The following is a 48,133-nucleotide window of genomic DNA, read 5'->3' on the forward strand; positions in this document are numbered from 1 at the left end:
CGCGGCGGGTGCTGCCGGAGCCGACGGGTTGACCGTGGGCGTGGTGGCGCCGGGAGGCGCGACCTGCGCCGCGTTCGGTGCCGTGGGAACGGGGTTGAACGGGTCGACGGGGGCCGCGACGATCTGGCGGTCCACGACCCGGCCGGCGACCGGCGCCGGGGTCTGCGCCGGGGCACCCGCTGCGCCCGGGGCGCCCGGGGCGCCCGACGTGGGTGCCGCGCCCGCGACGGGGCCCTGGCCGTCGATGACGAACCAGTCCGAACGCAGGCCGAGCTTCTTGCGCACGTCGGCGCCCGTGGCGGTGACGGTGCGGTTGCTGCCCACGATCTCGACCTTCGCCACGCGCGGGGCGGCGGCCGACTGCACCTGGGTCACGCGGATCGACTTGAACTCGCCGACGCCGAACTCCGAGGCGATCTTCGAGGCCGGGACCGACTGATTCCAGTTCCGGAACGGGGAGACGACATCGCCGTCGTCCTTGACCGCGGTGAAATCACCGCCGGCGGTGTACCCGCCGGTGGAGCTGGAGAACTCGGTGGGCACGGCGAAGCCGTCCTTGGACATCACCAGGCCGGCGGTGGAGCTGACGGCCGCGTCGGTGCGCTTGTCCTCCTTGGCGAAACCGCCGTAGACCTGCGAGTCCTGGGTGTCGTTGTAGCGGTCGCCGCGCTTGGCGCTCTCGGCGAGCGCGTACGAGCGGGCGGCGATGGCCTGGGCGCGCAGTGCTTCGGCGCCGCCCTGGTCGGCCCATTCGGCCTTGCTCTCGACCGGGACCACGCTGCGGAGGTAGTCCTCGATGTTGACGGTGTTGAAGACCTTGCCGTCCTTCGCGACGAGCGCGCCGCGGTAGGTGGCGTTGCTCCCGCAGAAGCGGAGGATCTCGTTCTCCGGGCGGCCCGCGGCGTCGTTGACGGGGCTGACGGTGCCGTCCGAGGGGACGGTCTTGACCACGGAGCCGCCGCAGCCCTGCGTGATCACGGCGTTGCCGCCCTCGATGCGCACGGCCTGGCCGGGGGCCACCTGCTGATCGCCGACCTTCGCGCCGGCGGGGGCGTACACGTTCACGTTCTTCTGCTGCGTGAGCTGCACCTTGACGGGGAGGTTCACGTCGGCGCGGGAGAGCACGCTGCCGCCGTAGTAGTGCGCCACGATCTGCTCGGCCTTCCAGCCGCCCTTGGCGTAGCCGAAGGCACCCCACTGGCCCATGCCGCGGCCGTGGCCGTTGCCCTGGCCGGTGAAGCTGACGCTGTTCCCCACCGTGAGGGCGGGGTCGTTGATGCTGGTGGCACCACTGAGCACTGCGGCCGCTCCGCCCACGGCGATCGCCGGGAGCATCGCGATCGCGAGCGTGCGCCGCACGCGGCGGCGACGGGGACCGCCGTCGATCCACACGGGCATGGTTTCTCCTTCACCTCGACGCGTGTGAGCACCATCGGTTTCATCCGAGGGCTCAACGTGAGGTTGAGACTAACACCATTTGCAACATTCGTCACGTGAGCAACTTTCGTCACATCAGTCACATGTTCGGGGGGTGGGGGCCGATCGGGGGCGACCCTCGAGGCGTCGGCGACGGGTCTGTTCGCAGCAGTCATGCGTCCCGCGCATACCTGCATTCGCCCAGTTCAGAGCACTAAATCACGATTCGACCATGCGTCCCACGCATGGCCGGCCGCCGACCGCACCGCAAGGGCCGCGCCGCTCTCATCCTGCGAACGACTGCGCCGAGACCCGTCCGGTACGCCCGCCCCGCGTGCGTTGGCCATATCTCCGGGCGCCGGCAGGCGGCCGGTACGTGACGTCTGATCGAATTCCTGATTCCTTGCAGATCGACCGCATAGGACCAACCGAGGGTAGCTTCATGGGCGCCCAGGGAGACTCTTACGCACAGCGGGCATTGGCTCCCGGATCAACAGGAGAATATACCACACTTGTTGGTACCGGAAAACAGCTCCCGTCCGGTTGGGAATTCCGTTCCGGCGAAATTGCAGAGGCATTCGATCAAGGTGGTGGAGGTACTCAATACGTCGTAATGAAGCCAGGTACAGACGGTAAGATGACAAGAGTTTCTGTCGACGAATTGCTTAACTACGGCTACGTGAAGAGACCGTGATCCGCAAGGAATGGAAAACAAGATGCCCTGGGAAACGTTAGATGAATTCGTCGACACCATGGAGTACTGGACCGACGTTCAAACCTATCTCGAAGGAATCGAAGCTCAACGTACCGCCGGCGCACGACTGGTGGCATTCGGTCGCCCCTATCTCAAGGACGAGTGCACGCTGATACTTCCCAACGGTCCCGCCAGGAACCAGATGGACGACGGAGAAATTCATCTGTCCATCACCAGGGACGACGATGGTTACAGCCTGCGGCGAACTGGGTACGAAAGAGCAGACACGTTTACCGGACGTCAAGAGTGGAAGGCGTCGAATTTTGAACTCGTGGGCAAGTACGTCCTTGTCAGGCAGAACAGTGGATTCAGAACGAAGATCTGGGCTGACAACCCATTTCATCAATGGCTCGACATCGGGCTCGCACCGCATTGGAACAAGCATCACATCAGTCAAGACGAAGCCGGAGTAGACTGGCTCTACAAATATTCAAACTCATCCTCGCCGAACGTCTACTACTACGACTACGACAATGGCGATCCGCTAACCTTTCCACTTAGCTTGAGCTATCGCAATATATCCGATGTCTACATGAAAGATGTTCCGCAACCTCACTGATTGCTGGCTTATTGCTGCGCCGGACAGGGACCGTCAGAACCAGCGCTCCAGGATCTGTGCGACGCCGTCGTCGAGGTTGGTGGCGGTCACCAGGTTGGCGGCGTCGAGTGCCACGGGATGCGCGTTCGACATGGCCACGCCGACACCGGCCCAGCGCAGCATCTCCGCATCATTGGGCATGTCACCGAAGGCCGCGGTGCGCGCGGCGGCGTCGAGCCCGAGGTGCCGCATGGCGGCCTGGATCCCCGTCGCCTTGGTGACGCCGGGTACGTGGAACTCGATCAGCCCGTTGTTGGTGGCGTAGGTGACGTCGGCGATGCCGTCCAGGTGCGGCGCGATGCGGGAGTGCATCTCGTCCGAGGTCATCCCCGGCTGCCGGACCAGCAGCTTCACCGCGGGATGGCTGAGCACCACGGCATCCTCGGCAGAGACCGTCTCGGGTTCCAGCCAGGCGTGCTGGTAGCCCGTGGATGCCGCGAACCGCGGGGTGGCGGCGTCGTGCTCGCCCTGCGCCACCCGCTCGGCGGCGAAACCGGCGCCCGGCAGGTAGCGGTAGACCAGCTCGGCCACGTGCGCCAGCAGCTCCGGCGACATCAGAGCGGCGGAGACCACCTTCGAGGTGCCGGTGTCGTACAGCACGGCACCGTTGGCGCACACGGCCAGCGGCGCGAAGTCGAGTTGCGCGGCGATCGGGTCCACGGCGCGGGGCGGGCGACCGGTGGCCAGCACGAAATGGCTGCCGGCATCACGGACGGCGTTGAGTGCGGCGTGGGTGCGCGCACTGATCTGCTCGGCATCGTCGACCAAGGTCCCGTCGACATCGCTCGCGACCAGAACGGGCCGCTCCCCCAGCGCAGCGTCAGGCATTCTCACCCGAGCCGTGCCGCTCCTCGCGGAGACGCCGCCGCTCCTCGATATCGGCGGCGTCCATCGCATCGGCCTCCTCCAGCGTGGGCGCCGATCCGCCCAGCCGGCGCGGCACCCAGGCCTCGCCCTGCGGATGCGGACCGTAGAGGTCCTGCAGCTGGTGCAGCATGGTGTTCATCTCGGTCTTGAGCCGCGCGGTGAGCTCGTCGGGCGGACCCACCGGATCGAGCGGATCGCACACGCCGATCATGACGCGGAACTTGTTGCGGCCGAGCTGCTTGGGCAGCCCCTTGGTCCAGATCTGCTGGGCGCCCCACACCACGACCGGAACGATCGGCACGTTCGCCTCGATCGCCATCCGCGCGGCGCCGGACTTGAAGTCCTTGAGCTCGAAGCTGCGGCTGTGCGTGGCCTCGGGGTACACGCCCACCAGCTCGCCCGCCTTGAGGGCGTCGACGGCGGCGCGGTAGGCGTCGGCGCCGGCCTCTCGGTCGACGGGGATGTGCTTGCAGCCGCGCATCAGCGGGCCGGTCTTCGAATTGTCGAAGACCTCCTTCTTCGCCATGAACCGGACCTTGCGGTGGCCGGCGTCATCCGCGGGCTTACCGGCGAACGGGAAGTCGAGGTATCCGGTGTGATTGATCGCCACGACGGCGCCGCCCTCACGGGGGAACTTCTGGAAGTCCACCTCGGTGAACTTGATGCCTTGGTAGGCCCACATGCCGCGGGCCACCTTGATGATCGTGCCGTAGACGGGTTCCACGCCCGCAAGACTAGCCGTGCAAGGTCGTCCATGGGCGTTGCCCATTACCCTGTAGCAGTAACTGATGTCAGCGAAAGGCTCCACCGTGCAGGTCACCAGCGTCGGGCACGCGGGTTTCCACATCACCACCGATGCAGGCACCATCCTGTGCGATCCGTGGGTGAACCCCGCCTATTTCGGCTCCTGGTTCCCGTTCCCCGATAACACCCAGCTGGACTGGAAGACCCTCGGCGACGTGGACTACCTGTACGTCTCCCACCTGCACCGCGATCACTTCGACGCCAAGAACCTGGCCGAGAACGTGAGCAAGGACGCCACCGTCCTGCTGCCGGACTACCCCGTGCCGGACCTGCGGCGCGAGCTGGAGCAGCTGGGCTTCACCAAGTTCTTCGAGACCGAGGATTCGGTCAAGCACAAGGTCAGCGGCCCCAAGGGCGATCTCGACATCATGATCATCGCGCTGCGCGCGCCCGCCGACGGCCCCATCGGCGACTCCGGCATCGTGGTCTCCGACGGCGAGACGGTGCTGTTCAACATGAACGACGCCCGCCCGGTGGACATGGACGTGCTCGGCGACAACTTCGGCGACATCGACGTGCACCTGCTGCAGTACTCGGGCGCCATCTGGTACCCGATGGTCTACGACATGCCGAAGGGCTCCAAGCGCCGCTTCGCGGAGCAGAAGCGTCAGCGCGGCATGGACCGCGCGCGCAGCTACGTCGACCAGGTGGCGGGCACCTGGGTGGTCCCGTCGGCCGGACCGCCTGCCTTCCTCGATCCCGAGCTGCGCTACCTCAACGACGAGGGCCGCACGGGCGAGGAGACGGTGCTCGGCGACCCGTCGAACATCTTCCCGGACCAGATCACGTTCCTGGAGGAGATGCGCACCAACGGCAACGACGGCGGCCTGCTGTTCATCCCCGGCACCGTCGGCGATTTCCGCGGTAAGGAACTGGTCTCGCTGTCGCACCCGGTCTCCGAGGCCGAGGTGATGGACATCTTCGAGAACAAGACCGCCTACCTCGACGCCTTCGCCGAGCGTCAGGCCCCGGTGCTGGCCGCGGAGAAGGCCACCTGGGCGCAGGACGACGGGGTGCCGCTGTTGGGCGCACTCAAGGCCAAGTTCGAGCCGATCATGCAGGCTTCGGCCCTGATCAGCGACGGTATCGGGTACGCCGTGGGCCTGGAGATGGGCGACGAGACGGTGGTGCTCGACTTCCCGAACCGCACCGTGCGCGAGCCCGTGGAGGGCGAGGGCAAGTACCGGTACGGCTTCCGCATCGCGCCGGAGCTGGTGCGCACGGTGCTGCGCGACGACGAGCCCGACTGGGTGAACACGATCTTCCTGTCGACGCGGTTCACCACCTGGCGCATCGGCGGCTACAACGAGTTCCTCTACACCTTCTTCAAGTGCCTCACGCCCGAGCGGATCGCCTATGCGGACGGCTGGTTCTCCGAGGCGCACGACGATTCCGCGTCGATCGATCTGGAGGGCTGGGAGGTGCAGCGCCGCTGCCCGCACCTCAAGGCCGACCTGTCGAAGTTCGGCGTGGTCGAGGGTGGCAAGCTCACCTGCAACCTGCACGGCTGGCAGTGGGACCTGGAATCGGGTCGCTGCCTCACGTCGAGCGGGCACGAACTGCGTGCGAAGAGGTTGACGTGAGCAAACCGAGGTTCCCGCGGAACAACCGCAAGCGAGTGGACGACTACTACGGCGTCCACGACACCGGCATGGCCACGCAGGCCCCGCCGCAGCGGCCCGCGGCACCGTCTCCCGCGCAGGTGCCACCGGGCCCGCAGCAGGCTCCGCAGCGCCAGGTCCCGCCGGCCGGACCGGTCCAGGGACCGCCGCCGGGCGCCGCACCCCAGGGACTTCCGCCCCAGGGGCCACCGCCGCAGGCTCCGCCCGCCCCGCCCCGCGTCGAGCCCCGGCCGCCGGCTCCCGAGCCGCGCAGCAAGCCCGACCCGCTCAACGATCCGCTGACCTCGGAGACCTTCCTCGGTGTGCAGCCGGAGTCCGACACCTTCGAGGCAGCGGTCACCGGCGCGTTCCGATACGGCGGGGCACCGCAGCCGCCGCAGAGCGAACCCGCCGCGGAGACACCGACATTCGACGCCGGGTACGACCAGTTCGCGCCGCCGCGGTTCGAACCGCGCGCCGAGAGCGCGTGGTCGGAGTCGGCCGGCGCGCAGGCACCGTCGCCCGATCCGACGGTGACCGACGAGCCCACCCCGGCGCCCGCGGATCACCCCGACGGCTACATCGATGTGGAGGTGGTCGACGTCGTCGAAGTCGACCACGAACCCCCGCCCGTCCGTGAGACGCTGGCGATCGACGCGTTCCCGTACACCCAGATCGACGAGTCCTACGTGGACCCGGCGGTCCTGCCCGAACCGAAGGAGCCCGGTGACATGACCGACTTCAACGAGTCGCTGAAGGAAGCGATGAGCATCGAGGGCGCACTCGGCGTGGCCCTGGTGGATTCGCAGAGCGGCATGGCGCTGGCCACCGCGGGCGACCCGACGGAGTTCAACCTCGAGGTGGCCGCCGCGGGCAACTCGGCGCTGGTGCAGGCGATGAGCCGCACGCTGGGCGATCTGGACCTCGACGATCACATCGAGGACATCCTGATCACGCTGGGCTCGCAGTACCAGATCGTGCGCCCCATCAAGCAGGGCGCCGAGGGGCTGTTCCTGTACCTGGTGCTCGATCGTTCGCGCGCGAACCTGGCGATGGCCCGGTTCCGCCTCACCAAGCTGGAAGAGCAGATCGAGGTCTGATCGTCGCCGATGGTGAATCGACGATTTACCATTGAGGGATGACAGATCGGCAGTGGACGCGGCTCGGCGCCGTCCTCGGTGCGGTCGCCGCCGTCGCGGGGACGGCCGCGGTGGTGCTGTTCGCGACCACCTTCGCGAACCCGAAGGAGCTCCTCGCGGTGGCCGGGTTCGGTGCGCTCGGCTCCTGGTTCGCACGGCGACGGGGCGCACACGGGAAGCCGGCGCCGCTCGTCGCGTACGACCTCGGGTTGATGGTCGCCGTGGTCACGGTCTGCGGCACTCTGGCGTGGTCGATCAGCCCCGCCGAACCGGGCGGGTGGCCGCTGGTCTTCGTCCTGGTGGCTCCGGTCCTGCTGCTGATCTGGGTGATACGGACCGCCGCGACCTGGCGCCGAGTCCCGATCGGACTGACGGTCGCGGTGCCCCTGATCGTGGCGATCACCATCGGACTCACCGCGACGAGCGCACTCACCGACGCCCGGTACGCGCTGGCCAAGAACGACTTCCAGGCCATCGCGTTGAACCCGCCGCCGCGCGGCGAGGGCAGGGACATGCGGATCGGCACCTACTGGGCGCGGGTGTTCACGCGCGACGACGGTGCGGTGAAGTTCCGCTTCGGCAACAGCTGGACGGGCCTGATGTACGTCCCGGAGGGCCTGCCCGATCCGTCGCCCGACGATCCGCAGGGCTACTACCGGCCGTGGGCACCGCGATGGTGGACCTTCGATGCGGACTGAATCTCTCTCGGAATCAGTACGATCGACCTGATGACCACAACCATGTCCGTCTCGCCGAAGAAGCCGGCGTGGTGGCACCGTCCGCCGGGATGGCCACTCGCCATCGCGAGCCTCGTCGTCTGCGGAGCCTGGATCCTCGAGGCCAGCACACCGCAGGACGGCAGCCCGACGGTCGGGGTGGCGATCATCGGCGGGATCGGCCTGGTCACGCTCGCCTGGATCGGGCGCACCATGATCGCGGTCGCCGGCCGGCCGCGCTGGAGCGCGCGGTACCTGGCAGTGCCCCTGATCGGCCTGACCACCTTCGGCCTGGTCTACGTCGACGCCCCTTTCAAGGCCCGCTGGGCACACGCGCAACCCGCATTCGAGCATGCCGCGCACAGCGCACTGAGAACGGGACACCCGATCCGTCAGCACATGCGGCTGGGGACCTTCGAGGTCGATCAGACCGTGATCGACGGGACGGTGCGCTTCCGCTTCGGGCGCGGGTCGATCGGCGATACCCATTACATCGTGTACGCCGCGAACGGCGTGCCGCACACCTACGGCCCACCGTCGGCGGGCGACAAGGTCACGCATATCGACGGGCCGTGGTGGCGCGTGGTCGATATGTACTGACGATCCGTAGTTTGACGTACCGTACTTCGCATGCAAAGCATCGATGCGCCGGACCGCCAGTGGTGGCAGCGGCCCCCGGGGCGGCCGATGACCTTCACCGCCATCGCGCTGGTCCTCGTTCTCGCCTGGGCGGTGTCGCTGCCGGGCGGCAACTTCATGCTGTTGCTGGTGGCCTTCTGGCCGACGGCGATCTTTGCGCTGGTGTGGGTCATCCGCGTGGGTGTCGCGCTGGCCACCCCGCACCGTCCGCGGTGGGACGCGCGGTACCTGGTGATCCCGGTGATCTGCCTGACCGGGCTCGTGGCCGCCGCCTTCGATCTCCCGCGCGAGGCCCGCTGGGCGTACGCGAAACCGCGCATGGAATCGGCCTCGGCCGCGATCCGCAGCGGCGCCATGAAGGTGGCTCAGTCCGAGGATCTGCGCATCGGCAGCTACGCGCTGAGCTTCCACGACCGCCAGGACGGCAATGTCTGGTTCCGCATCACCGACGCCGGATTCCTCAACTCCACCTACCTCGTCCACTCGCCCGAGAATCGTCCCGTGCACGCGCAGGGCCGACCGACGTACAACACCGTCGAGCACTTCGACGGTCAGTGGTGGCTCGTCAACGAGATCTTCGACTGAAAGGCCGATCGTGACCGACTACTCCGCGCTCGATCCGCAGCGCCGGGCGGCCGTGCGCTCGGTGCGGGAGTCCTCGCTGATGACCCGGATCTTCATCGCCGTCGGCATCATCACCGTGGTCGTGGGCTGCTACTTCACGGTGGTCGATACGGTTTTCCTGGCGTCGAGCGTCACCGCCCAGGGGCGGGTCGTGGACTACGAGGAGAGCGAGAGCCGCGAGGACGACGGCCGGATCAGCTACAGCTACCAGCGGATCGTCGGGTACACGGTGGACGGTGTCGAGTACCGCAAGCGCGAGTCCGGCGCATCGTCCTCCGAGCCGGCGATCGGCGATCCCGTCACCGTGTACTACAACCCCGACGATCCGCAGGACGCGATGATCGATGCCTTCCTGCGGAAGTGGATCGGCCCCTTGGCGATCGGCTTCGGAGTGCTCTGGACGGCCCTCTTCGGCGCCGTTCAACGCTGGATGCGCCGCAAGCAGAGCCAGCGGGAGCTGACCGCGATCAACGGCACCCGGATACCGCTGTCGGTCACGGATCTCCGCGACGACGAATCGACCGATGTCGAAGGCAAGACCCACAAGGTCGTCGTCGCCACGATGTCGGGCGCCGACCCGGTGACGGGGGCGGCGCGGGAGTTCACCTCCCGCTACTACGGCTGGCGGCGGCACCGCCGGGCACCGGCATTGGGCACCCCGTACGTCGCGTTCGTCGACGACACCGACGAGATCATCATCCGCGCATGACGGAAACCGGCGATATCCGCGGTGATACCCACAATGGCTCCGGATAGCGCAGGAAACCGCCGGTTTCGGTAGCTACGGACGCAGGACGTCGGTGCCGATGAAGGGCTGCAGGGCGGCGGGGACCCGGACGGAACCGTCGGGCTGCTGGTGGTTCTCCCAGATCGCGACGAGCCAGCGGGTGGTGGCCAGCGTGCCGTTGAGCGTGGCGGCCACCTGCGGGCGGCCGTCCTCGTCGCGGTACCGCACGCCGAGGCGACGCGCCTGGAAGGTGGTGCAGTTCGAGGTGGAGGTGAGCTCGCGGTAGCGGCCCTGCGAGGGCACCCACGCCTCGCAGTCGAACTTGCGCGCGGCCGAGCTGCCGAGATCGCCCGCGGCCACGTCGATCACGCGGTAGGGCACCTCGACGGCGGCCAGCATCTCCTTCTCGAAGTCCAGCAGCCGCTGATGCTCGGCATCGGCGTCCTCCGGCTTGCAGTAGACGAACATCTCGATCTTGTCGAACTGGTGCACGCGGATGATGCCGCGCGTGTCCTTGCCGTACGAGCCGGCCTCGCGGCGGAAGCAACTCGACTGCGCCGCATAGCGGATCGGGCCGTCGGCCAGGTCCACGATCTCGCCCATGTGGTATCCGGCCAGCGGCACCTCGGAGGTGCCCACCAGGTACAGGTCGTCGGCCTCGAGGCGGTAGATCTCGTCGGCGTGCGCGCCGAGGAATCCGGTGCCGGCCATCACTTCCGGCTTCACCAGCACGGGCGGGATCATCAGCGTGAAGCCGTTCGCCACGGCCTTCTGCACCGCCAGCTGCAGCAGCGCCATCTGGAACAGCGCGCCGTAGCCGGTCATGAAGTAGAACCGCGAACCCGACACCTTGGCGCCGCGCTCCATGTCCAGCAGGCCCAGGCCCTCGGCCAGCTCCAGGTGGTCCTTGGGCTCGGCGATCTCGGGAATCGTGCCCACGTGTTCGAGCACCTCGAAGTCGTCCTCGCCGCCGGCCGGCACGCCGTCGACGATCACGTTGCCGATCTTGCGCGCGGTCTCGTCGAAGGCCTCGTCGGCGCGGGCCTGCGCGGCCTCGGCCTCCTTGACCCGCGCGGCCAGCTCACCGGCCGCGGCCACGAGCGCCGGGCGCTCGTCGGGCGAGGCCTTGCCGATCGACTTCGACGAGGCCTTGTGCTCGGCTCGCAGGTTGTCGGCCGCCAGCACGGCCGCCCGACGGTCCGCGTCGGCGGATAGCAGTGCGTCCACCAGCGCAGGGTCTTCCCCTCGGGCGCGCTGCGAGGCGCGCACGCGATCCGGATTCTCGCGGAGCAGCTTGACGTCGATCACCCGACCAGCCTATTACGCCGCCGGTACCGTGCCCCACACGGTATTCGCCCGCGGGGCCAGGCATGATGGATCCGATGGCCGACGACACCGATACCCAGCCCGAGCCCGTCCTCCCCCCGGACGGGTCGGACCGTCCGGCTTCCGATCACGATGAGCAGGCGCGAACCGACCCGCGCGCCGGCGCGGCCGAGACGGATGTGACCGACGTGGCCGCCGGCCGCGTGAGCGCCGCGAACGTGCGCGCCGTGTTGATCGCGGTGATCGTGGGCGCGGTCGCGCTGGGCGCCACACTCTTCGCCGCCGGGTACTTCGACCCGGTCGCCGAGGAGAACGGCGGTCCGCGCCTGGCCGCGAACGGCTCCACGCTGGCCCGATCGAAGCCCGGCGCGTGCATCACCTGGGACAAGTCCGGCGCGCTGGCCCCCGTGGACTGCTCGGCACCGCACAAGTTCGAGGTGGCGGGCGAGCCCGCGAACACCCTCCCCGCGGACGCGAAGTACCCGTCGGAACAGCAGCTGGCCGCGCTGCGCGAGCAGGTGTGCACACCCGTGGTGGCCGAATACCTGGGCCAGCGCCTCGACCCGAAGAGCCGCTACCAGCTGGGCCTGCTGACCGCCGGGGAGAAGGCCTGGGAGGGCGGTGACCGCACCATGCGCTGCGGCATCCAGACCGTGGACGGCGCCGGCACCGTGATCGAGACCACCGGCAAGGTGGCCAACCAGGACAAGGCCACGTCCTGGCCCGTGGGCACCTGCATCGGGATCAACGACCGGCGCCAGCCCACCGTGCCGGTGGACTGCAGCGCCCCGCACGCCTTCGAGGTGACCGCCACCGTCGACCTGCGGCAGAAGTTCCCCGACGCCTCGTGGCCCACGGCGGCGCAGCAGGAGGACTACCTGGGCGGGGTGTGCCCCGACCGGACCACGGCGTGGTTCGGCGCGCAGGACGGCCTCCGAAAATCGGGCCTGCAGTTGCAGTGGAACACCATCTCGCAGCCCTCGTGGACCGCCGGAGCGCGCACCGCGGTGTGCTTCGTGGCCTCCTCGGACGGCAAGACCTTCACCCCGATCACCGGCTCGGCGAAATCGCCCAACCTCCTGATCGACGGTAAGAAACCGGTGATGCCCACGTTCCCCGGCGCGCCCGCGCCGAAGCCGGGCGGATAGCCCGTGCACGTCTCGCGCCGCGCCTTCCAGGACTGGGTGTCCGATGCGCTCGACGATGTGCCGCCGCAGCTCGCGGAGGCGATGACCAACGTGGTCGTGCTGGTGCGGGACCGCAACGACGAGGACCCCACCATCCTCGGCCTGTACGAGGGCATCGCGCTCACCGAGCGCGACACCAGCACCTACTTCGGCACCCTGCCCGACCGGATCTTCATCTACCGCGAGCCGCTCATGGAGATGTGCGATACCGAGGAGCAGCTCCGCAAGGAGATCCGGGTGACGGTGCTGCACGAGATCGGCCACCATTTCGGCATCGACGACCACCGACTCCACGAGTTGGGCTGGGCCTGAGCTTCAACCCATCGGGCCGACGGCCTCAGCCCATCGGATCGACGGGCGACGGTGCGTCGGCCCAGCTGACCACTTCCCAGCCACCGGACACGGGGCGCAGCACGATCTCCCCGGTGTTCGGCAGGTGGTGCTTGTGCGCGTACTCGCCGTCCACCCGGCCCAGGTGCGCGGCCACCAGCCGGATCGCGGCGCCGTGGCTCACGAGGTACACGTCGCCCTGATCGTCCCCGTCGAGGTACTGCGCGCGCGCCGCCTCGACTGCGGGCAGGTAGCGGGCCAGCAGGTCGTCGGCCGATTCGCCGCCGGGCAGCGCCGCGGCGCGGTCGCCGGAGTGCCAGCGCCGCACCACCTCCTGGAACTGTTTCACGGAGGCCTCGTCGTTGCGGCCCTCCAGGTCGCCCGCCTGCACCTCGTGCACGCCGTCGATCACGGTGACGGGTGCCTCCCAGCCGGCGCCGATCAGCTCCGCGGTCTGCTGCGCGCGCCGCGCGACCGAACACAGCAGCGCGGCCGGAACCACCCCGGGACGGTCGGCGGCGAACCGTCGGGCCTGGTCCGAGCCCTCCGGGGTGAGCGGCGCCCCGGGCGGACGGGTGTCCAGGGTCTTGGCCACGTTGGCGGTGGTCTGGCCGTGCCGGACCAGATGCAACAGCCCCGTCATCGTTCTCCCCTGCGCAATCGTTGGAACCAGTCGGCGGAGTCGCCGGGATCGGTGGGCGCGATCCCGGGGCCGCCGGGCCGCGGCCAGGAGCCGAGGAAGCGGACGTCGTCGCACACGCGGTGCAGCGCGCGCAGCGCCTCCCCGATGGCCGGATCGTCGATGTGGCCCACGCAGTCGAAGTGGAACACGTAGCGCCCCAGCACGGTGCGCTTGGGCCGGGACTCGATGCGAGTGAGATCGACTCCACGGAGCGCGAATTCGGCCATCGCGAGAGCGAGCGAACCCGGCCGGCTGGGCACATCGAGCACCACGGAGGTGCAGTCCTGACCGGTGCGCGCCGGCGCGGGACCGGGCCGCCCGCACAGCACGAACCGGGTGCGGGCGTCGGCGACATCGGCGACGCCGGTGGCCTGTTCGGGGACGCCGTGCATCTGCGCGGCGAGCGCGGTGGTGACGGCGAGGTCGATCCGCCCTTCCGCCGCGTCCACAGCGGCCGCGGCGTTCGAGGCGGCGGGCACGAGTTCGGCCTGCGGTGCGTTCGCGGCCAGCCACCCGCGCACCTGCGCGGAGGCGACCGGATAGGCGCCGACGGTGCGCGCCTGCGCCAGGGGGACGTGTCCGGCGATCGAGAAGGCGACGGCGAGATCGGTTTCGGCGTAGATCTGCAGCGCCGGGCCGAATCCGAGGGTGTCGACGGTGGGCGTGACCGGACCCTCGACCGACGATTCGATGGGCACGCACGCGAGGTCGACGGCACCGTCGGCCACGAGCTCGAGGGCGGCGATCTGGGAGGGCGCGCTCACCCGTTCCGCGCCCACCAGGTTCACCCCGGGCACCTCCATCGCACCCCGGGCGGCGAGGTCCAGGCACTGCAGCAGCGCCATCTCGGTGAAGGTCCCCTCAGGGCCGAAATAGGCGATGCGCGTCACCCCGAAAGCCTATCGGAGCCGACCCCTGCGACGAGGGACACACAACCCGCGACCCGCACTGTTCAGTATAGTGATCTCGATATTGTGGGGCTGGAGCATGGGGGCACGCATGGCTGACGACAACCCGCTGGACCGGATCAGTTCGGGACCGGCGCCGCAGGGGCCGAGCCCGTGGCGGGCGAACCGGCTGCCCACGGGCAGTCCCTACTCGAACGGGCTCTACGGCACCGGGGATGTGCATCGCCGGCGCCGGCTGGGCCGCGCCGGGTGGCTCGCCCTCATCGCCGCAGTGGCGCTGCTCGCGGGCGCCGTCGGCTGGGCGGCGGTCACGAAGGAGGGCGCGGCCACCACCGGGCCCACGGCCGTCGCCCCCACGGGGACCGCGGCGGCGCCCGTGCCGCCGTCGGTCGACCAGATCGCCGCGAACGCGGTGTTCACCACCGCGCTCGTCACACCGGCGTCGTGCGCGCTGCCGCCGTGGTCCACCGAACGTGCGGCGATGCAGCGGTTCTCGGAGGTCGCGCTCGCCTGCCTGGAATCGGTGTGGGCGCTGCCGACGATGCGGGTCGAGCTCTTCTCCTCCCCCGACGGGGCGGTGCCGGGCTCGGACTGTCCGCCGGACTGGAAGATCACCTCGTTCGGCGTGTGCGGCGCCCGCAACGACGTCCTGTACGTCAACGCCGACCGCATGGTGTCCAGCATCGGAAATCAGGCGGGCGGTGCGCTGCAGTGGCTCGGCCTCGCCGCGGCCGGCCAGGCCGAGGTACGCAGCGGGGTGAGCGCCGATGCCCGGGCGCTGATCCGCTCCGCGGGCGGGGACACCGGTCCGCAGGGTTTCGACTACGCCAAGCGGGAGCACATGCAGGGCCTGTGCCTCGCGGGCACCACGGTCGGCCGGCTGGTGGGTCGCGGGGTGGCCGCGGGCGATCTGGCACGGGCGTCGGAGCAGGCGGGCACCTGGTCGCTGGTGGGTTCGGACAATCGTCCCGTGTCGTCGGCCACCGCGCGCGGCTGGTTCGACCGCGGCAGCCAGTCCCCCACGCCCGAGGTGTGCCGCGCGGTGTGGACCGTTCCCGTGGACGAGGTGTCCTGAGCCCTACCGCAATCCGAGGGCGTGCAGGCGGTCGGTGATGGCCTGTGGCTGCGGGGTGAGCAGGTGGCGCAGACGCTCGCGCACGGCGTCCTGCGCCATGGGGTTGAGCGCGGCCAATCGCGTCTCGTCGGGTGCGGCGAGCGCGCCCTCGATGTCGTCGCCGGTGAGCGCGGCGACGGTGCCGCACAGCACGGCCACGGCCTGATCCGGTCCGGCGACCGCGATGGCGAATCCGGGACCGGTCTCGTGGACGCCACGAATCAGGAAGTCGACGAGCTCGCGCGGTTTGTCCGGATCGAATCCATGGGTCGTGAGGTCGGACGGTCCGGCGATCGCCAGGCCGTCGACCAGGGACATCGGCTCGCGCGGGGGTGCCAGCAGCTCCAGTTCGATCGCCATCACCATGACGATAACTCTTGTCCCGGGTTGCCGACTCAATTAGGTTAGGGTTACCTTCTACGGCATACCCACCGAGTGAGAGGAGTCGTCATGAGCGCCCCCACGATCGCCGAGCCGACCCCGGCAGAGCGCGTCCGCACCGTCGCCGTCGTGCCGCACGCGGCCGTCCTGGTGGCCGACGGCCAGGAACCGATCACCGTCCTGCTCCACCACGTGCTCGGCGACCGGTTGGTGATCGCCATCGCCGACGACGTCCCCTGGCTCGACGGCGTGCGCGCCATGGTGGAGATCAACGACATCTCGCCGCTCGCGCTGCGCGAACGCACCCGGTCGCTGGTGTGGCTGTCCGGCACCCTCTCGGAGGTGGCCGACGGTGCCGCACTCGCCGCCCGGGTGGCGATCGAGAATCCGCTGGAATCGCTGCTCGATGTGGGCAACGGCTCGCGCCTACTGACCCTGCCGGTGGAGACCGCCGTGCTGGCCGACACCGCCGGCGCCTCGTCGGTGACGGGCGATGAACTCGCGGCGGCTGAGCCGGATCCGTTCGCGGGCTACGAATCCGCGTGGCTGGCACACGTGGAGAACGACCATCCGGAGATGGTCGGCCAACTGTCCCGGCGCATTCCGGGCAAGCTGCGCAACCACCGCATCCGGCTGCTGGGCATCGATCGCTTCGGTATCCGGCTGCGTGCCGAGCACCACGAGCTCTCGGATGTGGATGTGCGCCTGAACTTCGCGCAACCCGCCACCGATATGGCCGCCCTGCAGCGGGGCATCCGCATCCTGCTGGGCTGCCCGTTCCTCAACGGCCTGCGCGCCGCCAGCTAGATCCGCTCACGAATTCGGGTTCTGCGAGGACACACGGCCGGATTCGGCCTCGTCCGCCCGCAGAACCCGAATTCCTGAAGCGCTAGTGCGCCTGCACGGTGATATCAGTGCCCTTCGGGGTGAGCAGGTACACGCCCGCCGCCACGGCCAGCAGGATCACGCCACCCACCAGACCGGTGGTCTGCAGTGAGGCCGTGAACCCGGTGGCCGCATGCTCCGCCAGCGCCGGGATCTGCGCTTCCCGAGCGATCGCCATTGCGGCGCCGAGGGATTCGCCCGCCGCATCCGCCGTGGCGGCATCCACTCCCGGGATCGCCGCGAAGTCCGCATCGGCCGTGTAGAGCATTGCTGCCACACTGCCGAGGACGGCCACACCGAGCACGTTTCCCAGGTCGTAGGAGGTCTCCTCCAGCGCGGCGGCGTTGCCCGCCTTGTCCTCCGGCGTGCCGGACATGATCATCGCCGAGGCAACGGTCATCGACCCCATGCCCATGCCCACCAGGACCAGCGGGGCGATCAGCGTCGCGTAGGTGAGCTCGCCCGAGGCGTCGATCAACACCATGCCGATACCCGCCAGGGCCAGACCACCCGCCAAGACGATCCGCGCGTTCAGCACCCGGGCGAGCCACGGCGCGGCGATGGACGCGATGGTCGCGGCCGCGGCCACCGGCAGCAGCCGCACTCCCGTCTCGATCGGTGTGTAGTTCTCCACCAGCTGCATCCACTGCGCGAGCAGCAGCAGGGCGGCGGCCATCGCGAACATCACGCCGAGGGCGGCGAGGATGGCCGCGGTGAACTGGCGCCGCTCGAAGAGCCGCACGTCGAGCAGCGGGTCGGGGCGATGCAGTGAGCGGTACACGAACAGCGACAGCGCGATCACCGCGAGCAGCAGCGCCAGCAGCGCGGGCGCCGAGGCGAAGGTGTGGTCCTTGGCGAACCGCTTGATCGACCACACCAGGGCCACCATGCCGGTGATCGACAGGAGGGCGCCCACGTAGTCCCAGCGGCCGGGGCTCGGCACCGTCGATTCGGGCAGGATGAGCAGCCCCGCGATGAGCACCACGGCCATGAACGGCACGTTCACCAGGAACGCGGCCCGCCACGAGAAGTTCTCCAGCAGAACGCCGCCCGCGATCGGTCCGACTGCGGCACCGATGCCAGACACGGCCGCCCACAGGCCCAGCGCCTTCGCGCGCTCGGCGGGATCGGTGAAGATCACCCGCAGCAGCGACAGCGTGGTCGGCATGATCATCGCGCCGCCCACACCCAGCAGGGCGCGCAGCGCGATCACCTGGCCGGGCGTCTCCGCCCACAGCACCAACAGTGATGCCACGCCGAAGACGCCGTAGCCCAGCAGCAGCATCCGCTTGCGGCCGAACCGGTCTCCGAGCGAGGCGGTCGACACCAGCAGCCCGGCCAAGACCAGCGAGTAGGCGTCGATGATCCAGAGTTGTTGCGCCGCAGTGGGACGCAGATCCGCGGAGAGATCCGGGATGGCGATGTTGAGGATCGTCAGATCCACGGTGATCACCAACAGGCTCACCGAGAGAACGGCCGCCGCCGCCCACCGTCGCGCGAACGACATGGTGGCGGGGCCATCGGTCGTGAGTTGAGTCATGACTGGGTTCCCTTCGTCGCGCCGAGCGGCGCGGTCCAGAGCGCCGCGATGGCGCTGTCGAGCAGGTCGCGGTCCATGGGCTTCTCGGCGATGACGGCGTCCATGGTCGCGCCGTCGGTGAGCATCGCCACGGCGCGGGCGTTCTCGGGCGGGATGTACCGCGACAGGGTCTCGATGTGTCGCGCAGTCCAGTGCCGGGCGAGCTCCTCCAATTCGGGGCTCAGCAGCGAGGCGCAGGTGACGGCGAAATCGCCGCGCACGAGCTGCGGGTCCTCGAGGTAGCGGTGCAGGGCGGCGGTGTAGGCCGTCGACGAGGCGCCCTCCCGGACGAACTCGGCCTCCAGTTCGGCGAGCCACTGTTCCGCTTCGGCCATGAGACTCTGCAGCGCCGCGGCGCGCAGATCGTCGAGGGTGGCGAAGTACTGCGTGGTCGATCCCAGCGGGACGCCGGCACGCGTGGCCACCTTGCGGTGCGTCAGCGCATCGGGTCCGGCCTCCAGCACGAGCGCCGCGGCGGCGTCCACGATCTCGCGGCGGCGACGCTCGGGGTCACGGCGGCGCGGTGTGTCGTTCATGCTCATTCTCCTAATGTACGTCTGTACATGTACAACTGTACATCAAGGCGCGGTGTTGTCGATTCTTCACCCGCGCGGTGTTCTTTTGCAGCCCGAACCGGTTAGATTGGTGCGATGAACACCACAGAGGGTTCGACGAAGCACTCCGTCAAGGAGACTGTGAGCGAGACGGCGAAGTCCTGGCTGCGCAAGGCCATCGCGGCCTTCGTGCTCGTGGGCGTGCTGATCGCGGTGTACTTCGGCCTGTCCGCCTTCATTCCGCGCTGGTGGGCCCAACAGGTCGGCCGCTGGGTGGATTCGAGCATGACCAGCGGCACCCTCTTCGGCCTGGGCATCGGCTTCGCCAGCACGGCCGTACCACTTCTCATCCTGGTGTTCGCCGCGCGGCGGGTGAAGAGCCATCCCGCGATCGCCACCATCGCGGGCGTCCTCGCGGTGGCCGCATCGGTGCCGAACCTGATGACCCTGTCGGTGGTGATCGGCGTGGGCAGCGGCGCCAACGCCGGCCGCCAGACGATGAACGTCGACTCCCCCGGTTTCCGCGGAGCCACCCTGATCGGCGTGATCGTCGGTGCCCTCTTCGCCGTGGCCCTGGCGATCTTCCTCGCCGTGCAGCGCAAGAAGCGCGCGAAGAAGAAGCAGATCAAGGCCGCCGAGAAGGAGGCCAAGGCAGCCGCCAAGCAGGCGGAGAAGGACGCCAAGGCGGCCGAGAAGGCGCTCAAGAGCGGGCACGCCCCCGCCGCGTCCAGCCTCGACGACGATCAGCCCGCGCAACCGGGCTCCACCTCGAGCTCGTCGGGCTAGATCAGATCCGGTTGATCCGCTCGCCGAAGTCGGGCGGAACGGGGTCTCCCGATTGCAGCCCGAGGTCCTTCATGACACGCAGGGCCTTGCCGCAGTAGATGAGATAGTCCGCGATCGGCATCGCCATGTCGGCTCGCGTAGCGGACACCTCACCCGTGACCAGTTGCGGCGGCATGACCGGGGCACACTCGGCCGGCTCAAGCCTGGAATTTCCGCTGCGCGCGAGCCATTGATCGAATTCGGCCGCGCAGACGGCGTCAAGCATCGCCTGGGTCGGCAACAGCCGGGTGAAGGTCGCAAGATCGACCGTCGGATCGCAACCCATCGTCGACGGATCGAAAATCCAGACCGATGCCGGCTGAGCACGCGGCTCACCGTCGACCCCGTACACGACACCGCGCCAGTCCCCCGCGACAACGTGGACCTTCCGCCCGAGAATCGCCCCCACGAGACGTGAGATGAGCGACGACGTCGCGGCGTCGTAAACCTGCATCGCGCCACGACCCAGCTGTACAAACGCGTCGCCGGCATCGTCGGCTCGCCGCCCCGGTCTACGCCACATGCCGCGATTGTATGGCGCCGAACCTGCTGCGGTGACCAGCTATCCGATGCCGAACAGGCTCTCGATCGGCGACTTGGCGAAGTACACCAGGAACAGGCCGGCCACCACCCACAACAGCGGGTGCACCGTCTTCGCCTTGCCCTGCGCCACGGCGAGCACCACCCAGGTGATGAACCCGATGCCGATGCCGTTGGCGATGGAGTACGTGAAGGGCATCGTGACCACCGTGAGGAACGAGGGCAGCGCGATGCCGAACTGGGTCCAGTCGATGTCCTTGAGCTGACCGATCATCATGGCGCCCACGATCACCAGCGCAGGCGAGGCGGCCTCGGACGGCACCACCTCGTACAGCGGGGTGAAGAACATCGCCAGCAGGAACAGCACGCCGGTCACGATGTTCGCCAGGCCCGTGCGGGCACCCTCGGCGATGCCGGCGGCGGACTCCACGAAGACGGTGTTCGACGACGCCGAGGCGCCGCCGCCCACGATGGCGCCCGCGCCCTCGACGGCCAGCGCCTTGCCGATGTTGGGGACGCTGCCGTCCTCCTTCATCAGGCCGGCCTCCTTGGTCATGCCGGTGATGGTGCCCATGGCGTCGAAGAAGTTCGACAGCACCAGCGCGAACACCAGGACCGACGCGGCGAGCACGCCGATCCGGGTGAAGGCGCCGAAGATGTCCACCTCGCCCACCAGCGACAGATCCGGCAGCCCGCCGAGCGAGCTGGGCAGCTCCGGGATGTTCAGGCTCCAGCCGTGCGGATCCTTGATCGACGGTCCGAGACCCGTCAGCTTCTGCACGACGAGGGCGACGATCGTGGTGATCACCACGCCCAGCAGGATCGCGCCGGGCACCTTGCGCACCACCAGGATGCCCATCAGCAGCACGCCGAAGACGAACACCGCCGTCGGCCACGACGCCACGGAGTTGCCGATCCCCAGGGTCACCGGCACCGTCGTGCCCGCGGCGTCCGGGACGCGCCGCACGAACCCGGAGTCCACGAAGCCGATGAACGCGATGAAGCAGCCGATGCCGGCCGCGATCGCGGCCTTGAGTTCGGCGGGGATCGCGCGGAAGACCGCGGTGCGGAAGCCGGTGACGCCGAGGATCACGATGATGATGCCGTCGATCACCACCAGGCCCATGGCCTCGGGCCAGGTGACCTGCGGCGCGACGCTCACCGCGAGCAGGCTGTTCACGCCGAGGCCGGCGGCGATGCCGAAGGGGTAGTTGACGATCGCACCGAAGACGATGCACATCAGGCCCGCGGCGAGCGCGGTGACGGCGGCGACCTGCGCGGTGGGCAGCACGTTGCCGAGCACGTCGGTGTTCTTGTTGTTGCCCACGATGCCGCCGATGATGATCGGGTTGAGCACCACGATGTAGGCCATCGTGAAGAAGGTGACGAGGCCACCGCGCAGCTCGCGCGAGATCGTCGAGCCGCGCTCGCTGATCTGGAAGTAGCGGTCGACAGGCCCCAGGCGGGGCTCGACAGGTGCAGGCACGGCGTTCACCTCGGCGATCGTGAGCGGGACCGCGCAATCGTATGACACGCCGATACAGTGGGCCGGTGAGCGCCCCCGAAGCCGTGCCCGCGAGCGAGAAGGGTCCGCTGCGCGCCGAGATCGCCATCGTCCTGCTGGTGACTTTCGGCTGGTCGGGGATGTATTCGCTGATCCGGCTGATCGGCTATCAACTCGGCCCCGGTGTGGGCGGCACGACGGTGAGCCTCAACCCCTCGCGCAGTCCGCACATCCCCATCGATTTCCTGCTCCAGACGCTCACGGCGGTGCAGCTGTTCGCCTGGGCCGCCCTCGCCCTCTATCTGCTGTGGCGCTCAGGCATCGGCGTGGCCGATCTGGGCTTCGCGCTGCGCGGCTCCCGGCGCGAGCTGCTCAAGAACATCGGACTCGGGACGGGGCTCGCGGCGTTGATCGGCCTCCCCGGATTGGCCCTCTACGTGGCGGGACGTGCGCTGGGCGTCACCGCGAACGTGCTGCCCGCGGCGGGCGGCGACCCCGGCTGGCGGATGGTGACCTACGTGCTCATCGCCGCCGGCAACGCCGTCGCCGAGGAGGTCGTGGTGGTGGGCTACTTCATGACCCGGCTGCGACAGCTCGGGGTGGGGCGCGGCGGCACGATCGCCGCCTCCGCGCTCCTGCGCGGCAGCTACCACCTGTACCAGGGGTTCGGAGCCGGTCTGGGGAACGTGGTGATGGGCGTGATCTTCGGTGCGGTCTACGACCGGTGGCGCACGCTGTGGCCGCTGGTGATCGCCCATTTCGTGATCGACGTGGTGGCCTACCTCGGCTACGCGCTGCTCAGATCACACCTCGGTTTCCTCAGCTAGCGATCACCCGCGGCGCACGCCCGGTTCCATGCCCTCACGAGGCAGGATTCGGCTCGTACGCTCGCGAAACCCGACATTCGGGTCACCCGATCTCTCAGATACTGCCCGTACAGTCGGAATGCGTGAACGACGAACGATCCCGGGGCGACGAGCGGCCGCTCGCCTGGTCCCAGGTACCCGAGGGCGAGCCGTCGGTGACCCGGCGCCCCGTCGGGAACCGGCAGGGCCCGCCGCGTCCGCAGCCGCCCCGGCAGGCGCGACCGCAGCAGCCGCCGCAGCCGCCGCGCGGACAGCAGCCCTTCCGTCCGCAGGCTCCGCAGCCGCGACCCACCCGGGTCGAGCGCCCGCAGCCCGCGCCGCCGCAGGGCGACTGGGCCCCGCCGCAGACGCCCGAGCCCATCCCCGCGAGCGCGGAGCGCCGCAGCCGGGGCACCGGTCGCGTCGGAGAACGCGGCAGCAGTGTGGGCGCGCGCGGAAGCAGCGGCCGGGTGCCCCCGCCGCCGCCACCGCCCCGCGACCGCAGCCGGCGCCGGGCCGCACCGGAGGCGCCGAAGCCGGCCGCTACGCCCCGCGTCACACGCAAACGGCGGCTTCATCCGCTGCGCTGGATCAGCCTGTTCCTGGTCCTGGTGATCGTGGGCACCGCGGCCGCCACCTTCTACTTCGACGGCAAACTCAACCGGGTCGACTCCCTCGCCGCCTACGCCGGCCGGATCGCCGACACCCCGGGAACCAACTGGCTGCTGGTGGGATCCGATGCCCGCGAGGGACTCTCCCCGCAGCAGCAGAAGGACCTGGCCACGGGCGGCGACCTCGGCGGCGCCCGCACCGACACCATCATGCTGGTGCACATCCCCAAGTCCGGTTCGCCGCTGCTGATCTCGATCCCCCGCGACCTCTACGTCCCGGTCCCCGGACAGGGCAGCTACAAGATCAACGCCGCCTACTTCCTGGGCGGCCCCAAGCTCCTGGTGCAGACCTTCGAATCGAAGGCCAAGGTGCGCATCGATCACTACGCGGAGATCGGCTTCGGCGGCTTCGCGAACATGGTGGACGCCCTCGGCGGCATCGAGATGTGCCCGAAGTACCCGATCAACGACCCCAAGGCCGGAATCCGGCTGCAGGCCGGCTGCCAGACGCTCAACGGCGCGCAGGCCCTCGGCTACGTGCGCACCCGCGCCACGCCGAACGCCGACCTCGATCGGGTGACGCACCAGCGCGAGTTCATGACGGCGCTGTTCAAGAAGGCGACATCGCCCAGCACGCTGCTCAATCCGTTCGAGATGTGGAGCCTGGCCGATGCCACCGTGGGCGCGCTCACCGTGGACACCGACACGCACCTGTGGGACCTGGGGCGCCTGGCATGGGCGCTGAGCAGCTCACCCGTCACCACCACCACGCCCACGGGCGGCAGCAGCAACACCGACGAGGGCGATGCGCTCCTCTGGGGCAAGAACACCACCGAGTTCTTCGGACTCATCGCGGCGGATCAACCGGTGCCCGATCGCCTGCTCAGCGCACCCGCGAATTCCGGATAAGGTGAACCTATGACCGATGAGCGCGGCCGGATCGGCCGTCCCCCCAAGGTGAACCGCGAGCAGGTCGTTGCCGCGGCGGCGGACATCCTCACCAATGATGGTCCGCTGAAGTTCTCCATGCGTGCCCTGGCGTCCCGATTGGACATCAGCGCGATGGGGATCTATCACTATTTCGATTCCAAGAACGACCTGCTGGGAGCCGTTCTCGAACATCAGGCGTGGAACACGCCCGTTCCGGAGCTGTCCGCCGACCCCCGCGAGCGGCTCGTGGAGCTGCCCCTGGCGGTGATCACGCACCTGTCCCGGCATCCCTGGGTGATCGACGTGCTCTCGGCCGACGAGATCATCGACGCCTTCTCCGCGTGGGCATTCAACGAGTTCCTCATCACCACAGATGAACTCGACATCGACGAGGCCGATTCGCTCCAGCTGCTGTTCGGCATCTGGCGGATCGTGGTCGGCGAGGTCGTGGTGCGCAACAACATCGCGATGCGCAACGAGCGGCCCACGCCGCCCTGGTACGAGCGCGAGGTCCCGGCCCACGTCGCCGAGCGCGACCGCCTGATGCGGGCGCTCGGCAACGTCGACGACGGCATCAACGCCTACGACGTGGAGGTCACCCTCCGCGCGTACCTGGCCGGCAAGCTGGGGTAGTCCGCCTAGATCGACACCTGGCGGCCGCGCAGGCCGTCACGTGAACGTCGCTGCGCCGCAGTCAGTTCGGAATCGTCCGCGAGTGCCTCGGCGAGCCGCTTGGCGAGTTCGACGGTGCCCGGCACCCACTCGTCGGGATGCGACTCGCGGTCGAGGTCGAAGACGGGGATGAGCAGGCCGTCGGCGCGGAACGAGCCGGCGAACCGCGAGCCCTCGCCCACGGTGAGGCCGCCGGCGGCGTGCACGCGTGCCAGCGCGGCCATCAGCTCGTCCTCGGGAGCGGGATGCACCCAGCGCAGGTGCGCCTTGGAGCCGGTGTCGGCCCACCAGGGTGCGCCCACGCCGTCGGCGCCGAGGTCGAGCCGGGCGGCGGGCGTGATCAGCGAGTTCGCGTGCTCCACCAGCTGGCGGGTCTGCGCATCGGTCTCGCCGGCGAGCCACCAGTCGAAGTCGGAGTGCACCGTGATCTCCAGCGCCGCCGCGGTATCGAGCACCTCGCTCGGCACGGCGTCGGTCGGCTCGGCGAGGGCCTCACCGGGCGCCGTATCGGCGGCGAACCGGGCCGATCCGGCGAGCGCGGCGGCGGGATCCTCCGGGCGCACCGAGGTCTGCAGCGCGGCGTAGCCCACGGGCCCGTCGGACTCCTCGCGGACCAGCGCGAAGGAGGCACCCGGCAGCACCGTCGCCAGCCGGACGTCGCGGGACGAGCCCTGCACGGCGAGCGGCGCCGTCGCGCTCGGGACGAACTGCCGCAGCGCGACGAGATCGCACTCGGCGGCGAGGCCCTCGAACGGGCGGCGCGCGGCCACGGCGTCGTCCGCCGACCGTGCACGCTGCGCGGCGAGCTTCTCGGCGCGGTTCGATCCCTCGCGGGGAGTGGCATTGCGTTCGCGTCTACCCATGCCCCGCAGGGTACCCAAGAGCCCCGGTCAGCCCTGCAACCAGGACCGCGCGCGGGCCGGGCGATTGGTGGCGATCCACTCCACGCCCAGGCCGTGACACAGGGCCACATCGGCCTGGGTGTCCACCGTCCAGCAGTAGGTGAACCGTCCGGCGGCGCGCGCCTTGGCCACGGTGTCGGGACGCTCGCGCAGTGATTCCACCGACGGTCCGATGCCCTGCGCGCGCACGGCGGTGGCCGCTCCGCCGCCCAGCAGCCGGGAGGCCTCGCCCAGGAGGACCGCGGGGACGCCGGGCGCATTGCGACGCACCCGCCACACCGCCGATCCGGAGAAGGAGATCACCACCACCGGCGCGGAGGCCGGGTCGCCGGGTCGCGAGAGCCCGTGCCGCTGCAGCGTGGCCAGCAGTTTCTGTTCGACGAGCCCGCCGAACCGCACCGGGTGCTTGGTCTCCACGAACAGCGTCCGATCGGCGCTGCGGGCCAGATCGATCAGCTCGTCGAGGGTGACCACGGACTCCGGATGGCCGGGCCGCTTCCACGAGCCGAAGTCCATCGCCCGCAGATCGGCGAGGTCGAGTTCGGACACCGCCCCGGTGCCGTCGGAGGTGCGCTCCACGGTGCGGTCGTGCACACAGACGAGGTGGTGATCGCGCGTGAGCCGGACATCGCATTCGATCGCGTCGGCGCCCTCGGCCACGGCGGCCTCGAAGGCGCTCATCGTGTGCTCCGGGTACTCGCCGCTCGCACCGCGATGCGCCACGATGCCCGCTACACCGCCAACCATCGGCCCTCCTCAGAGTCCTTCTGCGAGTCCGGCCCCGCGTCGATGGCGCGCACCACACGCAGAGTCACGACCAGGAACGCCGCGCCCAGCGCGTACGTGATCGCCGTGTACAGCACGGCATCCGCGTGGTGCTGCAGCCCGCCGGACGCCTGCGCGTACGCCACACAGGCGAGCGTGACGATACTCAGCGCGACCCACCCCGCCCACCAGCGGCGGATGAACTCCAGGCGGCCATCCGACGACGGTGCGCGGCCGGCGACACGGTCCTGCGCGCCCACCAGTTCCATGGCCAGGACGGGCGCCGCCACGAGGTTGACCACCGGAACCAGGCAGTACACCCACAGCTGCCAGGTGGGCCGCGGATCGAGCGTGCCGAGTTCGCCGTAGACGGCCGCGCGCGCGGCCTGCAGCCAGCGGGCGAAGACGATGTACAGGACCACGAGCGCGATCACCGCGAGCCACCCGATGGCGAACACGGAGACCTCGGCACCCCAGGCCAGGTACTTCGAGATCGGTCCGGCGCGGTTGATCACCAGCAACAGGTACGCGGCGGCCTCGGCCAGCGCCGCGAGCACCAGCACCGCGATGGTGCCCTGCAGCACCGAGACCAGCGCGGTCGTGGCGGATTCGGCCCGCCGGCCCTGTTCGGTGACGGGCGCGGGCGCGAACTCCTGCCGCAGGCCCCAGCGGGGCACGTCCGTGTACTTCGGCGTGGGCCCCTGTTCCGACGGTGCGCGGCGCGGCACCGGGAGGGTCTCCGGTGGGCGCCGGGCCAGCCAGCGGATCCGCCGGCCGGGGGGCTGGGTGCGCGCGGTGGGCTGCATCAGACCGCCCCCGGGCCACCGTCCGGCCGCACGACCGGCTTCGCGGCCGCGGCCCAGGCGATCATTCCGCCGTCGACGACCACGGCCTCCACACCCACGGTCTCGAGGTAGCGCACAGCGCTCTCGGAGCGGCCGCCCCCGCGGCAGATCACGTACACCTCGGAGTCGAGGTCGAGTTCGCCGAAGCGCGCCGGCAGCTCGATCAGCGGGATGTGCACGGCGCCCGGTGCGTGACCGAGGTCCCACTCATCGGGTTCGCGCACGTCGAGCAGGGTGATGCCCTCGATCGCGGGCAGGGCGTCGATCCCGATCAGCCCGTCGTGCACGGGGCCGGCGGCGGGGATTCCGTGCGCGTCCGTCATGGGGACCAGTTTGGCACGACCTTCTGCGAGGGCAACGAATTCATCCACAGTTTCCACAGGCTCATCCACAGCTTGAGGTTCATTCATATCGGCGTTCACCAGCGCGGATTCCGCCCCCTGTGGAGCGTGTGGAATCACGAACCGTAACTCGCCCACAGGCCCCGCCGCTGCAGGCCGGACAGCGCACCGTCGAGCACGCCGGTCGTGAGGGAGGCCGCAGCCCCGGCCAGCCCGCCGTCGGCGATCGAGGTCCCGCCGCTGAGCAGGCGCGCGAGCAGGGGCTTCGGCGTGTGCATGGTCTCGACCTCGGCGTCCGGGTAGCGCTCGGCGAGCACGCCGCGCAGGGTGCCGACACCGTCGGCCAGCCCCAGCTCCACGGCCTTCTCGCCGATCCACACCTCACCGGTGAAGAGCCGCGGATCGTCGCCGAGCTTGGCGCCGCGGCGGTCGGTGACCCAACCGCGGAAGGCCGTGTGGATATCGCCCTGCACGCCGTGCAGCCACTCCACATCGGCTTCGCGGACGTCCTCGAACATGTCGAGGCGGTGCTTGGACTCGCCCGCGGTGAAGACGCGCCGCTCCAGGCCGATCTTCTCGATGAGCTCCTTGGCGCCGAAGCCCGCCGAGATGACGCCGATCGAGCCGACAATCGAGGTGCTGGTCACGAAGATCTCGTCGGCGGCGCAGGCCAGCCAGTACCCGCCCGAGGCGGCCACGTCCTCACAGAAGGCGAGCACGGGCAGGTCGTGCTTGGCCGCGAGCTGGCGGATGCGGGCGCCGATCAGCTCGGACTGGGCGGGCGAGCCGCCGGGGCTGTTGAGGGCGAGGGCCACGGCCACCGCATCGTCGGTCTCGAAGGCCTTGCGCAGCACCGTCTCGACGCCGGCCAGGTTGAGCACGCCGCGGCTGCTGAGCCCGCCCGACATGGCGGGTGCGGCGATCGGGCCCTCCAGGCGGACGACGGGGACCACCCCGCCGGCCTGGCCGAGCGCGGTGCGCACCCGATGGCTGGCGGCCTTGGCCGCGTCCTGCAGTTCCGTGACGAGTGCACTCATACCCTCGAAGGTAGCGCCTGTGCGGCGGTCGCTCTCAGGGCGCGAACGGGGATCCCGGGAAGTTGCGGGCCACCGTCCACACCGCGGCGAGCGCCCCGAGCCCGATCCACAGCCATTTGTTCCTCGGCAGCGAGGGGACCCGGAAGCCCACCCGGTTCCCCAGCCACTGCGCCCACAGCCACACCAGGAGAACGGCGATGGGGTAGATCAGCAGATTCGAGGAGAAGGCCGCGGCGAAATCGAAGTTGGTCAGATCGTTGACGGCGCGCAGGCCGCCGCAGCCCGGACAGTAGAGACCGGTGACCGCGTACAGCGGACACACGCCCCAGCTGTTCTGGACGTGCGGGTCGCGCAGATGCAGTGCGAGGACCAGCCCGCCCACACCGGAGGCGGTCAGCAGCGGCGCGGCGGCGGCGCGTAGGCGACCGTCGGCGGGACTGCTGCTTGCCGTCATGCGCTCCAGGCTAGCGTCAGAACGCGGAGACCCAGATCAGGCCGATCACGAGGCTGCCCACCGAGACCAGGGCGTCCAGGAGCGCGTAGCCCCAGGCATTGCGACGGTTCAGCAGGTTGAGCACCGCGTGCGCACCGAAGGTGGTTCCCACCAGCAGCGAGACCACGAAGGTGATCGCGAAGACGTCGAACCGGGGGCCGTAGGTGCAGGCCATCGCGGCGCATTCCCGGAAGGACGGGAGCGCCTGCACGGTGAGGTACAGGTTCGCGAGGGTCGCGCCGACCGAGACGGCGAGGAGGGTGATCGCCACCACGATGTCGGTGCGGGTCTGACGACCGCCGACGAGGGTTCGAATACGGTGCGCCCGACCAGCGTGGGGCGACGGCTCGCGCACCCCGATGCTGTATTCGGTCATGCCACCATGATCCGGCTCGGGGGCCCGGATTCCAAGCTTTTCCGATAGAGATTCAGGTCGTTTCTATCGCTACATTTCGTCGCATCCCAGGTTGGGAGGTGTAAACCACTTCTCCGTCTAGTTCGTCACACGAGCATAGGTGAACAACAAACTTCAGACATATGCCACTCACACCCCAGTGGGCATCGACGGATTTCCTACTCGCGAGTAGGTCGGCTATGGTGGTCGACATCACACGCTGTGACGGGATTCACAGCCCTCGGGCTGGGAGAGGCGGAGGAATGACTGTCGAGCACGAGCACTCGCACGCGACCTCCTCCGCACGCTGCACCACCGTCCATTTCTCCCGGTCGCTCACGCGCACCAGCATCACCGTGGCCGTCCTGGCGCTCGCGCTGGTGCTCATTCTCGTCCTGCGCTGACCGTCGCCGCCGAACCTCAACTGCGCTTGATGCGCATTCGTCCGTCCTTATTGCGGAACCATTCCAGATAAGAAAGGCTGGAGCGGTACCGAAGGATCACCGAGGGGGCGATCGCTCCCGCAACAGAAGGGAATGCCGTGGCCGTCTACACTCTGCCGGATCTCGACTATGACTACAGTGCGCTGGAGCCGCACATCTCGGGCGAGATCATGGAGCTGCACCACAGCAAGCACCACGCCGCCTACGTCGCCGGCGCCAACGCCGCCCTCGAGCAGCTCGCCGAGGCTCGCGAGGACGGCTCCATCGCCACCAAGGCGCCGCTGCTCTCGAAGAACCTCGCCTTCCACCTGGGTGGCCACACCAACCACTCGATCTTCTGGAAGAACCTGTCGCCCAACGGTGGCGACAAGCCGGTCGGCGATCTCGCCGCGGCCATCGACGAGTACTTCGGCGGCTTCGATAAGTTCCAGGCGCACTTCACCGCCGTCGCGAACTCGCTGCAGGGCTCCGGCTGGTCGGTGCTGGCGTACGACCACATCGGTCAGCGCCTCGTGATCCAGCAGCTCACCGATCAGCAGGGCAACATCTCGATCAACCTCACCCCGCTGCTCATGCTGGACATGTGGGAGCACGCCTTCTACCTCCAGTACAAGAACGTCAAGGCCGATTACGTCAAGGCCTGGTGGAACGTTGTGAACTGGGACGACGTGGCCGCCCGCTACGCCGCCGCGAAGGCCTGACAGCCCGCTCGCAGCCCTCGTCCGAAGCCCCGCCCGCGCACCCTCGCCGGCGGGGCTTCGGCGTGTCGACGGTGCGCCGCACCGTCCGGCCCGGCGCCCTGGCTCCCCACCTGATTTCCGCTCCCGCTCCCGTTTCCTCGTCGCGCCCCCGATGCATCAGGAGCGGGATGTCGAAACGGGAGCGGGAAGGCGCCGCGAGAGGAGCAGACCCCGCGGACCGAGCGCCGCGTGCAGTCGATTCCGGAGTCGGTCCGGCTCGCGGCATTCCAGCCAGCGCCAGTGGTGCGGCGAGAGACCGTTCTCCACGAGGAGGTTGTCCCGGGTGAGCTGGTGGTCCGCCTCGGAGGTGCTCAGCTTCACCCGCCCGTCGAACTCGCCGACCACCAGGTGCGACCACAGGAAATCAGTGCGCGCCACCAGGTTGCCCGCCGGGCCGAACAGCTCGAACTGCAGCGTGGGGCGCGGGATCTCCGGCCACCGGAGCATCAGGGCCCGGCTCAGCGATTCGCCCACCGACTCCGCGAGCGCAGTGGCCTCCGGCAACGCGGCCCGCAAGGTCGCCGTCCCGCGACGCCGCCCCAGACGGTCCGCGGCCGCCTCCAGCTCCCCCATCGAAGCACCGGCCCGCAGCGCCGCATCCAAAGCGCACACCGCCTGCTCGAAGGTGCCCGCGAGGGCGAGATCGAGCGCGGTGCGCGCGAGTGTGGTCACCGCGTAGCCGTCGATCTCGCAGACATCGTGGGCATCGAGCCTTCGCAGGTGCACCCGCCGGTTTCCCCGGACGGATCCGCCGCGAGATCCCGTACCGGTGAAATCGACAGTCCGCCAATCGTTGTTGAGGATCTGCATGCCGTGCAGCGCGGCGGCCGCGGCGTGGCTCAGCACCAACCGGCGCGAGGTGCGGTCGGCCGCCGCGCGAACCGTGACCGCGAACTCCCGCCATGGCGCGAGCGCGTCCCCTCGGTGATACGCACCCGCCCACACTCGCGTGAGCTCACGCCGGTGGACCGCCGCACGGATCTCACTGTCGCGCATTCCCACGGCGAGTAGTTCCCGCCTGTGCCGATACCCCGGCACCGCATCGTCCGGCATCGTCGAACCTCCCCCAAGGTCGCCTGTCGCGATGGTGCCACCGGGGCCTGACAGGTACGCCTCCCCGTTCGCGCTCCCGTTTCGTCCTCTCGCTCCCGGGGTAACGGGAGCGGGAGAAGAAGACGGGAGCGGGAGGCACCGGTCCACGATGGTTCGCTATCGTGAGGAATCAATACGTCATCCCGGAAAGGTCTCTCATGTCTCGCACCGCGATCGTTCTCACCGCCGCCGCGACAGCGGCCGTTGCACTCGGGTCCGCCGCGCCCGCGATCGCCGACCCCGGCGATGCGCAGACGGTGCGCCGCATCGCCTGCGAGCAGTACGCGGTGGGCGCATCGACGTTCGACTACCGCGACCTGCGCCCGTGGCAGCAGCGCCTCAAGCAGGGCGTCTCGCCCGAACTGTCCGCGAAGTACGACGCCACCACGGAAGCGATGAACCAGCTGCTGCAGCCGCTGCAGTGGGTCTCGACCGGCCGCTTCGCCGGCGCCGAGACCCAGGACCTGGGCAACGGTGTCTGGCGCGCGAAGTGCTTCATCAACGTGCACGTCACGAACACGGATGCGCCGCAGGGGCGCACTATGACCACCCAGTACGTCATCACCCTGGACAAGAACCGCGGCTGGCTGATCACCGATGTCGGCGGCGACCCCGCCGGACAGTGACCTCGGCGGACAGGCCGCCCGAGCAGCAGCTTTCCGGGTAGCCGAAAACTCCGCACAGGCCCCGCCAACAACCCCTTGCGGTTTCCAAAACTTAAGCAGGACTTGTCGATTCACCAATCGGCGACTATTCTGGGAATCGCACGAAGGGGAGTAGCCCCCAATCGCGTGGTCGACATACTGGCGAATCCGCCCGGCCCGCGAACCGGAGACACCCGAGTCGCTGCGCGAGACCTCGCGCCGGCGGCGCACCGGTGGGCGAGACCTTTGTGCCATTGCGCGGTCCGATCGTCGGATCCGTGTGGCACAGGTCTTTTCGGGAGGTTCCACCGTGCTCAACGCATTGCTGGTCAGTTTCGCCGTGGTCTTCGTCGCGGAGCTCGGCGATAAATCGCAACTCATGGCGATGACCTTCGCCGCCAAGTTCAAATGGTGGATCGTGCTCGCCGGCATCACGCTGTCGACCGCCGTGGTCCACATCGCCTCGGTGGGAATCGGTTACGCGCTGGGGTCCAGCATCCCCACCCAGCTGATCACCGCGATCGCGGGCATCTCGATGCTGGTCTTCGCCTTCTGGACCTGGCGCGGCGACGCGCTGTCCGACGACGAGTCCACCACCGCCGATCGCGTCACCCGCTCGGTCTTCCTCGCGGTCACCTCCGCCTTCTTCCTGGCCGAGCTGGGCGATAAGACGATGCTGGCCACCGTCACCCTCACCACTCAGTACAACTGGTTCGGCGTGTGGCTCGGCTCCACCGTCGGCATGGTGGCCGCGGACGCCCTGGCGATCGCCGTCGGCGCGGTTCTCGGCTCGAAGCTCCCCGAGCGCGCCGTCGCGATCGGCGCCACGATCCTCTTCTTCGCCTTCGGCGGCTGGCTGCTGTTCGAGGCCTGGCCGGAGCTCGACGGTGTGGCCCGGATCGTGACGGGTGCGATCGTCGCGGTCACGGTGCTGGGCGGCTTGTTCGTAGTGCGCCGGGCGCACCGGAGCCGTCTCGCCGACCCGGCTCAGGTGAAGAACGCCGATTCACTAGTGTGAGGTGTGTCGCGCCCCACGTTCCGAGTCGGCGGCGCCATACAGAAGGGAATCGAGCCATGGACGTCTCCGGCTCCTCCGTCATCGTCACCGGCGGCGCTTCGGGCCTCGGTGCCGCCACCGCCAAGCGCTTCGCCGAGGCCGGCGCCACCGTCTTCGGCCTCGACCTGCAGCCCTCGATCGACAAGGCCACCCCCGTCGAGAACGTGCACCTCGTGCCGACGGACGTGACCAAGGAGGACGAGGTCAACAACGCCATCGCCGAGGCCGTCAAGGCGGGCCCGCTGCGCGTGGCCGTGAACTGCGCCGGTGTCGGCTGGGCCGGCCGCATCCTGTCCAAGAACGGCCCGCACGCGCTGGACCTGTTCCAGACCGTCATCAACATCAACCTGGTGGGCACGTTCAACGTGATGCGCCTGGCCGCCGATCAGATGAGCAAGCAGGAGACCGCCGATGCGCAGGGCTCCCGCGGCCTCATCGTGAACACCGCCTCCGTGGCTGCCTTCGAGGGCCAGATCGGCCAGATCGCCTACACCGCCTCCAAGGGCGGCGTGCACGCGATGACCATCACCGCGGCGCGCGACCTGGCGCAGTTCGGGATCCGCGTGAACACGATCGCCCCGGGCACCATCAACACCCCGATGCTCGCCGGCGTGACCCCGGAGTTCAAGCAGACCCTCGAGGCGGGCATCCCGTTCCCGTCGCGCCTGGGCGAGCCGGAGGAGTACGCCCAGCTGGCCTACTTCCTCTCGGAGCACGATTACATCAACGGCGAGACCATCCGCATGGACGGTGCGCTCCGGATGGCTCCGCGCTAACTAGATCTGCAGTTCATCCGCCGGCGTCGCCCTGACCGCGTCCGAGAGGACGAGGAGCGGGGCGGCGTCGTCGTCTATCGAGGTGCCCTCGGGCGGCAGCACCATGGCCGACGGTGCCGGGGCCCCGCCCGCCTCGGCGCGCAGGTCGATGGCGACGAGCAGGTTGTGCACGTTCTCCTCCGGCGTACCGTCGCCGAAGTCGTCTGGCAGGTACGGGCTCAATTGCACCAGCACGTCGCGGATCTCGACCACGCGGCGCTGGAACCGCACGTGCGGATCACGCCCGGCGCGCCCGGCGTCGAGCACCACCTCGGGGACCGCCGTGGTGAGTAGTTCCCAGAGCGGCGCGAGGCGCTTGTAGTCCTCGCGGTGCCGCTTGCGGTACTTGAGCTCCATGAAGAAGCCCCGTACGCCGGGGTAGCTCAGGCCGAGCACGAAGAGCAGGATGCCGATGCCGGTGCACACCTGCGAGACGGTGAGCAGGGCCGGCCAGGAGACCAGTTGCAGCACGCTGGTGACCACGAAGACCACCTGGGTCAGCGAGCCGAGGGCGGTGAGCCCGAGACCGGCCGCCATCATCCGCAGCGAGGTCACGAGGTAGCCGTCGGCGAAGGGCATCAGCCGGGTGAGCGAGAGGACGCAGTCGGCGAGGCCGTACATCAGGTAGGCGCCGGCGATGGCGAAGAAGACCGCGAAACCCAACTCCTGCACGGTGAGTGAGTCCAGGGACGCGTCCCGCATCGAGGGCGGGGTCGCCGTCATCGCCACGGACAGCCCGATCACGGCGGCGAGCAGCGGGATGGCCTCCATGCCCGCACGCTTCTGCCGGGCGCTCTCGGTGGGGCCGTAGAAGAAGGCCACCGCCAGGGCGGCCACGCCGAGCGCGAGGCCCACGTATCCGCCGAGCCGGGAGGCGCCCTTCCAGAGGCTGCCGTCGACGGTGGTCGCGAGGGGCGAGCCGAGCAGCAGGACGGCCACGGTGAGTGCGGCGATGGCCACGGTGACGGCCACCGCCTGGACACCGGCCTTGGACCGGTACAGACGATCGATGCGCCAGCACAACACGATGGTGAAGAATGCGACGCCCAGTACGTTGACGAGCTTCACAGCCACCGGGAGTGGCCTCCCAACGCGCGCTGGATACCGCGCAGGCTGTCGTGTTTGGCGGTGCGGCCCGCTGTGGCGCCGGCCTGTGCGGCCCAGCCGAGGATGATGGAGGCGATCATCTCGGCCTCCCACTCGTTCTCGTCGTCGTAGCAGGTGCGGTGCAGCGCGGCCGCGGCCTCGTCGGGCGGCATCGTGGCCGCATCGTCGCCGGCGGCGGAGACGTGCTGGTGGCCCGCGATGAGGTGACCGAACTCGTGGATGATGATCTGGTCACGGTGGGTGCGCGAGGTGTTGGCCTGATAGAAGAAGTAATCGGCATCGTCGCCCACGAGCCACAACCCGTTGGGCATCCCAACAGGCAGCGGCTGGCTGATCACGAGGATGTCGCGGCCTCGGCGCCGTCCGTACTTCTCACAGAGCTGCACAGCGTCGAACGGCAGGTCGAGGTCGAGACTGCGCACCTCGCGCTCACAGAGACGACGAAGTGCCTTTGCGGTACGCACGCCCCTCCTCCGTCGATCGACGCATGAGGGGCGGCGTCCGCTCCGGATCGGACTCCGGTGTGGTTACTGACCCTCAGCTTCGCGCGAGTCTACGGGAAGCTCGGGCGGGTCCGCGGGCAAGCCCTGCTGCACCCGCAGCACCTTGATGAGCTCGTTGACCATGTTCACCGAGTCGGGCGAGAGCCCTGCCAGGCGGAACGCGGCCATCTGCACCTTGGTGTCGGCCTGCAGCCGCATGAGGTGAATCTGGTCACGGGTGCGCTGTGCGGCCTCGTCCTCGAGGAAGTAGTGCACGTCCACGCCGAACGCCGCGGAGATCCCCTCGACGGTGCGGAACGACGGCGACTTCGCCTTGCCGGACCGGAGCTGGCTCAGGTACGACTCACCCAGGCGGAAGCCGAGAGCGGTCGACCGCTGCGCGATGGCCTTCGCGGTGAACGCGCGGCCGTTCGGGCCGGGCACCGTACGGAACAGCTCCTCGAGCCGACTCGCGAACAGACCCTGGCCGACCAGAGCCTCGCTGTCGTACTTAGTGTTACCTGCGTCCACTTTGTGCCATCCCTCTCTCTTCGGCACGACCTGCCACCTGTCCGCCGAGTGCGGTATTGCACGACGTCCAAGCTTCCTCACACTATAGCGTAGTTTGCCAATAGGTACATCCCCTTTGGGATCGACTATCAGTCCGCAGCGCTCGTGATGTATTGTTACCTACGCGCGCGCAGATACAACGGAAGGGGTAGCGTGTCCGCTCCAACGCACCTCTCGGCACGTCTGCGTGCCGCCGTGATCGTCTCGCTCGCCGTGGGCACCATTTCCGCGGCGCCGGCCTTCGCGGAGCCCGATTCCGGCTCCTCCTCGTCTTCCAGCGGTTCCTCGTCCGTCGAGTCGTCCTCCGACGGCAACACCCTGCGCGGCACCTCCTCCGGCGGCACCTCTGCGGAGTTCTCCATCAAGGACTCGAACAAGGACGCCACCGGCTCGTCGAAGAACGACGGCAAGGACAAGGGCGACAAGAACAAGAACGACAAGGACCAGAGCGGCAAGGACAAGGACGACAAAGACCAGGGCGGCAAGGGCAAGGACGACAAGGACAAGCACGGCCTGCCCAGCATCGGCCAGATCATCGGAGGCATCCTGGGCGGCGGCTCGTCCGCCGGATCGGGCTCCGGATCCACCGGCGGCTCCACGGGCGCCGCCACCGGTCCCGCGGGCGGCGCATCGATCGAGACCCCGAGCTCGGGAGGGGGCAGCCCCGCCGCACAGGGCGCCGGTATCCGCTCGGGCAACCCCGAACCCCAGGGCGTCGGCGTCCGCGAGGGCGGCGCCACCGCGAGCGGTGCAGGCGTCCGCAACGGCAATCCGGCACCCGCCACCGCACCGGGCGGCCGCGACGCCGCCCCCGCACCGTCGGCCGGTGCGCCCGCGGCGGCGCCCGTCGTGCCGCCCGTGGTCGCCGTCCCCGCGGTTCCGGTTCTCCTGCCGCCCGTGATCGTCGCGGCCGGTCCGCGCGCCGCGGGTCCCCAGCCGGTGCAGTTCGGCACCCCCGCCGCCGGTGACGGCGCGTCCGACAAGGACGCCGGCAACGATGCGGCACCGCCCGGCAAGGACGACAAGCGCAGCGAGCCCACACTCCTCACCGCGGCCTACTCCTCCGCCCAGCGGGTGACGCCCGTGGCCACCGAGACGGCCCGGCAGCTCTCGCCGGCGCTGTTCGCGGTGCTGGGCGGTATCGCCCTGCTGGGGAGCAGCACCTTCGTGGATGCGCTCCGCCGCGCCCACCTGCGCCAAGCCCAGGCCTGATCCGCTGCGCCGCAGCGCGTTCCGCTAGTCGACCACTGGTAGCGCGTTCACCGCTTCACTGGACATGAACGCGCGCAGGGCCGCGGTGGCCCGCACATCGTCTTCGTTGTACTCCAGGATCCGTTGCCGCTGCGCGGCGCGCTCCGCCTCGTCGTGGCCGGCGTCCATCCCGACGCCCACGCGGTACCACAGCATCGACGCCTCTCCCCCGGCTTCCGCATCGCGCCAATGGAATCCGGCCACCGGCGCCACCTTCTTCAGGCCGCGCCCCTCCAGCGAGAGGAAGGCATCGCCCACGGCGTCGAACATGTCCACCCACTCCGGTGAGGCGATGAACTCGGCGACGGCGGCGCGGCTGGGGACGCCCGGGGCACCCGCGAACCGATCGGCGGAGGAGAGCAGCCACTTGTTCTCCGCCTGCTGCGAATAGCAGTACGCCGCAAAGGTTTTCCCCGCCGCATGTGCCTCCGCCCGGCGGTCCATCAGATAGGCCCAGAACTCGGCGAAGGAACGCCCCTCGTCGGTGGTGGGCACCGGCTCCCAGGTGACGAACGGGCGGTATCCCAGTTCGACCCCGTCGCGGCGCAGCCAGGTGCCCCAGAGGTAGGCGCCGTACTCCTGGTAGCTCTCCATATCGACGTCCACCTCGACATCGGCGCGGCGTACCTTCACCTCCGGGCGGCGCCGCACCAGCACCTGGCCATCGCGCCAGGCCCTGGCCATCGCGCGCAGATCGGCGATCGACGCGGGCACGTCCTCCGGCTGCGGGCCGGTGTACTCGGCCAATTGATCCACCGTGACGATGCCGGCCTCGCGCAGCCCGGGCGCCGAGCGACCGTCGGCCACCAGGCTCACGTCCCGCCGCGCGGCGAGCGTCGCCTCGCACTGCGGCCACCACGGGCAGCGCCGGCACTCGGCCACCCGCACCGGTTCGGTCTCCACGGTGCCCGCCAGCACGTCCCGGCGGTCCGCGAAGCGTTCGTCGTAGGCGGCCAGCAGCGGCGCCACATCGTGCACCACGATCCGCTCACCGCCGATCCCGAGCGACCCGCCGGACAGCGACGTCGAGGCGTGGCCCGCGTCCTGCAGCATCCGGGTCAGGTGCGCCAGCCGCATCTGGTCGCCCCGGTGCTGGCGCGCCCGGACCGTCTCGTCCGGCGACGGTGACCACCGGTCCAACGGCGTGGTCAGCGCGCCGGAGCCCGGGTCCGAGACCTTGTGATTGACCACGATCACCGGCAGGTAGCCGTCCCGCACGCGGATCAGCAGCTCGCTGTGCCCGCGGCGGCCGTGTGCGGTGGGCAGGACGCCGCCCCAGATCCGCTCCGCACCGGAGTCCATCGCCGCCAGCGTGCGGGTCACGGCGCCCTCGCCGGGCTCGATCACCGTGAGGTCCGCGGCGGCGGCCAGCCGGTCGCGTACCGAGGCGCGGAAGACCGCCGCGGCCTCCACGCGCAGCGCCATGGAGGGGTCGGGATCGGCGAGCGGTGCCCGCGCGTCGAGTGCCAGGCGGTGACGGCATCCGGTGAGCGCCCTGGCGCTCACCGGTGGTGCCGTGATGTGCTCGTCGATGTCCACTGCATTGCATTATCGCGGGCGGCACTGACAACCACGACGCGGACGCTGTGCAATGCTGTAGGCGAAAGCAGTACTGACCTATAAGGACGTGCACTGATGGGTTTGTTCGGCAAGAAGGCGAAGTCCTCGCGCGCGGAGCGGAAGGCGCAGGCCAAGGCGCTCAAGTCGAAGGCGCGGCTCGAGGCGAAGCTGGCCGCGAAGAACGATGCCAGGAGCGCGAAGCGCTCGGCGAAGAACGCCGTGAAGTCCGAGCGCGGCGCGCAGAAGTCCGATGTGGCACGCGCGAAGGTGATCGCGCGGATGCAGGGTAAGTCGGACAAGCTCAACCTCAAGATCGCCGAGACCAATGCCCGCGCCGCGGTCGACGGCAAGCTGCTCTCGGAGGCCCGCCTCAAGCGCTACATCTCCACCGCGCGCCTGCTCGCGCCCGTGGTGGTGCCGCTGGCGTACCGCGCCGCGCAGGCCGGCCGCAACAAGCTCGATTCGGCACGCGCCACCCGGCTCGGTGTGCCGGTGGACGAGGTGGCCCAGTTCGCCGGCTTCGGCGGCGGCCTCGCCGCGCGGGTGGCCGCGTCCCGTCGCTCCCTCGACCAGTTGGCGTCCGCGCATCCGGATGCCGAGACCAAGGCCTTCGTCGCCGCGGTCGCCCAGCGACTCGACGATCTGTCGGCCGCGATCACCGCGTCCGAGGCGATGCCGCCGGCGCGGCGCCGTCCGGCGCATCAGGCGATCGCCCGCGAGCTCGACGGCATCGACGCCGATCTGCTCAACCGCCTCGGCATCAGCTCCTAGCACTGCGGGGCGCCCGCGGGGGCGTTACCGTCGTCGGGTGGCTTCGACGATGCGCGTACGGACTTCCCTCCTCGGTCTGGGCGCGGCTGTCGCGGCCGCCTGCGCGGCGGGCCTCGCCGTCCCGGCGAACGCGGCCCCGCCGCCGCCCGTCTACGTGGCGCTGGGCGATTCGTACTCGTCCCTGCCGGCCGATGCGACGGTGGGCGGCTCGCAGCAGGAGCGCTCGTGCGGCCGGTCCGTGCGCAACTACCCGAAGCTGGTCTCCGATGCACTCGGGATCCCGCGGGAGCAGTTGCGCGACAACACCTGTGGTGGCGCCGATACCGATGACGCCTTCGCCAGCCAGCGCGCCGGTGACGCGAAGACCGGGTACTACGACGCGCCCGCGCAGCTCGACGGCATCGTCCCGCAGACCCGGCTGGTGACGGTGTCGCTGGGCGGGAACGACGGCTCCCTCTACTCGACCATCCTGCGCGCATGCGCGAGCGTGCCGCACGCGGCGGCCCCGCGCTGCACCTTCGATCAGGCCTCCCGTCCGGCGGAACTCTCCGACGGTGCCATCGACGACCGGCTGGCGCGGATCACGGCGGCCAACCAGCGGATCATCCGCGCGGTACGCGATCGGTCGCCACAGGCCCGGATCCTGCTGGTGGGCTATCCGGCGGTGTTCGCCGCCGATCGCACGTGCGGGGCGATCGCCCCGTTCCACAGTGCCAGCATCGGCTGGATGCGGAGCATCCTCACGGAGCGGCTCAACCGGGCCGTGCAGCGCACCGCGATCACCGAGCGGGTCGAGTACATCGACATGGAGCCCGCCTCGCGGGGCCACGAGGTGTGCAGCACCCGCCCGTGGATCAACGGCGTCACCGACGTGCCGCGGGCCGCCGGGATGCACCCGTTCCCCGCGGAGGGCGAGGCGGTGGCGGCGGCGGTCACCCGCGCCGTGCGGGCTTCCGGTCCCGCCGTCGGTCCCCGCTGACCGCGCCCGGTCCGGGCCAGGCGACGGTGAGCTCGCCGCCGTCCCGCAGGGCACGCCACCGCGCCGCGAAGTCGTCGTAGCGGGCGAAGATCCGCTCCCGCAGGTCCGCGGCGATATCGGCGTCACCGAGGGCCCCGGGCCACGCGGCATCGGGCGCACGGTGCCCGCGCTCCACCTCCCACAGGGCGACGGTGAGCGAGGCGAGGTACTCCGAGCGCGCCATATCCGCGGATTGGGCTGCGGTGGGCTGCTTGCGTTTGCGGCTCGCGGCCCGGCGTTGCGCCGGGTCCGCGGGCCAGAACAGGCCGTCGAGACCGTTCGCGTCGGCGAGCCGGCCGAAGACGCCGCCGCGCAGCCCGGCCTCGATCTCCACCAGCAGGTGCGCGGCGTCGTGCGGCACCGTCGGGCTGGCGCCCGGGCCTCCGCGCGGAGCGAGTTCCGGGCCGCGGTCCCGACGCACCCGCACGTCGTAGCCCGACGCGCGTTTGATGAAGGTGACGTCCATGTATCCAGGATCGGCCGGGACCAGGCGGGGCGCAACGGCTTTTACGCGGGCGGCGTCCCGGCGTCCTGTTTCGGCACCGCCCCCAGGATCAGCACCAGGACCGCCGCCGCGGCCATCACGGCGGCGATGGCCCACATTCCGGCGTTCTGGGTTCCGGTGCGATCGGCGAGGAATCCAGTGATGTACGGGCCGAAGAAGCCCGCGGAGTTGCCGATCGAGTTGATCAGGGCCACACCGGCCGCCGCGGCGGTGCCGCTGAGGAAGGCGGTGGGCAGGGTCCAGAAGGTCGCGAGGGAGCCGGCGATCCCGCAGGCGAACACGGCCACCAGCGCCATGGCGAGATACGGCGATCCGGCCATCACCGTGAGCGGGATCGCGCCCGCGGAGAGCAGCATGGGGATCACCACGTGCCACACGCGCTCGCCGGTCCGGTCGCTGTGCCGGGCCCAGAGCACCATGAAGACGGCGGCGAAGGCCCAGGGCACCGCGGTGAGCAGGCCGACCTCGTAGATCGAGTACTTCACCGCGAACCGTTGCTGGAAGCCCTTGATGATCGTCGGCAGGAAGAAGCTGATGGCGTAGAGCCCGTAGACGATGCCGAAGTACACGAAGGCCAGTGCCCACACTCGCGGCTTCGTCAGCGAGGTGCGCAGCGGTACATGGAATCTGGATGCGGTCTGCGCTTCCTCCCGTTCCATCTCGGTGCGCAGCCACTCGCGTTCGTCGGGGGCCAGCCAGCGGGCGTCCTTCGGCCGGTCGGTGAGGTAGAACCAGCACACCACACCCAGGATCATCGCCGGGATGCCCTCCACCAGGAACATGAACCGCCAGCCGGCCATACCGCCGAGCAGCTCGTGTCCGCGGTCGATCAGGAAGGCCGAGAGGGGCGCCCCGAAGACCGTCGACAGCGGGATGGCCACCATGAAGTAGGCGACCGCCTTGGCCCGCTCGGCCTGGGGGAACCAGAAGGTGAGGTACAGGATGATCCCGGGGAAGAAGCCCGCCTCGGCGATGCCGAGCAGGATCCGCAGCGCGTACAGCCACTCGTGGTTGGGAACGAAGGCCATCGCCGCGGCGACGGCGCCCCAGGTGACCAGGATGCGGGCGATCCAGCGACGTGCGCCGAACCGGTGCAGCGCCAGGTTGGACGGCACTTCCAGCAGCAGGTAGCCAATGAAGAACAGGCCCGAGGCGAGTCCGAACATGGCCTGGGTGAGCCCCAAGTCCTCGTTCATGCCGTTCGGCCCGGCGAAGCCGATGTTGGTGCGGTCCAGGTAGTTGACGAAGTAGAGCACCGCGAGGAAGGGGATCAGCCGCCGCGCCACCTTACGGAGGGTGCGGCGGCGCAACTCCTCGGAACCCGCCCGGACCTGCTCGTTCGCCATATCCCGGGATACTGCCCGATCGAACACCGTTACCGCGGCGAAAACCTCAGGTCGGCGCCGCGGTAACGGTGGTCAGTCGGGGTGGTCAGCGACCGATGAACTTGAGGGCCTTGATGATCGGGGGGACCACGGAGAGGAAGACGGTGCGCGGAACGCCCTTGATCCCGCCGATGCCGATGATCCGCTGCTGCGCGATGGTCTTCGACTCGCAGTACTTGAGCAGGCCCTCGGCGCCGTGCCGGCGGCCGACGCCCGAGATGCCCATGCCGCCCATCGGCGCGGCGGTGGAGCCCCACGCGGCGGCGTAGCCCTCGTTGATGTTCACGGTGCCGGCGTTGATCTGCTCGGCGATCTCCTGGGCCTGCTTGGTGGTGCCGGCGAAGACGCTGGCGTTGAGCCCGTACTCGGTGTCGTTGGCGCGCGCGATCGCCTCGTCGACCGAGTCGACGGGGTAGATCGAGACGACGGGGCCGAAGGTCTCGGAGGCGTAGCAGACGGCCTCCTCGGGAACGTTCTTGAGCACCGTCGGCTCGTAGAAGAACGGGCCGAGGTCGGGCCGGGCCTTGCCGCCGGCGAGCACGGTGGCGCCCTTGGCGACGGCATCGTCGACGTGCGCGGTCACGGTGTCGATCTGCGACTTGCTGGCCAGCGAGCCCATCTCGTTGGTGAAGTCGTAGCCGGCGCCCAGCGCCAGGTTGGCGGTGCGCTCGGCGAAGGCGCGGGCGAACTCGTCGGCGATCTCCCGCTCGACGTAGATGCGCTCGATCGAGATGCACAGCTGGCCCGAGTTGGAGAAGGCGGCGCGGGCGGCACCGTCGGCCGTGTGCGCGATGTCGGCGTCCTTGGTGACCACCATGGGGTTCTTGCCGCCGAGCTCGGCGGAGAAGCCGATCAGGCGCTTACCGCACTGCTCGGCCAGGGTGGCGCCGGTGGCCGAGGAGCCGGTGAACATGAGGTAGTCGGCGCGCTCGACGATCGCGGTGCCCACGATGCCACCGGGGCCGGGGACCACGGCGAACAGGTCGCGCGGGAGGCCGGCCTCGTACAGCAGCTCGACGGCGGCGAGGGCGCAGTACGGCGTCTGGCTATCGGGCTTGAGCACCACCGCGTTGCCGGCGGCCAGCGCCGCGACACCGTCGGACACGGCCAGGGTCAGCGGGTAGTTCCACGGCGCGATCACGCCGACCACGCCCTTGGGCTGGTACCGCACGCGGGTGTTGGTGAACACCGGGAGCATGCCGGCGGTGTTCTTCTGCTCCAGCAGCTTCGGCGCGTTCTTGCCGTACCAGCGGGCGGTCATCGCCACGTCCAGGGTCTCCTCCTGGGCGTACTGGCGGGCCTTGCCGGTCTCCAACTGGGCCATGTCCATCAGGTCGGCGCGGCGCTCGTTGACCAGGTCGGCGAACTTCAGCAGCACCTTGGCGCGGTCCTTCGCGCTGCGCGCGGCCCACTGCTTCTGAGCCAGGCGGGCGCGGGTGAAGGCCAGCTCGACGTCCTCGACCGTGCCCACGGGGATGGTGGTGATCTTCTCCCCGGAGAACGCCTCGAGCACATCGCGCGATTCGCGCTGGTCGGGGTGGTCGATCGCCGAGAGGGCGCGAAGACGGTCGAACGTGGCCTGGGTGGGTGCTGGCATGACGGCCAGATTACCCGCTTGTTGACGGTGCCTCAATAGCGCGACCGGTTCACGATTTCGGGCCCTCCGTCCGCACGCGACACAATCCTGCCGCGTCACCGCGCTGAGGCCGACATCGTGAACGTCGATAGGATCGCGACATGAGCCATGTTCAGTTCACCCCCACCGCGGACCTCGTCGACGAGATCGGGGAGGACGTGCGCAGCTGCGACACCCAGTTCCGTCAGTTCGGCGCTCGTCGCGCGTTCGCGGGCGAGGTGGTCACGGTGAAGTGCTTCCAGGACAACGCGCTGCTCAAGTCGATTCTGGGCGAGCCCGGCGAGGGCCGCGTGCTGGTGATCGACGGTTCCGACGAGAACGGGGTGCCCTCGCTGCACACCGCACTCGTGGGCGACATCATCGCCGAACTGGGCCGCGGCAACGGCTGGGCCGGCATGGTGGCCTACGGCGCGATCCGGGACGCCGCGGTGATCGGCACCCTCGACATCGGCGTGAAGGCGCTGGGCACCAACCCGCGCAAGTCCACCAAGACCGGTGCCGGCGAGCGGGATGTGCCGCTCACCTTCGGCGGCGTCACCTTCCACCCGGGCGATGTGCTGTTCAGCGACGACGACGGCATCGTCCTGCGGTAGTCAGCCGCTGATCGCGGCGGTGGTGACGACGCTGCCTGCGCGGGCCGCCACCCAGGCCAGACCGTCGCGGTGCCCGTTCGGGGTCTGATCGGCGACGGCGTCGCCCACCACGAAGGCCTGGATGTCGTTCTGCACCGAATCCGCAGCGGTGAGTAGGACGCCGGTGTTCGCGTAGACACCGACCAGGATGAGTTGATCGCGCCCCTGCGACCGCAGGTACTCCAGGAGGTCCGACCGGAAGTATTCGGACAGTTTGTGTTTGGTGAGGACGCGCTCCCCCGGGCGCGGCGCCACGGCGGGCTCGATGCCACGGTCGGATTCGTCCGAGCTCATTCCGGCCCCGGAGAAGTCGTAGATCAGGCCGCGTTGTTCCCGGGTAGCTCCCCCGCGCTGCGCCGAGTACGCGACGGGGACCTGATTGCTCCTGGCCCACTGCTGAACCCGCGCGGCATTGCGCAGCAGTTCCTGCTTCGTGGGCTCGGCGAAGATCCGGGTGAAGTAGAACTGCACATCGTGGACCAGTAGGGCGGCGCGACGTGGATCCACCCGCCACGCCACCTTGTTCTTCGGTATCGGGATCTCACCGATCCGATAGGACACGGAGCCCGGCGGTGCCACCGCCGCCCCGGCGGATCCGGCCTGCCCCGCGGCCGCCACCCCGACCGCACCGACGGCCGCGCCCAGTGCCGCGGTGCGGAGGAAATGCCGCCTGCCCAGCGACCGGTCGGGGCCGGGTGCGTCGCGATCAGGGCCGGGTTGTGACGTCATGGCGCGATGCTAGGACCGCGCCGTCCGGCCCGCATCCGCGTGCTTCACACTCGGCGCTCCGCTACCCCCGCGCGACCCGGGCGGATCGCCCGAACACCTCGACCACATCGCCGACGGCGAGCTGCCGGCCGCGACGGGTGTCGACCTCGCCGTTCACGGTCACCTCGCCGTCGGCGATCACACCCTTGGCCTCGGCACCCGAGTCGATCAGACCCGCGAGCTTGAGGAACTGCCCCAGGCGGATCACCTCGTCGGAGATCTCCACGTCGATTGCGTCCGTCACGCCTGCCATCATGCCGGACTACTCTCGGCAAGGTGTTCCTCACGCTCGCCGGTGTCCGCACCCACGTGGTGGTCGACGATCCGATCGGCCCCGTCACCGGGCCGCCGGTCGTGCTGTCGTCGGGCCTGGCCGGCAACTGGTTCGACTGGGACGCCTGCACCGAGCTGCTGACCTCGGGCCGCACGGTGGTGCGCTTCGACCGGCCGGGCTACGGTCTCTCCGATCCGTGGCCCGAGGGCGAGGTGCCCACGATCGACTCCGAGGTCACCCGGATACGGGACCTGGTGGACGCCTTGGGAATCGACTCCGCCGTCCTGTGCGGCCACTCGATGGCCAGCTTCTACGTGGAGGCCTTCGCCCGCGAACACCCGCAGCGGGCCGCGGGCCTGGTGATCCTGGACGGCAGCGTCGAGGAGTCACCCCGCTGGGTACTACCGGGCAACCTCCGCGAGGACCTCGTGCTCAAGTCGGCCGATGTCGCCGCAGCCGCCGGACTGAACCGGATCGCCCCGACGATGCACCGCCTGTTCGTCGATTCGGAGCCGCCCGAAGAGCACGCGGAGATCCTGTCGTCGGAGAAGTACCTACGCGCCGCGCTCCTGGAGAACGGGCAGTACCCCGTGATCGCGCACGAATTGGTGGACGTTCGGCAGCGGTACCCGTTGCGGGCCGGCATGCCGGTCACGGTGGGGGCGGCGTACACCGGTAAGCCCACCCCGTGGGCGGCGTCGTGGCTCCGGCAGCAGCGCGGCTTCGCGGACCGGTTGCACGCCCGGTTCGCCGTGATCGCACCCAGCGGGCACCACGTGATGGTGGAACAGCCCGCGCAGGTGGCGGCGCTGATCCTGGACTCGACTCCGGCCTAGCCGACGCCGAGCAGGCGCAGTTCCGCGGGCGTGACCAGCCGCTCACCGTCTTCGGCGAGGAGGCTGCGCTTGCGCAGGTTCCGCAGTCGGTAGATCGTCCGGGTTCCCAGGTTGACGGGGCGGCGGTGCTGCTTCACTGCGAATCTCCGAAGATCGTGTCTGTCGATGCGGAACGGTTGGTTACAGATAGTGTATTGCCTGATGCGGGGAGCGTCCAGTGGTCACTCCCCGTTCGTGACAGCCGTTACAGCCACGGGCCGGGATCCTTCTCGGGACCTGCGCCGCACGCACGGTTAGGCTGAGCGGGTTCCGTCCCATTGTTGCGTTCGCACATCTCTCGAGGAGTACCGTGTCCGATCTTGACGATCTGCTCAAGTCCATCCCGCTCGCCGATATCGCGGCTCAGCTCGGCGTCTCGCAGGACGTCGCCTCGGAGGCCGTCAACCAGACGGTGCCGACGCTGCTGGCCGGCCTGCAGGCGCAGGACACTACCGAGGCCCCGACCGATCTCGCGCAGGCCGCCGACAACGGCAACGGCCAGCAGATCGTGTCCAGCCTGTTCGGCGATAAGACCGACGATGTGGCCGCCGCCGCCGCGGCTCCGCTCTCGTCGGGCGTCACCAACGATCTGGTCAAGCAGCTGCTGCCGATCCTGGCTCCGATCGTGATCAGCTTCGTGATGAAGAAGCTCTCCGGCGGCACCGCCGCGCAGCCGCAGCAGCAGCAGGCCCCCGCGGGCAACGGCGATCTGCTCGGCAGCATCCTGGGCAACATGATCGGCGGGGGCAACACCTCCGGCAACGCCGGCAACGCCGCGGGCAACGTGCTCGGCGGCATCCTGGGCGGACTGCTGAACCGCAAGTAGTCCCACGCACGACGAAGGCCGGTACCCCGCGGGGTGCCGGCCTTCGTCGTCGCGGACTAGCGCTGCGGTGCAGCGGTGGGCACGATCGGCGCGGGCAGCGCCGACTCGCCCATGAGGAACCGATCGACGGCGGCCGCAGCGCTGCGG

At 69.6% G+C, this 48,133-nt stretch carries 56 protein-coding genes and 1 pseudogene; 27 read left to right on the forward strand and 30 right to left on the reverse strand.

The annotated features are described in order from the left end of the window. The coding region (locus tag ABD108_RS14535; protein ID WP_343930655.1) for a SpoIID/LytB domain-containing protein at positions 1-1,398 on the reverse strand (1,398 nt) is incomplete at its 3' end. Positions 1,399-1,648: 250 nt separating this feature from the next. Between ABD108_RS14535 and ABD108_RS14540 the strand changes: the two genes are divergently transcribed. Both ABD108_RS14540 and ABD108_RS14545 read left to right on the forward strand, forming a co-directional pair. Beyond that, entirely contained in the window at positions 1,649-2,110 is a 462-nt protein-coding gene (locus tag ABD108_RS14540; protein ID WP_343930656.1) for a TNT domain-containing protein, read from the forward strand. A 10-nt stretch (positions 2,111-2,120) separates the two neighbouring features. Further along, positions 2,121-2,729 (forward strand): hypothetical protein, encoded by a 609-nt coding sequence (locus ABD108_RS14545; protein ID WP_343930657.1) that lies wholly within the window; start codon positions 2,121-2,123, stop codon positions 2,727-2,729. 33 nt (positions 2,730-2,762) lie between these two features. Here ABD108_RS14545 and ABD108_RS14550 read toward each other — a convergent pair whose 3' ends face one another. Both ABD108_RS14550 and ABD108_RS14555 read right to left on the reverse strand, forming a co-directional pair. Beyond that, a complete protein-coding gene (locus ABD108_RS14550; protein WP_220657017.1) occupies positions 2,763-3,596 on the reverse strand; it encodes an HAD family hydrolase in 834 nt (277 codons plus the stop codon). Beyond that, positions 3,589-4,359: a lysophospholipid acyltransferase family protein gene (locus ABD108_RS14555; protein WP_220657018.1), complete on the reverse strand. Its 771-nt coding sequence runs from the start codon at positions 4,357-4,359 to the stop codon at positions 3,589-3,591. The genes ABD108_RS14550 and ABD108_RS14555 overlap by 8 nt, the downstream gene beginning before the upstream one ends. An 85-nt stretch (positions 4,360-4,444) precedes the next feature. Here ABD108_RS14555 and ABD108_RS14560 point away from each other — a divergent pair, with 85 nt between their 5' ends. Genes ABD108_RS14560 through ABD108_RS14585 form a run of 6 tightly spaced genes read left to right on the forward strand, consistent with a single transcriptional unit; the run spans position 4,445 to position 9,867 of the window. Continuing rightward, on the forward strand, positions 4,445-6,022 hold the full coding sequence (locus tag ABD108_RS14560) for a Rieske 2Fe-2S domain-containing protein (protein ID WP_343930925.1): 1,578 nt from the start codon (positions 4,445-4,447) through the stop codon (positions 6,020-6,022). After that, a complete protein-coding gene (locus ABD108_RS14565; RefSeq protein WP_343930658.1) occupies positions 6,019-7,140 on the forward strand; it encodes a hypothetical protein in 1,122 nt (373 codons plus the stop codon). Before ABD108_RS14560 ends, ABD108_RS14565 begins: the two co-directional genes overlap by 4 nt. A 38-nt stretch (positions 7,141-7,178) precedes the next feature. Continuing rightward, positions 7,179-7,877 (forward strand): hypothetical protein, encoded by a 699-nt coding sequence (locus ABD108_RS14570; RefSeq protein ID WP_343930659.1) that lies wholly within the window; start codon positions 7,179-7,181, stop codon positions 7,875-7,877. Between the two features lie 30 nt (positions 7,878-7,907). Continuing rightward, positions 7,908-8,495: a hypothetical protein gene (locus tag ABD108_RS14575; protein ID WP_220657020.1), complete on the forward strand. Its 588-nt coding sequence runs from the start codon at positions 7,908-7,910 to the stop codon at positions 8,493-8,495. A 30-nt stretch (positions 8,496-8,525) separates the two neighbouring features. Then, positions 8,526-9,119 (forward strand): hypothetical protein, encoded by a 594-nt coding sequence (locus tag ABD108_RS14580; protein ID WP_343930660.1) that lies wholly within the window; start codon positions 8,526-8,528, stop codon positions 9,117-9,119. A gap of 10 nt (positions 9,120-9,129) precedes the next feature. Then, complete coding sequence (locus ABD108_RS14585; RefSeq protein ID WP_343930661.1) at positions 9,130-9,867, forward strand: DUF3592 domain-containing protein; 738 nt, start codon at positions 9,130-9,132, stop codon at positions 9,865-9,867. Positions 9,868-9,939: 72 nt separating this feature from the next. Here ABD108_RS14585 and serS read toward each other — a convergent pair whose 3' ends face one another. Then, positions 9,940-11,193 (reverse strand): serine--tRNA ligase, encoded by a 1,254-nt coding sequence (serS, locus tag ABD108_RS14590; protein WP_220657023.1) that lies wholly within the window; start codon positions 11,191-11,193, stop codon positions 9,940-9,942. Positions 11,194-11,255: 62 nt separating this feature from the next. On the opposite strand from serS, the gene ABD108_RS14595 reads away from it, so the two are divergent. Together ABD108_RS14595 and ABD108_RS14600 are read left to right on the forward strand one after the other, a co-directional pair. Continuing rightward, a complete protein-coding gene (locus tag ABD108_RS14595) occupies positions 11,256-12,359 on the forward strand; it encodes a septum formation family protein (RefSeq protein WP_305112502.1) in 1,104 nt (367 codons plus the stop codon). Positions 12,360-12,362: 3 nt separating this feature from the next. Beyond that, positions 12,363-12,710 (forward strand): metallopeptidase family protein, encoded by a 348-nt coding sequence (locus ABD108_RS14600; RefSeq protein ID WP_220657025.1) that lies wholly within the window; start codon positions 12,363-12,365, stop codon positions 12,708-12,710. A 25-nt stretch (positions 12,711-12,735) separates the two neighbouring features. Here the strand turns inward: ABD108_RS14600 and ABD108_RS14605 are convergent, their stop codons facing one another. Together ABD108_RS14605 and pheA are read right to left on the reverse strand one after the other, a co-directional pair. After that, positions 12,736-13,371: a histidine phosphatase family protein gene (locus ABD108_RS14605; protein ID WP_220657026.1), complete on the reverse strand. Its 636-nt coding sequence runs from the start codon at positions 13,369-13,371 to the stop codon at positions 12,736-12,738. Further along, complete coding sequence (pheA, locus tag ABD108_RS14610) at positions 13,368-14,300, reverse strand: prephenate dehydratase (protein ID WP_305112504.1); 933 nt, start codon at positions 14,298-14,300, stop codon at positions 13,368-13,370. The genes ABD108_RS14605 and pheA overlap by 4 nt, the downstream gene beginning before the upstream one ends. A 109-nt stretch (positions 14,301-14,409) precedes the next feature. Between pheA and ABD108_RS14615 the strand changes: the two genes are divergently transcribed. Further along, positions 14,410-15,393 (forward strand): hypothetical protein, encoded by a 984-nt coding sequence (locus tag ABD108_RS14615; RefSeq protein ID WP_343930663.1) that lies wholly within the window; start codon positions 14,410-14,412, stop codon positions 15,391-15,393. Between the two features lie 3 nt (positions 15,394-15,396). On the opposite strand, the gene ABD108_RS14620 is transcribed toward ABD108_RS14615, so the two are convergent. Next, positions 15,397-15,792, reverse strand: a complete 396-nt coding sequence (locus ABD108_RS14620) for a hypothetical protein (protein ID WP_305112506.1) — start codon at positions 15,790-15,792, stop codon at positions 15,397-15,399. Between the two features lie 90 nt (positions 15,793-15,882). Here ABD108_RS14620 and ABD108_RS14625 point away from each other — a divergent pair, with 90 nt between their 5' ends. Next, on the forward strand, positions 15,883-16,620 hold the full coding sequence (locus ABD108_RS14625) for a DUF2470 domain-containing protein (RefSeq protein ID WP_220657030.1): 738 nt from the start codon (positions 15,883-15,885) through the stop codon (positions 16,618-16,620). An 82-nt stretch (positions 16,621-16,702) separates the two neighbouring features. Here the strand turns inward: ABD108_RS14625 and ABD108_RS14630 are convergent, their stop codons facing one another. Together ABD108_RS14630 and ABD108_RS14635 are read right to left on the reverse strand one after the other, a co-directional pair. After that, entirely contained in the window at positions 16,703-18,238 is a 1,536-nt protein-coding gene (locus ABD108_RS14630; protein WP_343930664.1) for an MFS transporter, read from the reverse strand. Further along, entirely contained in the window at positions 18,235-18,813 is a 579-nt protein-coding gene (locus ABD108_RS14635; protein WP_343930665.1) for a TetR/AcrR family transcriptional regulator, read from the reverse strand. The genes ABD108_RS14630 and ABD108_RS14635 overlap by 4 nt, the downstream gene beginning before the upstream one ends. A 114-nt stretch (positions 18,814-18,927) precedes the next feature. Here ABD108_RS14635 and ABD108_RS14640 point away from each other — a divergent pair, with 114 nt between their 5' ends. Then, positions 18,928-19,617, forward strand: coding sequence for a hypothetical protein (locus ABD108_RS14640; RefSeq protein WP_343930666.1), 690 nt, complete (start codon positions 18,928-18,930; stop codon positions 19,615-19,617). Position 19,618: 1 nt separating this feature from the next. On the opposite strand, the gene ABD108_RS14645 is transcribed toward ABD108_RS14640, so the two are convergent. Together ABD108_RS14645 and ABD108_RS14650 are read right to left on the reverse strand one after the other, a co-directional pair. Further along, positions 19,619-20,179 carry a hypothetical protein gene (locus ABD108_RS14645; protein ID WP_343930667.1) on the reverse strand — a complete coding sequence of 187 codons (561 nt, stop codon included), beginning with the start codon at positions 20,177-20,179 and terminating at the stop codon, positions 19,619-19,621. A 39-nt stretch (positions 20,180-20,218) separates the two neighbouring features. Continuing rightward, positions 20,219-21,700: an NCS2 family permease gene (locus ABD108_RS14650; protein WP_425579794.1), complete on the reverse strand. Its 1,482-nt coding sequence runs from the start codon at positions 21,698-21,700 to the stop codon at positions 20,219-20,221. A gap of 47 nt (positions 21,701-21,747) precedes the next feature. Between ABD108_RS14650 and ABD108_RS14655 the strand changes: the two genes are divergently transcribed. The 3 genes from ABD108_RS14655 (at position 21,748) to ABD108_RS14665 (ending at position 24,719) form a co-directional block, all read left to right on the forward strand. After that, a complete protein-coding gene (locus ABD108_RS14655) occupies positions 21,748-22,527 on the forward strand; it encodes a CPBP family intramembrane glutamic endopeptidase (RefSeq protein ID WP_343930668.1) in 780 nt (259 codons plus the stop codon). Positions 22,528-22,649: 122 nt separating this feature from the next. Further along, positions 22,650-24,065 carry an LCP family protein gene (locus tag ABD108_RS14660; protein WP_343930669.1) on the forward strand — a complete coding sequence of 472 codons (1,416 nt, stop codon included), beginning with the start codon at positions 22,650-22,652 and terminating at the stop codon, positions 24,063-24,065. Between the two features lie 9 nt (positions 24,066-24,074). Then, on the forward strand, positions 24,075-24,719 hold the full coding sequence (locus tag ABD108_RS14665; RefSeq protein ID WP_220657036.1) for a TetR/AcrR family transcriptional regulator: 645 nt from the start codon (positions 24,075-24,077) through the stop codon (positions 24,717-24,719). A gap of 5 nt (positions 24,720-24,724) precedes the next feature. Here ABD108_RS14665 and ABD108_RS14670 read toward each other — a convergent pair whose 3' ends face one another. The 7 genes from ABD108_RS14670 to ABD108_RS14700 form a co-directional block, all read right to left on the reverse strand. Then, positions 24,725-25,621: a DUF5926 family protein gene (locus ABD108_RS14670; RefSeq protein WP_220657037.1), complete on the reverse strand. Its 897-nt coding sequence runs from the start codon at positions 25,619-25,621 to the stop codon at positions 24,725-24,727. Positions 25,622-25,648: 27 nt separating this feature from the next. Next, positions 25,649-26,407, reverse strand: a complete 759-nt coding sequence (locus tag ABD108_RS14675) for a glycerophosphodiester phosphodiesterase (protein ID WP_343930670.1) — start codon at positions 26,405-26,407, stop codon at positions 25,649-25,651. Beyond that, positions 26,392-27,231: a DUF4328 domain-containing protein gene (locus ABD108_RS14680; protein WP_220657039.1), complete on the reverse strand. Its 840-nt coding sequence runs from the start codon at positions 27,229-27,231 to the stop codon at positions 26,392-26,394. The genes ABD108_RS14675 and ABD108_RS14680 overlap by 16 nt, the downstream gene beginning before the upstream one ends. Then, positions 27,231-27,593 (reverse strand): rhodanese-like domain-containing protein, encoded by a 363-nt coding sequence (locus ABD108_RS14685; RefSeq protein WP_220657040.1) that lies wholly within the window; start codon positions 27,591-27,593, stop codon positions 27,231-27,233. The genes ABD108_RS14680 and ABD108_RS14685 overlap by 1 nt, the downstream gene beginning before the upstream one ends. 134 nt (positions 27,594-27,727) lie before the next feature. Continuing rightward, a complete protein-coding gene (locus tag ABD108_RS14690; protein WP_343930671.1) occupies positions 27,728-28,648 on the reverse strand; it encodes a S49 family peptidase in 921 nt (306 codons plus the stop codon). Between the two features lie 34 nt (positions 28,649-28,682). Further along, positions 28,683-29,102, reverse strand: coding sequence for a DUF2752 domain-containing protein (locus ABD108_RS14695; protein ID WP_343930672.1), 420 nt, complete (start codon positions 29,100-29,102; stop codon positions 28,683-28,685). A gap of 16 nt (positions 29,103-29,118) precedes the next feature. After that, complete coding sequence (locus ABD108_RS14700; RefSeq protein ID WP_220657043.1) at positions 29,119-29,517, reverse strand: hypothetical protein; 399 nt, start codon at positions 29,515-29,517, stop codon at positions 29,119-29,121. A gap of 281 nt (positions 29,518-29,798) precedes the next feature. Between ABD108_RS14700 and ABD108_RS14705 the strand changes: the two genes are divergently transcribed. After that, complete coding sequence (locus tag ABD108_RS14705; RefSeq protein ID WP_220657044.1) at positions 29,799-29,939, forward strand: hypothetical protein; 141 nt, start codon at positions 29,799-29,801, stop codon at positions 29,937-29,939. 137 nt (positions 29,940-30,076) lie between these two features. Then, positions 30,077-30,679 carry a superoxide dismutase gene (locus ABD108_RS14710; protein WP_220657045.1) on the forward strand — a complete coding sequence of 201 codons (603 nt, stop codon included), beginning with the start codon at positions 30,077-30,079 and terminating at the stop codon, positions 30,677-30,679. A gap of 156 nt (positions 30,680-30,835) precedes the next feature. On the opposite strand, the gene ABD108_RS14715 is transcribed toward ABD108_RS14710, so the two are convergent. Beyond that, complete coding sequence (locus tag ABD108_RS14715) at positions 30,836-31,771, reverse strand: hypothetical protein (protein ID WP_305112514.1); 936 nt, start codon at positions 31,769-31,771, stop codon at positions 30,836-30,838. A gap of 197 nt (positions 31,772-31,968) precedes the next feature. On the opposite strand from ABD108_RS14715, the gene ABD108_RS14720 reads away from it, so the two are divergent. From ABD108_RS14720 to ABD108_RS14730, 3 genes are all read left to right on the forward strand, one after another. After that, entirely contained in the window at positions 31,969-32,436 is a 468-nt protein-coding gene (locus ABD108_RS14720; protein ID WP_343930673.1) for a hypothetical protein, read from the forward strand. A gap of 328 nt (positions 32,437-32,764) precedes the next feature. Then, positions 32,765-33,472 carry a TMEM165/GDT1 family protein gene (locus ABD108_RS14725; RefSeq protein ID WP_220657048.1) on the forward strand — a complete coding sequence of 236 codons (708 nt, stop codon included), beginning with the start codon at positions 32,765-32,767 and terminating at the stop codon, positions 33,470-33,472. A gap of 56 nt (positions 33,473-33,528) precedes the next feature. Then, a complete protein-coding gene (locus ABD108_RS14730; RefSeq protein WP_220657049.1) occupies positions 33,529-34,287 on the forward strand; it encodes an SDR family NAD(P)-dependent oxidoreductase in 759 nt (252 codons plus the stop codon). Here the strand turns inward: ABD108_RS14730 and ABD108_RS14735 are convergent, their stop codons facing one another. The 3 genes from ABD108_RS14735 to ABD108_RS14745 form a co-directional block, all read right to left on the reverse strand. Further along, positions 34,288-35,400, reverse strand: coding sequence for an MAB_1171c family putative transporter (locus tag ABD108_RS14735; protein WP_220657050.1), 1,113 nt, complete (start codon positions 35,398-35,400; stop codon positions 34,288-34,290). Beyond that, complete coding sequence (locus ABD108_RS14740) at positions 35,391-35,897, reverse strand: hypothetical protein (RefSeq protein WP_220657051.1); 507 nt, start codon at positions 35,895-35,897, stop codon at positions 35,391-35,393. The genes ABD108_RS14735 and ABD108_RS14740 overlap by 10 nt, the downstream gene beginning before the upstream one ends. A gap of 63 nt (positions 35,898-35,960) precedes the next feature. Further along, positions 35,961-36,446 (reverse strand): helix-turn-helix transcriptional regulator, encoded by a 486-nt coding sequence (locus ABD108_RS14745; protein WP_013124830.1) that lies wholly within the window; start codon positions 36,444-36,446, stop codon positions 35,961-35,963. 192 nt (positions 36,447-36,638) lie between these two features. On the opposite strand from ABD108_RS14745, the gene ABD108_RS14750 reads away from it, so the two are divergent. Continuing rightward, complete coding sequence (locus tag ABD108_RS14750; protein WP_343930674.1) at positions 36,639-37,697, forward strand: hypothetical protein; 1,059 nt, start codon at positions 36,639-36,641, stop codon at positions 37,695-37,697. 24 nt (positions 37,698-37,721) lie between these two features. On the opposite strand, the gene ABD108_RS14755 is transcribed toward ABD108_RS14750, so the two are convergent. Next, on the reverse strand, positions 37,722-39,275 hold the full coding sequence (locus tag ABD108_RS14755) for a TM0106 family RecB-like putative nuclease (protein WP_220657053.1): 1,554 nt from the start codon (positions 39,273-39,275) through the stop codon (positions 37,722-37,724). Between the two features lie 96 nt (positions 39,276-39,371). Here ABD108_RS14755 and ABD108_RS14760 point away from each other — a divergent pair, with 96 nt between their 5' ends. After that, positions 39,372-40,067: a DUF6474 family protein gene (locus tag ABD108_RS14760; RefSeq protein ID WP_305112519.1), complete on the forward strand. Its 696-nt coding sequence runs from the start codon at positions 39,372-39,374 to the stop codon at positions 40,065-40,067. A 37-nt stretch (positions 40,068-40,104) separates the two neighbouring features. Then, positions 40,105-41,046, forward strand: coding sequence for an SGNH/GDSL hydrolase family protein (locus ABD108_RS14765; RefSeq protein WP_343930675.1), 942 nt, complete (start codon positions 40,105-40,107; stop codon positions 41,044-41,046). Here the strand turns inward: ABD108_RS14765 and ABD108_RS14770 are convergent. From ABD108_RS14770 to ABD108_RS14780, 3 genes are all read right to left on the reverse strand, one after another. Further along, positions 41,000-41,551, reverse strand: a complete 552-nt coding sequence (locus ABD108_RS14770; protein WP_220657056.1) for a hypothetical protein — start codon at positions 41,549-41,551, stop codon at positions 41,000-41,002. The two genes, ABD108_RS14765 and ABD108_RS14770, sit on opposite strands and share 47 nt — an antisense overlap. Before the next feature lie 41 nt (positions 41,552-41,592). Then, positions 41,593-42,936 (reverse strand): MFS transporter, encoded by a 1,344-nt coding sequence (locus ABD108_RS14775; protein WP_220657057.1) that lies wholly within the window; start codon positions 42,934-42,936, stop codon positions 41,593-41,595. Positions 42,937-43,021: 85 nt separating this feature from the next. Next, a complete protein-coding gene (locus ABD108_RS14780) occupies positions 43,022-44,572 on the reverse strand; it encodes a succinic semialdehyde dehydrogenase (RefSeq protein ID WP_220657058.1) in 1,551 nt (516 codons plus the stop codon). Between the two features lie 140 nt (positions 44,573-44,712). On the opposite strand from ABD108_RS14780, the gene rraA reads away from it, so the two are divergent. Then, complete coding sequence (gene rraA, locus ABD108_RS14785) at positions 44,713-45,204, forward strand: ribonuclease E activity regulator RraA (RefSeq protein ID WP_343930676.1); 492 nt, start codon at positions 44,713-44,715, stop codon at positions 45,202-45,204. Here the strand turns inward: rraA and ABD108_RS14790 are convergent, their stop codons facing one another. Together ABD108_RS14790 and ABD108_RS14795 are read right to left on the reverse strand one after the other, a co-directional pair. Then, complete coding sequence (locus ABD108_RS14790) at positions 45,205-45,972, reverse strand: isochorismatase family protein (RefSeq protein WP_343930677.1); 768 nt, start codon at positions 45,970-45,972, stop codon at positions 45,205-45,207. Between the two features lie 61 nt (positions 45,973-46,033). Next, a complete protein-coding gene (locus tag ABD108_RS14795) occupies positions 46,034-46,255 on the reverse strand; it encodes an RNA-binding S4 domain-containing protein (RefSeq protein WP_344185447.1) in 222 nt (73 codons plus the stop codon). Positions 46,256-46,287: 32 nt separating this feature from the next. On the opposite strand from ABD108_RS14795, the gene ABD108_RS14800 reads away from it, so the two are divergent. Beyond that, the gene (locus tag ABD108_RS14800; protein WP_220657061.1) at positions 46,288-47,121 is read left to right on the forward strand and encodes an alpha/beta fold hydrolase; all 834 of its coding nucleotides are present in this window, start codon (positions 46,288-46,290) and stop codon (positions 47,119-47,121) included. Here the strand turns inward: ABD108_RS14800 and ABD108_RS14805 are convergent. Next, a complete protein-coding gene (locus ABD108_RS14805) occupies positions 47,118-47,258 on the reverse strand; it encodes a hypothetical protein (RefSeq protein ID WP_220657062.1) in 141 nt (46 codons plus the stop codon). The genes ABD108_RS14800 and ABD108_RS14805 overlap by 4 nt on opposite strands. A 212-nt stretch (positions 47,259-47,470) precedes the next feature. On the opposite strand from ABD108_RS14805, the gene ABD108_RS14810 reads away from it, so the two are divergent. Beyond that, positions 47,471-47,986, forward strand: coding sequence for a DUF937 domain-containing protein (locus tag ABD108_RS14810; protein WP_220657063.1), 516 nt, complete (start codon positions 47,471-47,473; stop codon positions 47,984-47,986). 56 nt (positions 47,987-48,042) lie between these two features. On the opposite strand, the pseudogene ABD108_RS14815 reads toward ABD108_RS14810, so the two are convergent. Further along, positions 48,043-48,133 (reverse strand): annotated as a pseudogene (locus ABD108_RS14815) (FAD-dependent oxidoreductase); the annotation flags it as partial.

The organism is Tsukamurella strandjordii, from assembly GCF_039525985.1.
GTDB classification, from domain to species: Bacteria; Actinomycetota; Actinomycetes; order Mycobacteriales; family Mycobacteriaceae; genus Tsukamurella; species Tsukamurella strandjordii.

Coding starts and splice junctions, on each gene's coding strand:
- ABD108_RS14775 (WP_220657057.1), bottom strand. CDS start 42,936: ATGGCGAACGAGCAGGTCCGGGCGGGTTCCGAGGAGTTGCGCCGCCGC.
- ABD108_RS14720 (WP_343930673.1), top strand. CDS start 31,969: ATGTCTCGCACCGCGATCGTTCTCACCGCCGCCGCGACAGCGGCCGTT.
- ABD108_RS14760 (WP_305112519.1), top strand. CDS start 39,372: ATGGGTTTGTTCGGCAAGAAGGCGAAGTCCTCGCGCGCGGAGCGGAAG.
- ABD108_RS14690 (WP_343930671.1), bottom strand. CDS start 28,648: ATGAGTGCACTCGTCACGGAACTGCAGGACGCGGCCAAGGCCGCCAGC.
- ABD108_RS14730 (WP_220657049.1), top strand. CDS start 33,529: ATGGACGTCTCCGGCTCCTCCGTCATCGTCACCGGCGGCGCTTCGGGC.
- rraA (WP_343930676.1), top strand. CDS start 44,713: ATGAGCCATGTTCAGTTCACCCCCACCGCGGACCTCGTCGACGAGATC.
- ABD108_RS14680 (WP_220657039.1), bottom strand. CDS start 27,231: ATGCAGCCCACCGCGCGCACCCAGCCCCCCGGCCGGCGGATCCGCTGG.
- ABD108_RS14540 (WP_343930656.1), top strand. CDS start 1,649: ATGCGTCCCACGCATGGCCGGCCGCCGACCGCACCGCAAGGGCCGCGC.
- ABD108_RS14545 (WP_343930657.1), top strand. CDS start 2,121: ATGGAAAACAAGATGCCCTGGGAAACGTTAGATGAATTCGTCGACACC.
- ABD108_RS14715 (WP_305112514.1), bottom strand. CDS start 31,771: ATGCCGGACGATGCGGTGCCGGGGTATCGGCACAGGCGGGAACTACTC.
- ABD108_RS14570 (WP_343930659.1), top strand. CDS start 7,179: ATGACAGATCGGCAGTGGACGCGGCTCGGCGCCGTCCTCGGTGCGGTC.
- ABD108_RS14670 (WP_220657037.1), bottom strand. CDS start 25,621: ATGGGTAGACGCGAACGCAATGCCACTCCCCGCGAGGGATCGAACCGC.
- ABD108_RS14665 (WP_220657036.1), top strand. CDS start 24,075: ATGACCGATGAGCGCGGCCGGATCGGCCGTCCCCCCAAGGTGAACCGC.
- ABD108_RS14675 (WP_343930670.1), bottom strand. CDS start 26,407: ATGGTTGGCGGTGTAGCGGGCATCGTGGCGCATCGCGGTGCGAGCGGC.
- ABD108_RS14770 (WP_220657056.1), bottom strand. CDS start 41,551: ATGGACGTCACCTTCATCAAACGCGCGTCGGGCTACGACGTGCGGGTG.
- ABD108_RS14550 (WP_220657017.1), bottom strand. CDS start 3,596: ATGCCTGACGCTGCGCTGGGGGAGCGGCCCGTTCTGGTCGCGAGCGAT.
- ABD108_RS14645 (WP_343930667.1), bottom strand. CDS start 20,179: ATGTGGCGTAGACCGGGGCGGCGAGCCGACGATGCCGGCGACGCGTTT.
- ABD108_RS14790 (WP_343930677.1), bottom strand. CDS start 45,972: ATGACGTCACAACCCGGCCCTGATCGCGACGCACCCGGCCCCGACCGG.
- ABD108_RS14635 (WP_343930665.1), bottom strand. CDS start 18,813: ATGAACGACACACCGCGCCGCCGTGACCCCGAGCGTCGCCGCCGCGAG.
- ABD108_RS14780 (WP_220657058.1), bottom strand. CDS start 44,572: ATGCCAGCACCCACCCAGGCCACGTTCGACCGTCTTCGCGCCCTCTCG.
- ABD108_RS14705 (WP_220657044.1), top strand. CDS start 29,799: ATGACTGTCGAGCACGAGCACTCGCACGCGACCTCCTCCGCACGCTGC.
- ABD108_RS14640 (WP_343930666.1), top strand. CDS start 18,928: ATGAACACCACAGAGGGTTCGACGAAGCACTCCGTCAAGGAGACTGTG.
- ABD108_RS14615 (WP_343930663.1), top strand. CDS start 14,410: ATGGCTGACGACAACCCGCTGGACCGGATCAGTTCGGGACCGGCGCCG.
- ABD108_RS14695 (WP_343930672.1), bottom strand. CDS start 29,102: ATGACGGCAAGCAGCAGTCCCGCCGACGGTCGCCTACGCGCCGCCGCC.
- ABD108_RS14625 (WP_220657030.1), top strand. CDS start 15,883: ATGAGCGCCCCCACGATCGCCGAGCCGACCCCGGCAGAGCGCGTCCGC.
- ABD108_RS14700 (WP_220657043.1), bottom strand. CDS start 29,517: ATGACCGAATACAGCATCGGGGTGCGCGAGCCGTCGCCCCACGCTGGT.
- ABD108_RS14685 (WP_220657040.1), bottom strand. CDS start 27,593: ATGACGGACGCGCACGGAATCCCCGCCGCCGGCCCCGTGCACGACGGG.
- ABD108_RS14575 (WP_220657020.1), top strand. CDS start 7,908: ATGACCACAACCATGTCCGTCTCGCCGAAGAAGCCGGCGTGGTGGCAC.
- ABD108_RS14630 (WP_343930664.1), bottom strand. CDS start 18,238: ATGACTCAACTCACGACCGATGGCCCCGCCACCATGTCGTTCGCGCGA.
- ABD108_RS14580 (WP_343930660.1), top strand. CDS start 8,526: ATGCAAAGCATCGATGCGCCGGACCGCCAGTGGTGGCAGCGGCCCCCG.
- ABD108_RS14595 (WP_305112502.1), top strand. CDS start 11,256: ATGATGGATCCGATGGCCGACGACACCGATACCCAGCCCGAGCCCGTC.
- ABD108_RS14620 (WP_305112506.1), bottom strand. CDS start 15,792: ATGGCGATCGAACTGGAGCTGCTGGCACCCCCGCGCGAGCCGATGTCC.
- ABD108_RS14605 (WP_220657026.1), bottom strand. CDS start 13,371: ATGACGGGGCTGTTGCATCTGGTCCGGCACGGCCAGACCACCGCCAAC.